The following is a 55521-nucleotide window of genomic DNA, read 5'->3' as shown; positions in this document are numbered from 1 at the left end:
GGCTACGAGGACTGGACGTCCCCGGCGCTGCCCCGCTGGTAACGGCGTCCGGACGGAAGGCATGTCCATGCTCCTGCCGGACCGGTGGTGCAGACTGTTGTGATCCGCACCGTTGGCCTGTTCGCGACCCGTTGGAGCATACGGTGGCCGTACCTGCCGAGCCCGCCCTCGATCCGCTGAAGGAGACCCGCCGACCCGACGATCCGCCCTGTGACGTCTATCTGACCGGCACGGTCTTCCTCGACATCATCTTCACCGGCCTCGACTCCGCGCCCGTTCGCGGCACCGAGTCCTGGGCGCGCGGCATGGGCTCGAGCCCCGGTGGAGTGGCCAATATGGCCACCGCACTGGCCAGGCTGGGGCTGCGCACCTCGCTCGCCGCGGCCTTCGGCGACGACCACTACGGCGAATACTGCTGGGACGCTCTGGAACAGGGCGAGGGCATCGATCTGTCGAAGTCGCACCGGGTTCCCGGCTGGCACTCGCCGGTCACCGTCTCCATGGCGTACGAGGGGGAGCGGACCATGGTCTCGCACGGCCATGAGGCCCCGCTCCCGGCGGACGTGACGGACCCCGCTCCGGGCTGCCCGCCACGCGCGCGTGCCGCCGTCGCCTCCCTGGGACCGGGCCGCCGGGAGGAGTGGGTCGCGCACGCGGCCCGCCGCGGGACCCGGGTCTTCGCCGACGTCGGATGGGACGACACCGCCCGCTGGGACCTCGCCGCGCTGCCCGACCTGGAGCACTGCGAGGCCTTCCTGCCCAACGCCGAGGAAGCGATGCGCTATACCCGTACCGACTGCCCGCGGGCGGCGGCCAGGGCGCTGGCCGAGAAGGTGCCGCTCGCGGTGGTCACGCTCGGCGCGGAGGGGGCGTACGCGGTGGACGGTGCGACCGGCGAGACGGCCTCGGTGCCCGCGATCGCCGTCGAAGCGCTCGATCCGACCGGCGCCGGTGATGTCTTCGTCGCCGGATTCATCACCGGGACACTGGCGGACTGGCCGCTCGCCGACCGGCTGGCCTTCGCCGGGCTGACCGCTGCGCTCTCCGTCCAGGAGTTCGGCGGTTCGCTGTCCGCGCCCGGCTGGGTGGAGATCGCCGCATGGTGGCAGCAGGTCAACGCGTACGAGGATCAGGATCCCGAGGCGCTGCGCAGGTACGCCTTCCTGGCGGAGCTGCTGCCGTCCACGTCGCGGGCGTGGCCACTGCGCAGAGCCGTACCGACGATCGGATTCGGCCGCTCCGGATGACCGGGGACGCGGGATCCGGCCTGGCCCGTGCACGACAGGACGTAAAAGCCCTACGGGCTTGTCAGCGCGGAGTCGTACGCTGGTACTCCAGAGGTTGTCGAGCAGCGACAACCCTGCAACGGGAGGTATGTGCAGGCCTGAGGGCCGGCCCATGACTCAGTCACCCACACAGCCGCAGGCGCGTGCCCAGATCAGGATCCCGGCCGCACACCCCATGGTGATGCTCCTCGGGTCGGGGGACGTGTTGCTGCGCGTGATCGAATCGGCGTTCCCGGCAGCCGATATCCATGTCCGGGGCAATCAGATCAGCGTCACGGGAACGGCGGCGGACGTCGCCCTGATCCAGCGCCTGTTCGACGAGATGATGCTGGTGCTCCGCACCGGGCAGCCGATGACGGAGGACGCAGTGGAACGCTCGATCGCCATGATCCGCGCGAGCGAGAACGGCGAGGGGGAGCCCGGCGGCGAGACGCCGGCCGAGGTACTCACCCAGAACATCCTCTCCAGCCGCGGGCGCACCATCCGCCCCAAGACCCTCAACCAGAAGCGATATGTCGACGCCATCGACAAGAACACCATCGTGTTCGGCATCGGTCCGGCAGGCACCGGCAAGACCTATCTTGCTATGGCCAAGGCGGTGCAGGCCCTGCAGTCCAAGCAGGTCAGCCGGATCATCCTGACCAGGCCCGCGGTCGAGGCGGGGGAGCGGCTCGGGTTCCTGCCCGGCACTCTCTTCGACAAGATCGACCCGTATCTGCGCCCGCTCTACGACGCCCTCCACGACATGCTGGACCCGGACTCGATCCCCCGGCTGATGGCGGCCGGGACGATCGAGGTGGCGCCGCTGGCCTACATGCGGGGGCGGACCCTGAATGACGCGTTCATCATTCTCGACGAGGCGCAGAACACCAGCGCCGAGCAGATGAAGATGTTCCTCACCAGGCTCGGCTTCGACTCGAAGATCGTCGTGACCGGCGATGTCACCCAGGTCGACCTGCCGAGCGGCACCAAGAGCGGTCTGCGCCAGGTGCAGGACATCCTGGAGAACATCGACGATGTGCACTTCTCCCGGCTCACCTCGCAGGATGTCGTCCGGCACAAGCTCGTCGGCCGTATCGTCGACGCGTACGAGAAGCACGACAGCCAGCACCGGCTGTGACATCAACCGGCTGCGACACTGAACGAGAGAGTCCCCCCGCACCATGTCGATCGACGTCAACAACGAGTCCGGAACCGAGGTCGACGAGCAGGCGATCCTCGACATCGCCCGGTACGCCCTCACCCGGATGCGGATCCACCCGCTCTCCGAACTCTCGGTGATCGTGGTGGACACCGCCGCCATGGAACAACTGCACATCCAGTGGATGGATCTCCCCGGCCCGACCGATGTCATGTCCTTCCCGATGGACGAGCTGCGTCCGCCGGCCAAGGACGACGAGGAGCCCCCGCAGGGGCTCCTCGGTGACATCGTGCTCTGCCCCGAGGTCGCCAAGCAGCAGGGCGACGAGGCGCCGACCCAGCACTCCATGGACGAGGAGCTCCAACTCCTCACCGTCCACGGTGTGCTGCACCTGCTCGGATACGACCACGAGGAGCCCGACGAGAAGGCCGAGATGTTCGGTCTCCAGGCGGCCATCGTCGACGGCTGGCGGACGGAGAAGGGACTGACAGGTCCCTCCCCGGCGCCGACCGTTTCATGACCACCCAGCTGATCGTCGGCGCGGTCGCCCTGGTCGTCGTCGCGTGGCTGGCGGCGAGCGCCGAGGCCGGCATCGCGCGTACGTCGACGTTCCGGGCGGCCGAGGCCGCCCGGTCCGGGCGGCGCGGCAGCGAGAAGCTGGCGCAGATCGCCGCCGATCCCACCCGTTATCTCAATGTGGCGCTACTGGTGCGGGTGGCCTGCGAGATGGCGGCCGGCTCCCTCGTCACCTACGTCTGCCTGCACGAGTTCACCGAGACCTGGCAGGCCCTGACCCTCGCCATCGGCGTGATGGTCCTGGTCAGCTATGTCGCGGTCGGTGTCTCACCGCGCACCATCGGCCGCCAGCACCCGCTCAACACCGCGACCGCGGCGGCCTACGTGCTGCTGCCGCTGGCCCGGGTGATGGGCCCCGTCCCCCAGCTGCTGATCCTCATCGGCAACGCGCTGACGCCCGGAAAGGGCTTCCGCAAGGGGCCGTTCGCCTCCGAGGCGGAGCTGCGCTCCATGGTCGACCTGGCGGAGCAGGCGTCGCTCATCGAGGACGACGAGCGCCGGATGGTGCACTCGGTCTTCGAGCTGGGCGACACCCTGGTACGCGAAGTGATGGTCCCGCGCACCGACCTGGTCTGCATCGAGCGCTCCAAGACGATCCGTCAGGCCACCACCCTGGCGCTGCGTTCGGGTTTCTCCCGGATCCCGGTGACCGGCGAGAACGAGGACGACATCGTCGGCATCGTCTACCTCAAGGATTTGGTCAGAAAGACCCACATCAACCGGGACTCGGAGACCGATCTGGTCTCCACGGCGATGCGCTCCGCGGTCTTCGTGCCGGACACCAAGAACGCCGGCGATCTGCTGCGCGAGATGCAGCAGGACCGCAATCACGTCGCCGTCGTCATCGACGAGTACGGCGGCACCGCCGGCATCGTGACCATCGAGGACATCCTGGAGGAGATCGTCGGGGAGATCACCGACGAGTACGACCGCGAGCTCCCCCAGGTGGAAAATCTGGCCGAGGGCCGCTTCCGGGTCACCGCCCGCCTGGACATCGACGATTTGGGCGAGCTCTACGGCCTGGACGAGTTCGACGACGAGGATGTGGAGACCGTAGGCGGTCTGCTGGCCAAGGCGCTGGGCCGGGTGCCGATCGCGGGCGCGTCGGCCGTGGTCGACCTTCCGGACGGGCGGCGGCTGCGCCTCACCGCGGAGTCCCCGGCCGGCCGCCGGAACAAGATCGTCACCGTACTCGCCGAGCCGGTCGAGACGGCGAAGACTGCCGAGTGAGGCAGCCGAGTGAAGGGGACACCGGAATGACACCGCAGGAACTCAGGTCCTTCTGCCTGGAGTTGAACGCCGCGACCGAGGAGTTCCCCTTCAACCCGGAGACCTCGGTGTTCAAGGTCTGCGGGAAGGTCTTCGCGCTCACCCAACTGGACGGCGACCCGCTGCAGATCTCCCTGAAGTGCGACCCGGACGAGGCGGTCCGGCTGCGCGCCGCCCACGAGGGCATCGTGCCGGGCTGGCATCTCAACAAGCGCCACTGGAACACGGTGACGGTCGGGCTGCTGCCCGACCGTCAGGTCCGTGAGCTCATCGAGGATTCGTACGACCTGGTGGTGGCCGGTCTGCCGAAGGGCGAACGCCTCCGGCTCGACCGGCCCTGAAACACCGGGCGCCCCGGTCACCGGCCGGGTGGATCACCCTATGCTCGGCGTATGAGCGACAACACCGACACCGATGCCGGGGCCCTCGACGCCGAGGACCGCAAGATCATCACCCTGGCGCGCAGCGCGCGGGCCCGTAACGGGGTACCCGAGGGCGCAGCCGTGCGGGACGAGACGGGGCGCACCTACGTCGCGGGCACCGTGGCCCTCGCATCGCTGAAGCTCTCGGCGCTCAGGACCGCCGTCGCGATGGCGGTGGCGAGCGGCGCGCAGTCGCTGGAGGCGGCGGCCGTGGTCGGCGAAGCGGCGGCTGTCACGGACGAGGACCGTGCCGCTGTACGCGATCTCGGCGGCCCGTCCACCCCCGTCCTGCTCGCCACCCCCGACGGCACCCTCCGCTCCACCGTCCCGGCAGCCTGACCTCATTCCCGGTGGGGGAGAAGCAAGCCCGTCCGGTGTTTGAGGACAAAGCGGCCGCAGGCCGCACCCCCGCCGGGACCCGAGGTCACAACGCGTCGGGGCCGCGCTCGCCCGTCCGGACCCGGACGATCGTCTCGACCGGCACGGCCCAGACCTTGCCGTCGCCGATCTTCCCGGTCTGCGCGGCGCCCACCACCGCGTCGATGACGGCATCGAACTCGGCGTCCTCCACCACGACTTCGATACGCACCTTCGGCACCAGATCGACGCGGTACTCGGCGCCCCGGTACACCTCGGTGTGGCCCCGCTGACGGCCGTAACCGCTGGCCTCGGTGACGGTGAGACCGTTGACGCCGAGTTCCTGGAGGGCGGTCTTCACCTCGTCGAGCTTGTGCGGTTTCACAACCGCCGTGATCAGCTTCATCGCGTGACCGGCTTCATGGCTTGACCTTCTGCGTCGCGGAGGCGGAGAGCGGGGAACCGTGTCCCAGCACGCCATGATCGTAGGCGCTCTCGGCATGCACCGTCAGGTCCAGGCCCTGATACTCGTGCTCCTCCTCCACCCGGAAGCCGGTCAGCCGGTCGATGGCCTTCCCGATGCCGTAGGTGACGGCGAAGGCGTACACCCCGACGGCCACCACGCCGACCGCCTGCCGGCCGAGCTGGCCGAAACCGCCCCCGTACAGCAGGCCCTCCGGGCCACCGGTCATCGCCGAGGTGGCGAAGAGGCCGATGAGCAGGGTCCCCACGATGCCGCCGACCAGGTGCACCCCCACCACGTCCAGCGAGTCGTCGTAGTTGAGCTTGAACTTCCAGCCGACGGCGTACGAGCAGAGCACGCCGGCCGCCAGCCCGACCACCAGCGCCCCGACCAGACCGACCGAACCACAGGCCGGGGTGATCGCGACGAGGCCCCCCACCGCACCGGACGCCGCGCCCAGCGTGGTCGGGTGGCCGTCCCTGCGCTGTTCCACGAAGAGCCAGCCGAGCAGGCCGGTGCAGCCCGCCGCGAGGGTGTTGAGGAAGGCCGCGGCCGCCAGGCCGTTGGCGCCCAGCGCCGAGCCGGCGTTGAAGCCGAACCAACCGAACCAGAGCAGTCCGGCACCCATCACGACCATCGGCATGTTGTGCGGGCGCATCGCGTCCTTCCGGAAGCCGAGCCGCGGCCCGAGGACCAGACACAGCGCCAGCCCCGAAGCGCCGGAGCAGATCTCGACCGGCATGCCGCCGGCGAAGTCCAGCGCCTTCAGGTCCGCGACGATCCAGCCACCGGGCCCCCACACCCAGTGCGCGACCGGAACGTATACGAGCAGCGTCCACAGCGGGACGAAGACCAGCCAGGCGCCGAATCGCGCGCGGTCCGCGATCGCCCCGCTGATCAACGCCGCCGTCACGATCGCGAAGGTGAGTTGGAAGGTCGCGAAGAGCAGTGTCGGGACGGACCCCTGGACGCTGCCCGGGCCGATCCCGGCCATGCCGATGTGGCCGAGACCACCGATCAGCCCGGCGCCGGTGTCGTCGCCGAAGGACAGCGAGTAGCCCGCGATCAGCCACACCACGGTGACCAGCGCGATCGAGACGAAGCTCATCATCAGCATGTTCAGAACGCTCTTGCTGCGGACCATGCCGCCGTAGAAGAGCGCGAGGCCGGGCGTCATCAGCAGCACAAGGGCGGTCGCGGCGAGCAGCCAGGCGGTGTCGCCGGTGTCGATACCGGCCGCCAGTGTGGTCAGGGGTGTCGCAGGCGTCGCGAGCGTCACAAGGGGGTCCACCTCTCCCGGTACGGTCCGTAGAGGTTCGCCTGTCTGCGTTTCCAGGTGGCTGCACCCGTGTTTCGTCCATATTTCGTGTTGCGGGAGCATTGCCGGAAGCTCACCGGGCGCCGGCCTGGTCGGCGGGGACCGGCCGATCGGGGAGAATGGGCGCCATGAGCGTTCACAGCCAGTCATCCGAAGCCGCCCACCGGGCCGGCTTCGCCTGCTTCGTCGGCCGCCCCAACGCGGGCAAGTCCACTCTCACGAACGCTCTCGTCGGCAAGAAGGTGGCGATCACCTCCAGCCGTCCGCAGACCACCCGCCACACGGTGCGCGGTATCGTGCACCGCCCGGACGCGCAGCTGATCCTGGTGGACACCCCCGGTCTCCACAAGCCGCGCACGCTGCTCGGTGAGCGCCTCAACGACGTGGTGCGGACCACTTGGGCCGAGGTCGACGTCATCGGCTTCTGCGTGCCCGCAGACCAGAAGCTCGGGCCCGGCGACAAGTTCATCGCCAAGGAACTCGCCGGGATCAAGAAGACCCCGAAGATCGCCGTCATCACCAAGACCGACCTGGTGGACGGCAAGCAGCTCGCCGAGCAGCTCATCGCGATCGACCAGCTCGCCGCCGAACTCGGCTTCGAGTGGGCCGAGATCATCCCGGTCTCCGCCGTCGGCGACAAGCAGGTCTCCCTGCTGGCCGACCTCATCGCCCCGCTGCTCCCGCTCAGCCCGCCCCTGTACCCCGAGGGCGACCTCACCGACGAGCCCGAGCTGGTCATGGTCGCCGAGCTCATCCGGGAGGCCGCGCTGGAAGGCGTACGGGACGAGCTGCCGCACTCCATCGCGGTCGTCGTCGAGGAGATGCTGCCTCGCGAGAACCGCCCGGCGGACCGGCCGCTCCTCGACATCCACGCGAACGTCTACATCGAGCGGCCGAGCCAGAAGGGCATCATCATCGGGCCCAAGGGGGCCCGGCTGAAGGACGTCGGCATGAAGTCCCGCAAACAGATCGAGGCCCTGCTCGGCACACCGGTCTTCCTCGACCTGCACGTGAAGGTCGCGAAGGACTGGCAGCGGGACCCGAAGCAGCTGCGGAAACTGGGCTTCTGAGCGGGCCGCCCCGTCGCCGCGGGCGCCGGGACGAGGCGGGCCGGGCCAGGCTCACGCCCCCTCTTTCAGCACCCGCGAGATCAGCTTCCGCTGCGCCTCGCTGAGGTGCGGGTCCGCGCAGTGGACCGTGCGGTCGTCCACCGTGATCCGGTAGTGGAAGCCGTCCGGCACCCCGGCGGGCGGCGCGTCCCGGCCCGAGGTGACCGCCCGGTCGGCCAGGACGTGCCACTCGTCCGCGTCGGGCAGGTTCGAGGTGTCCACCTCGGCCCGACGCGGAACGCCGGCGAATCCTCCCGTGCGGCTGACTTCGATACGCATGGGAACGGTCTACCCGCTTCTCGCTCGTTACGCGCCTGTCGGAACACCGACCGTGGACCAGGCCTTCACGACGGCCTCCTGCTCGGCGCCGCTGCCGAAGCGGGCCCGGGCTGCGGCCACGGTCAGCCGGGCGAAGTCCGCGAAGGTCGCGGCGGCCGGCAGCTCGCCGCCGGTCAGGGTGTCGTACCAGACCTGCCCGGCCCGCTCCCAGGCCTTGCCGCCGAGGGCCGTGGCCAGCAGGTAGAACGCGTGGTTGGGGATGCCGGAGTTGAGGTGCACCCCACCGTTGTCGTCGTCCGTGGTGACGTAGTCGGTCATGGTGGCCGGCTGCGGATCCTTGCCGAGCACGTCGTCGTCGTACGCGGTCCCCGGGGCCTTCATCGAGCGCAGCGCCACACCCGAGACGCCGGGGGCGAGGAGTCCGGCGCCGATCAGCCAGTCGGCCCGGTCGGCCGTCTGGTCCAGGGCGTACTGCTTGATGAGAGAGCCGAACACGTCGGATACCGACTCGTTGAGCGCGCCGGACTGGCCGGAGTAGTCGAGGTTCGCGGTGTACTGGGTCACGCCGTGGGTGAGTTCATGGCCGATGACGTCCACCGGGATGGTGAAGTCGAGGAAGATCTCGCCGTCTCCGTCACCGAAGACCATCTGGCGGCCGTCCCAGAAGGCGTTGTTGTACTTCTGGTCGTAGTGGACGCTCGCGTCGAGCGGCAGGCCGCTGCCGTCGATCGAGTGCCGCCCGTACGCCTTGAGGTACAGGTCGAAGGTCGCACCGAGCCCGGCGTACGCGCGGTTGACGGTCGCGTCCTTGACGGCCTCGTCGCCCTCGCCGCGCACCTTCCGGCCGGGCAGACCGGTGCGGTGCCCGGCGTCGTACACCGTGCGCTGCGGGGTGTCGCCGGGGGTGGCACCGGGCGCGACGAGGGTGGCGGCGAGCCGACGGGCGCGGTGACCGGCGTCCGCCTGGAGTGTGCGGCGGGCCGGTTCCGATACGGCGGGGTCGTCGGCGGCGGCCAGCCTGTCGAGGATGTGGGGCGGCACGATCGTGCAGAAGACGGGATGCGCGTTCATGCTCTGCAATGTGGCACTGCGTCCCAGTAATGTCACCTGTTGTGACGGGTATTGCCGAAAACGAGTGATCAACGCCCGGCGGCCGTTACCCCTCCGGCGTCCCGCATAGTGATACGGCAGCGGCATTCCGGGCGCCGCTCGGCTAAGCTGCCGGACATCATGCGTTTCGGGCTGCTTCTCCTTAGCTGCCGCGGCGAGGGCCTGTAGTCGTAGGCCGACCCCCTCCCCGCGGAGTCTGGTGCTGCAGCGAGACCCAGTCGGCCTCTTCCGTTGGACACCCGAGGAGCCCTACGCAGATGTCGAATCCGACGCCGATCACCAACGCCACCCACGCCCAGCAGCCGTCCGGCATGCCGGTGCACAAGTACCGCCCGTACGAAGCGGTGGAGATCCCGGACCGCACCTGGCCCGAGAACCGGATCACCCGGGCCCCTCGCTGGCTGTCCACCGACCTGCGGGACGGCAACCAGGCCCTGATCGACCCCATGTCGCCCGCCCGCAAGCGCGAGATGTTCGATCTGCTGGTGAAGATGGGTTACAAGGAGATCGAAGTCGGCTTCCCCGCTTCCGGCGACACCGACTTCAACTTCGTGCGTTCCATCATCGAAGAAGAGGGCGCGATCCCTGAGGACGTGACCATCTCCGTCCTCACCCAGGCCCGCGAGGACCTGATCGAGCGCACCGTCGAGTCGCTGCGCGGCGCGCGCCGGGCCACCGTGCACCTGTACAACGCCACCGCGCCCACCTTCCGCCGGGTGGTCTTCCGCGGTTCGAAGGACGACATCAAGCAGATCGCGGTGGACGGCACCCGGCTGGTGGTGGAGTACGCCGAGAAGATCCTGGGCCCCGAGACGACCTTCGGCTACCAGTACAGCCCGGAGATCTTCACCGACACCGAGCTGGACTTCGCCCTGGAGGTCTGTGAGGCCGTCATGGACGTCTGGCAGCCCGAGGCCGGCCGCGAGATCATCCTGAACCTGCCGGCCACCGTGGAGCGTTCGACGCCGTCCACGCACGCGGACCGGTTCGAGTGGATGTCCCGCAAGCTGTCCCGCCGCGAGCACGTCTGCCTGTCCGTACACCCGCACAACGACCGCGGCACGGCCGTCGCCGCCGCCGAACTGGCCATCATGGCGGGCGCGGACCGCATCGAGGGCTGCCTGTTCGGTCAGGGCGAGCGCACCGGCAACGTCGACCTGGTCACCCTGGGGATGAACCTGTTCAGCCAGGGCGTCGACCCGCAGATCGACTTCTCGCAGATCGACGAGGTGCGCCGCACCGCCGAGTACTGCAACCAGATGGAGATCCACCCCCGCCACCCCTACGCGGGCGACCTGGTCTACACGTCCTTCTCCGGCTCCCACCAGGACGCCATCAAGAAGGGCTTCGACGCCATGGAGGCCGACGCGGCGGCGCAGGGCAAGACGGTCGACGACATCGAGTGGGCCGTCCCGTACCTGCCGATCGACCCCAAGGACGTGGGACGTTCCTACGAGGCCGTCATCCGGGTCAACTCGCAGTCCGGCAAGGGCGGTATCGCCTACGTCCTGAAGAACGAGCACAAGCTGGACCTGCCGCGCCGGATGCAGATCGAGTTCTCGAAGATCATTCAGGCCAAGACCGACGCCGAGGGCGGCGAGGTGACCCCGCAGGACATCTGGTCGATCTTCCAGGACGAGTACCTGCCCAGCCCCGGCAACCCGGCGTCCCAGTGGGGCCGTATCCAGCTGCGCTCCGGCCAGACCACCACCGACACCGACGGCCGGGACACCCTGACCGTCGAGGCGGTCGTGGACGGTCAGGAGACCGCGCTGACGGGCACCGGCAACGGCCCGATCTCCGCGTTCTTCGCGGCGCTGGCCGAGACGGGCGTGGACGCACGGCTGCTGGACTACCAGGAGCACACGATGAGCGAGGGCGCCAGCGCGCTGGCCGCCTCGTACATCGAGTGCGCGATCGACGGCAAGGTCATGTGGGGCATCGGCATCGACGCCAACACCACGCGCGCCTCGCTGAAGGCGGTCGTCTCCGCGGTCAACCGCGCCGCCCGCTGACCTGTCGATCACTGGGCCACGGCCAGTGGGCCAGTGATCGACACCGGGACCGTCCACGCGGACCCGATTATCTGTTCCGGTCCGGTCCCGGCCTCATGAACCCTCAGTGACCTGGCGTTTCCCTGGGCCCCGGCCACCCGCAGCGGTGGCCGGGGCCGAGTCATCTCGCGTCAGGGGCTGACGTCAGATCGCCAATGTGGCTAACATCACGTGCACGCGGCAATGATGCCGAGGTGTTACGGAGGTGAGCCGTGCTGCCAAGCAAGGGACGAAGCGGCAAGAAGTCGATCATCTGGGCCGTCCGCACCTCCTGGGACACCGTCGGCGACGGCGAGTTCTTCTGCGCCGACTGCGGGGGAGACCGCAACTACCGCCGTGTCACCGGCCATCGCCGTCTCACCGTGCTCGGCCTGCCGCTGCTGTCCCGGGGCCGCACCGGGCCGTTCGTCGAATGCACCGCCTGCGAGACCCATTTCTCCACCGACGCCCTCGACCACCCCACCACCACGCGCTTCTCCGCGATGCTGCGCGACGCCGTGCACACCGTCACCCTCGCCGTCCTCACCGCGGGCGGCACCTCCTCGCACACGGTCACCGAGACCGCCGTCGCCACCGTCAGGGCCGCCGGGTTCGACGAGTGCACGGAGGAGCAGCTGACCGCCCTGGTCGACGCGCTCGCCGCCGACACCGGCCGCTTCCTCACCGACGCCGAGCCGTGCGGTGCGGCGCTCACCATCGAACTCCACGAGGCGCTGCAGCCGTTGGCGCCGCATCTGGCGCCGGTGGGCCGCGAATCCATTCTGCTGCAGGGCGCCCGCATCGCTCTCGCGGACGGCCCCTACAGCCCGGCGGAGCGCGAGGTGCTGGCCACCGTCGGCGGGGCGCTGCAGCTCCGCGCCGATGACACCACCCGGCTGCTGGCAGCCGCGGCCCGTATGCCGTCCTGAACCGACCGGGCGTCCTGAACCGACCAGGCTGTTCCTCTCGTTCCGTACGCGACAATGGACCCCATGAGTCTTTTCCGGGACGACGGCATCGTGCTGCGGACCCAGAAGCTCGGTGAGGCCGACCGCATCATCACGCTTCTGACCCGCGGCCACGGGCGGGTGCGTGCCGTCGCGCGGGGGGTGCGGCGTACGAAGTCGAAGTTCGGGGCGCGGCTGGAGCCGTTCTCCCATGTCGATGTGCAGTTCTTCGCCCGCGGCAGTGAACTCGTCGGGCGAGGGCTTCCGTTGTGCACACAGAGTGAGACGATCGCTCCGTACGGTGGTTCCATCGCGGGGGACTACGCCCGCTACACCGCCGGCACGGCCATGCTGGAGACCGCGGAACGCTTCACCGACCATGAGGGCGAGCCGTCCGTGCAGCAGTATCTGCTGCTGGTCGGTGGGCTGCGCACGCTGTCCCGGGGGGAGCACGCGCCGCATCTGATCCTGGACGCCTTTCTGCTGCGCTCCCTCGCCGTCAACGGCTACGCCCCCAGCTTCGACGACTGCGCGAAGTGCGGCCTGGAGGGGCCCAACCGCTTCTTCTCGGTGGCGAGCGGCGGAGTGGTGTGCGGTGACTGCCGGGTGCCCGGCAGCGTCGTACCCTCTGCGGAGGCCGTCGGGCTGCTCAGTGCGCTGCTGACCGGGGACTGGCCGACGGCCGATGCGGCCGAGCCGCGGCATGTCAGGGAGGGGAGCGGACTGGTGTCCGCCTATCTGCACTGGCACCTGGAGCGCGGACTGCGCTCGATGCGGTACGTGGAGAAGTAACCAGAGAAGTAGTGAGAGGAAGACGAGCTCATGGCACGACGCGGGATTCTGGGGCGCGGCAAACGCGAGTACAAGGTGCCGGAGCCGCACCCGTCGGGCGCGCGCCCACCGAAGATCCCCGGCGAGCTGGTCCCGAACCACGTCGCGATCGTGATGGACGGCAACGGCCGCTGGGCCAAGGACCGGGGGCTGCCGCGCACCGAGGGGCACAAGGTGGGCGAGTCCACCGTGCTGGAAGTGCTCAACGGCTGTATCGAGATGGGCGTCAAGAACCTCTCGCTGTACGCCTTCTCCACCGAGAACTGGAAGCGCTCACCCGACGAGGTGCGCTTCTTGATGAACTTCAACCGTGACGTCATCCGGCGCAGGCGCGACGAGATGGACGAGCTCGGCATCCGTATCCGCTGGGTGGGCCGGATGCCCAAGCTGTGGAAGTCGGTCGTCGAGGAGCTGCAGGTCGCTCAGGAACAGACCAAGTCCAACGATGCGATGACGCTGTACTTCTGCGTCAACTACGGCGGCCGCGCGGAGATCGCCGACGCGGCGCAGGCCATCGCACGGGACGTGGCGGCGGGGAAGCTCGATCCGTCGAAGGTCAACGAGAAGACCTTCGCGAAGTACATCTACTACCCGGACATGCCGGACGTGGACCTCTTCCTGCGCCCGAGCGGCGAGCAGCGCACCTCCAACTACCTGATCTGGCAGAGCGCGTACGCGGAGATGGTCTTCCAGGACGTCCTGTGGCCGGACTTCGACCGGCGCGACCTGTGGCGGGCCTGCCTGGAGTTCGCCCAGCGCGACCGCCGCTTCGGCGGCGCGATCGAGCAGCAGCCGCCCGCGTAACCGGGGGCTCCGCCCCCGAACCCCCGGTCCTCAAACGCCGGACAGGCTTGAGACCAAGCCCGTCCTGGGGGCACCTCCCAGCGGTAGCTGGGGGACGATTGAGGACACGCCCGGAGGGCGTACCAGGCAAGCCGGGCGCGCAGCGCCTAACCTCGGCCGCCCTCCGCCGAGGAGCCCGCACAGTCGGAACAGGTCCCGAAGACCTCCACCGTGTGCGCCACGTTCACATACCCGTGTTGCGCCGCGATGGACTCGGCCCACTTCTCCACCGCGGGCCCCTCCACCTCGACCGCCTTGCCGCACGCCCGGCAGACCAGATGGTGATGGTGGTCACCGGTCGAGCAGCGCCGGTAGACGGACTCGCCGTCGCCGGTGCGCAGCACGTCGACCTCGCCCGCGTCGGCGAGCGACTGCAGCGTGCGGTAGACCGTGGTCAGGCCGACCGAGTCGCCGCGGTGCTTGAGGACATCGTGCAGCTCCTGCGCACTGCGGAACTCGTCCACCTCGTCGAGTGCCGCAGCCACCGCGGCCCGCTGCCGGGTCGACCGGCCTCGTACTGGTGCTCCCGCTGTCACAGGTGCCTCCTTGCCGTCCGTCGCCCGCACATATGTCGGGCCATTGTGCCAGCTCGGTCAGGATCCGACCGAGTCCATCGGCTCGCGCACGGCCGGCACCGGAATGTCGCACCCGGCTCCGGCCGCCTCGACGGCCCGCGCGCGCCGCCTCGCCAGCGGGGCGGCCAACGCGGTCAGGGCGATGAAGACGCCGATGGCCAGCAACACAATTGTCGCGCCGGGCGGGACGTCCTGGTAGTAGGAGACGACGGTTCCGGACAGGGTCGCGGCCGTGCCGATGACCACGGCCAGCGTGAAGGTCAGCGCGAACGACTTCGACAGCTGCTGGGCCGCCGCCACCGGAACCACCATCAGCGCGCTGACCAGCAACAGCCCGACCACGCGCATGGCGACGGTGACGGTGACGGCGGCGGTCACCGCGATCAGCAGATTGAGCGCGCGCACCGGAAGCCCGGTGACCCGGGCGAACTCCTCGTCCTGGCTGACCGCGAAGAGCTGCCTGCGCAGCCCGACCGTGACCAGCACCACGAAGGCGGCGAGCAGACAGATCGAGGTCACTTCGCTGCTGGAGACGGTGGCCAGCGAGCCGAAGAGGTACGAGGAGAGGTTGGCGGTGGAACCGGTGGAGGAGATGTTGATCAGCAGCACCCCGCCCGCCATACCGCCGTAGAAGAGCATCGCCAGTGCCACATCGCCGCGCATCCTCCCGTAGGAGCGGATCAGTTCCATGGTGACCGCGCCGAGGACCGAGACCAGGGTCGCCATCCACACCGGGCTGCTGTTCAGCAGAAAGCCCAGCCCGACGCCGGTCATGGCGATGTGCCCGATGCCGTCGCCCATCAGGGCCTGGCGGCGCTGGACGAGATAGATGCCGATGGCGGGGGCGGTGATCCCGACCAGGACGGCGGCGAGCAGCGCCCGCTGCATGAGAACGCTCTGCAGGATTTCCATGGTCAGCTCAGCAGTCCTGTGCGGGCCGGCTCGACGGCCGAGGAGTGGGGGTGGACGTGGTCGTGGCCGGGCAGGGCATGTTGCCCGACGGCCTCCGGCGGTGGCCCGTCGTGGGTGACGCAGCCGTCGCGCAGCACGACCGCGCGGTCGATCAGCGGCTCCAGTGGCCCCAGTTCATGCAGCACCAGCAGCACGGTCGTCCGCGCGGCGACCTGCTCGCGCAGGGTGGAGGCGAGGATCTCCTGGCTGGCCAGGTCGACGCCCGCCATCGGCTCGTCCATGATCAGCAGTTCGGGTTCGGATGCCAGCGCGCGGGCGATCAGGACCCGCTGGTGCTGGCCGCCGGAGAGGGCGTTCACCGAGTCCCCGGTCCGGTCGGTGAGTCCCACGAGCTCGATGGCCCGGGCGACCGCGGCCCGGTCGGCCCTGGACGGCCACTTCAGCTTCGTACGGGACAGCCGCCCGGAGGCGACGACCTCGCGCACGGTCGCGGGCACCCCGCCGGCCGCTGTGGTGCGCTGCGGCACGTACCCGATGCGGGCCCAGTGCCGGAAGCGGGCGAGCGGGGTACCGAAGAGTTCGATCCCGCCGCCGGTGAGCGGCACCTGCCCGATCACCGCACGGACGGCGGTCGACTTGCCCGAACCGTTGGCACCGAGCAGGGCGACGACTTCGCCGCGGTGCACGGTGAGGTCGATGCCACGCAGCACGGGGCGCGAGCCGAGGCTGGCTGTCGCTCCCCGCAGGGAAATGACGGGTTCGTGCTCCATGGGGCGTGCCTCCGGGGCCGGGATCGATTCTGTCACTTCGCGCCGAGTGCGTTCTGGAGCGCGACGAGGTTGGACTGCATGACCTCGATGTAGTCATCGCCCTTGGACTTGGCGGTGATTCCCTCGAGCGGGTCCAGTACGTCCGTCTTGACGTGCAGGTCGCCGGCCAGGGTCTTCGCGGTGTCGGGGTCGGCGATCGTCTCGAAGAACACCGTGGACACGTGGTGCCCGGCGGCGAGCGTGTGCAGGTCCCTCATGCGCGAGATGCTCGGTTCGCTCTCCGGGTCGATGCCGCTGATGGCCTCCTCGGTGAGGCCGTAGCGCTCGGCGAGGTAGCCGAAGGCGGCGTGGGTGGTGATGAAGGTGTCGGACGTGCGGTTCCTGAGCCCGTCGGCGTACTGCTTGTTGAGCGCGTCGAGCTTCTTGACCAGGGCGTCGGTGTTCTTCTGGTAGTCCGCCTTGTGGGCCGGGTCGGCGGCGGCGAGCGTCTTGTTCACGCCCTTGGCGATCCGGGCGAACCGCACCGGGTCGAGCCAGACGTGTGGATCGGCGCCCGCCTCGGTCTGCGAGTGCGAGTCGTTGTTGCCCGTGGTGTGGTGGTGGCCGTCCACCTCGGTGCCGTGCTTCTCGAGCGGGACCATGGAGGCGGCGTCGGCCGTGTGCTTGACGCCGGACTGCTTGATCGCCTCGTCGACGGCCGGCTGCAGCCCCTTGAGGTAGACGATCGCGTCCACGCCGGAGAGCGCGACGGTCTGCTTGGGGCTGAGCTCGAGATCGTGCGGCTCGACGCCGGGCTTCGTCAGATCGGTGACCGAGACGTGGTCGCCGCCGATCTGCTGGGTCAGGTACTGCAGCGGATAGAACGACGCCACCACGTCGAGCTTGCCGTCGCTGCGGTCCGCCGCGGTGGAGGAACCGGAACAGGCGGAGAGCAGGACCATGCCGAGAGCGACTGCTCCGGAGACGGCGGCGGCGGGTATGAGGCGTCTTACGTTCATGACAGTCATTTTCAACAAAACTGGAAACGATTGTCAACAAGCACCTCTCGGCGGCCGATCCCGGCACCGAGCGGGAACCGATTTGATCCGGGGGGTGCAGCCGCCGGTAACCTGAAGCATTCCGCTGTTCGTCATCGTCGTAATGAAGAGAGCACCGTGGCCGCCGACAAGATCGACACCATCGTCAGCCTGAGCAAGCGCCGTGGCTTCGTCTACCCCTCCAGTGAGATCTACGGCGGCCAGCGGGCCGCCTGGGACTACGGGCCGCTGGGTGTCGAGCTGAAGGAGAACATCAAGCGTCAGTGGTGGCGCTACATGGTCACCTCGCGCGAGGACGTGGTCGGTCTCGACTCGTCGGTCATCCTGGCCTCCGAGACCTGGGAGGCCTCCGGCCATGTGGCGACCTTCTCCGACCCGCTGACCGAGTGCACCTCCTGTCACAAGCGCTTCCGCGCGGACCACCTGGAGGAGGCGTACGAGGAGAAGCACGGCCACCTGCCCGCGAACGGCCTCGCCGACCTCAACTGCCCCAACTGCGGAAACAAGGGCACCTTCACCGAGCCCAAGAACTTCTCGGGTCTGCTCTCCACCCACCTCGGCCCGACCCAGGACAGCGGCTCCGTCGCCTACCTGCGTCCGGAGACCGCCCAGGGCATCTTCACCAACTTCGGCCAGGTGCAGCAGACCTCACGCAAGAAGCCGCCGTTCGGCATCGCGCAGATGGGCAAGTCCTTCCGGAACGAGATCACTCCGGGCAACTTCATCTTCCGCACCCGCGAGTTCGAGCAGATGGAGATGGAGTTCTTCGTCAAGCCGGGCGAGGACGAGCAGTGGCAGGAATACTGGATGGAGCAGCGCTGGAACTGGTACCGCGACCTGGGCCTGCGTGAGGAGAACATGCGGTGGTTCGAGCATCCGAAGGAGAAGCTCTCCCACTACTCCAAGCGCACCGCTGACATCGAGTACCGCTTCCGCTTCGGCGGCAGCGAGTGGGGCGAGCTGGAAGGCGTCGCCAACCGCACCGACTTCGACCTCTCCGCGCACGCCAAGGCCTCCGGCACCGACCTCTCCTACTTCGACCAGGAGAAGGGCGAGCGCTGGACGCCGTACGTCATCGAGCCCGCGGCGGGTGTCGGCCGCACCATGCTGGCCTTCATGCTCGACGCGTACAACGAGGACGAGGCGCCCAACGCCAAGGGCGTGATGGAGAAGCGCACCGTGATGCGTCTCGACCCGCGCCTGGCGCCGGTCAAGGTCGCGGTGCTGCCGCTGTCCCGGAACCCGCAGCTCTCGCCGAAGGCCAAGGGCCTGGCGACCGACCTGCGGAAGAACTGGAACATCGAGTTCGACGACGCGGGCGCCATCGGCCGCCGCTACCGCCGTCAGGACGAGATCGGTACGCCGTTCTGCGTCACCGTCGACTTCGACACGCTCGACGACAATGCGGTGACCGTCCGCGAGCGCGACACGATGAAGCAGGACCGCGTCTCGCTGGACCAGATCCAGTCGTACCTGGGCAGCCACCTGCTGGGCTGCTGACCGTCGTACCTGCCCGGCTGAGCCCTCGGTTCCGTATCAGGAACCGGGGGCTTCGTCCTGTGCCTGAGGTGACGGCTCGGCCCGTCATTTCTGCACTTCCTGTTGTCCGGGGGCCTCGAAGCCGCTGGTGTCGAGATCGATACCGAAGGGCGCCGGAATACGCAGCTTCTCACCGAAGGGAAGGGTGAGATGCGAGGCGTAACCCGTGGCTGAGGGCGACCAGAAGATGGTGGTCTCCTCCTTCTGCATGTCCAACAGGAGGTAGAGGGGAATACCCGCGCCGCCGTACACCGTGACCTTGTCGGTCCGGTCGTCGTCCCGGGTGGAGGAGGAGGTCGGCTCCGCGACGAGGACGAGTGACTCGCCGTCGAGATAGCGCTTCCGGGTGCGAGCCGTACAGGCTCAGCGCGATGAGGGCTCCGGCTCGCCCTGAGGCGTCGGCGCGGGGACCGGGGGAGCGGTGGGCAGGTCGCGGTGGCGGCGGATCGGGGAGAACCACAGGAGGGACGCCGCCGCCGGGAGACCCGCGATGGTGATCCACAGTGCGGTGCGGGTGCCCAGCGCCTCGCCGAGCGCGCCGCCGATGAGGGCGCCGAGCGGGATGGTGCCGTAATTGAGGAAGGCGGCGGACGCGCTGATCCGGCCCAGCACCTCCTTGGGGCAGTACTGCTGCCGGAACGTCGAGGAGATAATGTTGCCCGCGATGACCCCGAACGAGACCGACATGTAGCCGATCAGGAAGAGCACCAGCCCCGGTCCCCGCGTGGTCAGCGGGATCAGCAGAGCCAGCGACGGAAGCAGTTCGAAGAAGAGCAGGGCGCGTGCGGTGCCGATGCGGGCGGCGAGGCGGCGCGCGGCGAAGGCGCCGAGGATGCCTCCGATGCCGCCACCGGTCATCAGCGCGCCGATGACGCCCGAGGAGAGGTGGACCTCGCGGACCAGGAAGACCACCAGGATCGACTGATAGGCCATCAGCGCCAGGTTGGCGGCGCCACCGTTGACGGTCATGGCGCGCAGATACGGGTCGCCGAACGTCAGCCGCAGCCCTGTGCGGATCTCCCGGCCGAGTGCGCCGCGCGAGCGCGGGGCGACGGGACCGCGCGGCTCCCGGTGCTTGATGCGCAGGACACAGAGGAAGGACACCGCGAACGTCGCGGCGTTCACGAAGAGCCCGTTGGCCGCGCCGACCGCCTGGACCAGGAAGCCGCCCGTCCCGTATCCGGCGAGCTGAGCCGCCGACTCGCTGCCGTGCAGCTTGGAGTTGCCTTCCGCCTGGTCCTCGGGCGCGACGAGGTGGGGGAGCAGCGCGGTGTACGCGGTCTGGAAGAAGACGGTGGCTGTGCCGACCAGCAAGGCGGTGACGAGCAGATAGCCGATCGTCAGCAGTCCCAGCCAGGCGGCCGCAGGTATCCCGGCGAAGAGCAGTAGCGCGGCCGCGTCGGCGGCCAGCATGACGGGGCGGCGCGGCAGTCGGTCCACCCAGGCGCCGGCCGGTAGCCCGATGAGCAGCCACGGCAGCCAGGTGACCGCGGTGAGCAGGCCCACCTGGAATGTGGAGGCGTGCAACATCGTGACCGCGACCAGCGGGAGAGCGACCGAGGTGACCGAGGCGCCGTACTTGCCGGTGGTCGAACCGGTCCAGAGGTGCCGGAAGTCGCGGTTGCGGAGGAGGAGACTGCGGGGAGCGGTGCGCTCGGTCGTGCCCGTCGTCGTCATGGCACTGAAGGTACCTTGCAGAGGGTTCTCTGCACAGTCATTTGCAGAGAATCCTCTGCATTATTTCCTCGATGGGCCGGCAGCGGCTCAGTCCTTGCGCTCGCGGCGCGGGAACGCCTGGATCTGGATGCTGATCGGCAGCGACCCGGGCGCGGGCGGCTCGTCCGCCGACGGGTAGTAGTTGTCGATGACGGCCATCAGATCGGCGTTCAATTGCTTCAGCCGGTCCGGCGTCAGGCGCAGGTCGTCCCAGTTGGAGATGGTCCCGGAGCGTTCCCACTCGTCCGGCCATGCCTGGGACAGATAGGCGGTCACCCGTTGGAAGTGCTGCTGAATCAGTTCCTGCAGATACACGTCGACGGCCTCGCGCGCCGCCGGATCCTTGCGCAACTGCTCGGTGTGCAGCACCTGCCGGTCTTCGACCGCCCGCCACCAGCGCTCGCGCTTCGTACCGCGCTCCACGTCCTCCTCGATGAAGCCGTGCTCGGCGAGATGCCGCAGATGCCAGCTCACCGTGCCGGTGTTCTCCCCGAACTCCTGGGCCAGCCGGGTCGAGGTCGCAGGCCCGTCGCGGCGCAGCGACTCCAGGATGCGCACCCGCAGCGGGTGCGCGAGGGCGCGCAGGCTTCGGGCGTCGATGGTCCGTACGGGCTTGTCACTGGGCATGCGGGCAGCGTAACCGGCCCTCAGCGCTGCTCCTCGGCTTCCCCGGGGCCGTCGGTCGCCCGCCACCGACAGTGCGTGCCTCGAGTCCGCGCAGCAGCAGATTGCGTACCGCGACGAACGCCTCCTCGATGCCGGGGCTGTTCCACTCCGCCGCGTACACCGGATCGTGGAAGCGGTCGGTGGCATCGAAGACCGCGCGGGCCACGGTGGCGTGTTCGGCCTCGCCGACGGTGAACTCCCCGTCCTGGCAGCCGTCCGCGATGATCCGGGTGAGCTGCTCGGTCAGCACCTCGACATGGCGCTCCACCACGCTGCTGCTCTCACCGGCCAGCACGTTGTACGTGGCGAACAGTTCGGGGTCTCCGCCGGCCTTGTGACGCTTGGCGGTGAAAAGCGCGGTCAGCCAGCCCGCCAGCCGGACCGGCGCCGGGCCTGCCTGCCGGGCGGTGTACCGGGCGAGCTCGACCACCGTGCGGTCCAGCCAGCGCTCGGTGACGGCCTCCCGCAGCGCGGCCTTGGTGCGGAAGTGCCGGTAGACGCTGCCGTGGCTGACGCCCAGCACCCGAGCCACATCGACCACCGTCGCCTTCGCGGGACCGTGGCGGCGCAGCACCTCCTCGGTGGCCCGGAGAATGCGCTCGGGTGTCAGGACTTCGGGCGTCATCGGGTCTGCGCTGCCTTTCTGCGCTGCCTTGCGCGGGACGGATCGCAGTCGACCGTACCCGCCGGTCAGCGCTCGCTGTCGAGGTGGGCCATCTGGGCTGCGGGGTAGCGCTCGCCCGCCGCGGCATCGGCCGGGACGGCCCGCTCGATGGCGCTGAGGTCGCCGGCGTCCAGTGCCACGTCCACGGATCCGATGGCCTCGGTCAGCCGGTCGCGACGGCGGGCGCCGATCAGTGGCACGATGTCCTCACCCTGAGCCAGCACCCAGGCGATGGCGATCTGTGCGACGGACACCCCCTTCTGCTCGGCGATCTTGCGCAGCGTTTCCACCAGATCGAGGTTGTGCCGGAGGTTCTCGCCCTGGAAGCGCGGGCTCATGCCGCGGAAGTCGCCGGGGGCCAGCTCACGGTCACGGGTGAAGTGCCCGCTGATCAGACCGCGGGAGAGCACTCCGTACGCGGTGATGCCGATGCCCAGCTCGCGGGTCACCGGCAGGATCGCCTCCTCGATGCCGCGCGAGATCAGCGAGTACTCGATCTGCAGGTCGGCGATGGGGGCGACCGCGGCGGCCCGGCGGAGGGTGTCCGCGCCGACCTCGGAGAGGCCGACGTGCCGGACGTGACCGGCCTCGATCAGCTCGGCGATGGCCCCGACGGTCTCCTCGATCGGCACGTCCGGGTCGACCCGGGCGATCCGGTAGATGTCGATGTGGTCCGTGCCGAGCCGCTGGAGTGAGTAGGCCGCGAAGTTCTTGACCGCGTTCGGTCGGCCGTCGTATCCGGTGAAGCCGCCCTCGACGGTGCGCAGGGCGCCGAACTTGACGCTGGTGAGGGCCTGTTCGCGGTGGGCGGCGGGGGCGGTACGCAGTGCCTCGCCGATCAGGAGTTCGTTGTGGCCCATGCCGTAGAAGTCACCCGTGTCGAGCAGCGTGATCCCGGCGTCGAGTGAGGCGTGGATGGTGGCGATGGACTCGGCGCGGTCGGTTTCGCCGTACATCCCGGACATGCCCATGCAGCCGAGGCCGAGCGCGGCGGTCCGGGGTCCGGTGGAGCCGAGGGGGCGGGTGGGAATGGCAGGGGTGGTGGCCATGGACGTGTCCTCCGGAACTGGTGGGGTGGTGGTCGGGCGCGTGGCGGGTCGCCACCCACTCTGGCATGACAACTGACAGATTTCAATATCTGTCAGTTGTGGGTGCGGCGCGCCGGGCGGCCGGAAAAATGGTGCGGCCGTCGCCGACGCGCCCGGTACGCTGACCGGCATGGCAAAGAGTCGTAACAACCTTCTTGGCGTGGGCGGGCAGCGCAAGAAGATGCCCCGCTCCGGAGCACAGAGCTCGGCGGCGGCGGGCGCCGAGGACCGCAGGTCAGCGGCAGACCAGAAGCAGGAACTGCTGCGGAAGATGCGCGAGCGCGCGGAGGGAAGCGAGACGCCGGAGACCCCCGCGACCTCCGAGACCCCCTCGGCCGACGAGCAGGACTGACAGCAGCAAGAACGGAAACCGGTGGGCCCGGAACGCGTTACGCGATCCGGGCCCACCGCTGTCCCACCGCACCTCGAAGGGCTACCGCACCGCGCCGCGCGGCAGCCGCAGGCTGAGCAGCGCCGTGACGGCGACCGTGCCGAGCTGTAGCAGCAGGGTGATCGCCAGCGCCTCCCGCATGCCCATCGAGGAGCTCAGCGACAGGAAGAGGCTGCCGAGCGTCGCCACCCCCAGCGCCAGCGCGGACTGCTGTGTGGTGGTCATCACGCCGCTGCCGACACCGGCCCGGTCCGACGGCACGTCGGACAGCACGATGCGCATCAGCACCGGCAGTTGCAGGCCCTGGCCGAAGCCGGCCACGGCGGTCCCCGGCGCCAGGGCGGCTATGCCCAGGTCCGGCCAGCCCCACCACACGGTGGCCGCGATCCCCGCGACACCGACGAGCTGGATCAGCGACCCGGCGGTCACCACCCGGCTCCCGTACCGGCCGACCAGCCGGGGCCCGGCCAGCGAGGCCACGAAGAACGCGGCTGCCATCGGCACCAGCGCGAGGCCCGCGGTCACCGGCCCCATCCGCAGTCCCTGCTGCAGCGCGACCGCGATCACGAACATGAAGCCGCCGAAACCTATGGAGAACGGCAGCACCAGCGCCAGCCCGCGCCGCAGCGAGTCCAGCCGCAGCAGGCTCGGCGGCACCAGCGGTACCTCGCCCCGGCGGTCGGCCGCCCGCTCGGTGCGGAAGAAGGCGAACGCGGCGAACGGGAAGACAGCGAGCGAGACCCAGGTCCACAGCGGCCAGCCGGCTGCCCGGCCCTCGGTCAGCGGTGCGAGCAGGGTGACCAGTGAGACGCCGAGCAGCAGCGTCCCGGGGACGTCCACCGGCGCCGGCCGGTCGGACTTGGTCTCGGGCACGGAGCGGACCGCGAGGATCAGTCCGACGACGGCAACCGGGACATTGACCAGGAAGATCGACCGCCAGCCGGTTCCTGCGACGTCGGCGGCCACCAGGACACCGCCGAGGATCTGCCCGGCGACCATGGAAAGGCCCGCGGTGGCTCCGTAGAGCCCCATCGCTTTGGCCCGCCGGGGCCCGGCCGTGGTGGACTGGATGGTGGCAAGCACCTGCGGCAGCATCAGTGCCGACGCGGCGCCCTGCGCCACCCGCGCCCCGACCAGCGCCCAGGCGTCGGGGGCGAGACCGCAGGCAAGGGAGGTCAGGCCGAAGGCCGCCATGCCCAGCAGAAAGAGCCGGCGCCGCCCGATCATGTCCCCGAGCCGGCCGCCGAGCACCAGCAGGACGGCGTACGCGACGCCGTAACCGGCGACCACCAGCTCCAGCATGGCGGGGCCCGCGGCCAGGTCGTGTTCGATCGTGGGCAGCGCGACGTTGACGATGAAGAAGTCGATCAGCGGCAGCGCCGCCCCGAGCAGCACCGTGAACAGCCCGAGCGTGCCGAGCACCGGAGTGGGGTGGTCGTGCCGGGTGACGGTGGGGGTGACGGATGAGGTGGGTCGTACCGTTGTGTTGCTCACGGAGTCGAGAATCCACCGTCTCGCAGCCTGGTACCAGAGTCTGCTTATCCTGGTAGAAGCAGTACCTGGCAATGGGCTGAGCATTGCGGCACCCTGAGTGCATGAGCACCGTAGCGCCCGCATCCGATGTCCGCAGGCACGAGCTCGCAGACTTCCTGCGCAGCCGCCGCGAACGCATCACCCCCGAGCAGGTCGGCCTGGCGCGCGGCACCCGCAGGCGTACGCCGGGGCTGCGCCGCGAAGAGGTCGCCCAGCTCTCCGCGGTGGGCGTCACCTGGTACACCTGGCTCGAGCAGGCCCGGGACATCCAGGTCTCCCCGCAGGTGCTGGACGCCATCGCCCGCACCCTGCTCCTCGACCGGAGCGAGCGCAGCCACCTCTTCGCGCTGTCGGGCGCCGTCGACCCGGCGCCCAACACCGTCTGCCCCAGCATCACGCCCGCGCTGACGGCGATGATCGAGCAACTCGACCCGATCCCGGCCTCCATCCAGAACAGCCGTTACGACATCCTCGCGTACAACAGAACCTACGGTCGGCTGCTCTGCGACCTCGATGCCGTCGCGCCCGAGGACCGCAACTGCATGCTGCTCTCCTACACCAACGAGGCATGGCGTTCCTCGGTCGTCGATCTCGACGAGATGAACCGGGTGATGGCCGCGAAGTTCCGGGCCTCGATGGCCGAGCATCTCGCCGAGCCGGCGTGGAAGGCACTGCTGAAACGGCTGGAGGCGTCGCCCGAGTTCCGCGAGCTCTGGGCGCGCCATGAGGTGGTCGGCCCCGGCGGCAGGACCAAGCGTTTCCACAACAGCGCGGTGGGCCCGTTGCTGCTGGATCACACCAATCTCTGGCTGGGACCGGAGTCCGGTCCCCGGCTGGTGACCTACGTACCGGCCAACGCCGAGTCCCGCGAGCGGCTCGAGCGGCTCTACGCCTCGACGCCCGCCACGCTCTGAGCCGTCTCCGGCTCCCCGAGCCGCTCGGCGGTCCGCAGCGCGGTCCGCCGGGCCCAGCTGCCGCTGGTCAGCAGTCCGAACGCCAGGACGGCGGCCCCGCATCCGGTGATGATCCACCAGGCCGTCCTGCTCGCATCCGCGAAGCCCGCGGTATGGGCGGCGCCGCTCACTCCCGATGCCAGTACGGCACCGATGACGGCGACCCCCAGCGTCGAGCCCACCTGCCGGCTGGTCGAGGCGACCGCCGCCGCCACCCCCGCCTGGGCTCGGGGCATGCCGGAGACCGCGGTGTTGGTGATCGGTGCGTTCACCATGCCGAAGCCGATGCCGAAGAGCACGTATCCGGTGAAGAGCAGCACCGTGTTGGTCTCCGCGTCGAGGATCGCGAAGATCAGCCCGCTGAGTGCCATCGCGGCACCCGCGATCAGCAGCGAGAGCCGTGGCCCCCGGTTGCCCACCAGCCGTCCGGACAGCGGCGCGCAGACGAAGGTGAGCGCGGCCATCGGCAGCATGTAGAGCCCGGCGTGCAGCGCGGAGAGGCCGCGGACGTTCTGCAGATACAGCGTGTTGAGGAAGAGGAAGCCACCGAGCGCGGCGAATCCGCAGACCGCGATCACCGTGGCACCGCTGAACGGCGCGCTGTGGAAGAAGCGCAGGTCGATCAGCGGCTCGCGGCGCCTCGGCTCGTACGCCAGAAGCCCGGCGAGGGCGCCCACCGCCAGGGCGGCGAACGTCAGGATCAGCGGCGAGGCCCAGCCCGCCGACGGCGCCTCGATGATCGCGTACGTCACCGAGCCGAGCAGCACCATGACCAGCAGCTGCCCCACCGGATCCGGTCGGCGCGCCCTGGGGGCGCGGGACTCCGGCACGTAGCGCCAGGTCAGCAACAGAGCGGCCAGGCCCACCGGGAGATTGATCCAGAAGATCGAACGCCAGCCGACCGAGTCCACCAGTACCCCGCCGATCAGCGGCCCCGCGGCCATGGAGATGCCGACCACACCGCCCCACACCCCGATCGCCCGGGCGCGTTCGCGGGGCTCGGTGAACGTGTTGGTGATGATCGACATCGCGACCGGGTTGAGCATCGAACCGCCGACGGCCTGCACCATCCGGAAGATGACCAGTGACTGCAGGTCCGGTGCGACGGAACACAGCACCGAGCCGACGGTGAAGATCACGAGCCCCGTCTTGAAGACCCTGCGGCGGCCGAGCCGGTCGGCCGCCGACCCCGCGAGCATCAGCAGCGACGCCAGGACCAGCGTGTACGCGTCGATCGTCCACTGCATCCCGGAGACCGAGGTGCGCAGCTCCTTCGCCATCGAGGGGAGAGCGACGTTGAGGACGGTGTTGTCCAGGCTGACGATCAGCAGACTCATGCAGCAGATCGCGAGCACCAGCATTCTGCGGCGGTGACTGAGCTCGGGCATCCATCAATAGTACGGCTAACTAACGACTGCTCGGATACGCGACAATGGGTCCATGACCACCCTCTCCATCGGTCCGCACTCCGTGCAGCCGCCCGTCGTGCTCGCCCCCATGGCGGGTATCACCAACGCCCCGTTCCGCACCCTCTGCCGCGAATTCAGCGGTGGCAAGGGGCTGTTCGTCAGCGAGATGATCACGACGCGGGCGCTGGTGGAGCGCAACGCGAAGACCATGCAGCTGATCCACTTCGACAGGACCGAGACGCCGCGCTCGATCCAGCTGTACGGAGTTGACCCGGTCACCGTCGGCAAGGCGGTGCGCATGATCGTGGACGAGGACCTCGCCGACCACATCGACCTCAACTTCGGCTGCCCGGTCCCCAAGGTCACCCGCAAGGGCGGTGGCTCCGCGCTCCCCTTCAAGCGTCCGCTGCTGCGCGCGATCCTCAACGAAGCGGTCTCCAACGCGGGCGCGCTGCCGGTCACCATCAAGATGCGCAAAGGCATCAACGACGACCACCTCACCTATCTCGACGCCGGCCGGATCGCCGTCGACGAGGGCGTCACGGCCGTCGCCCTGCACGGCAGGACCGCCGCTCAGCACTACGGCGGCACGGCGGACTGGGACGCCATCGCACGGCTCAAGGAGCACGTGCCGGAGATCCCGGTCCTCGGCAACGGCGACATCTGGTGCGCCGACGACGCCCTGCGGATGATGCGGGAGACCGGCTGCGACGGTGTGGTCGTGGGACGTGGCTGCCTGGGCCGGCCCTGGCTCTTCGGCGACCTGGTGAGCGCCTTCGAGGGCTCCGCCGCCCGGCAGGCACCCACGCTGCGCGAGGTGGCCGCCGTGATGCTGCGGCACGCGACGCTGCTGGGGGAGTGGATCGGCGACGAGACCCGCGGGGTCATCGACTTCCGTAAGCACGTGGCCTGGTACCTCAAGGGCTTCTCCGTGGGCTCCCAGATGCGCAGGCAGCTGGCCGTCACCTCGTCGCTGGACGAACTGGGCGGCCAGTTGCACGAGCTGGACCTGGACCAGCCGTGGCCGGACGGCGCGGACGGCCCGCGCGGCCGTACGTCGGGCAACAATAGGGTGGTACTGCCGGACGGGTGGCTGAAGGATCCTTACGACTGCGCGGGAGTGAGCGCGGACGCCGAACTGGACACCTCCGGCGGCTGAATCGCCCCGCGGCGCCCGCCGCACGCTGCCCGCCGCGTGCCGGCCGAATGGGCCCGCTCATCTGTGCACGCGGCACTGAGTGCCGTGCCCGGCGGCGCCGGTGACCTGGCGCCCCGGATCCGCTCTGCCAGAATCGCCGTATGGCTGCCCACGACGCTGATCACGGTTACCTGCTGGACAACCAGCAGTCGGAGGCAGGCGTCCGCTTCGGCGCCCTGAGCGAACTGTTCGATCCGGTGACGTTCCGGCACGTCGACCGGCTCGGGATCACCCGCGGGATGCGGTGCTGGGAGGTCGGCGCCGGGGGTCCTTCCGTACCGCTCGGACTGGCCGAACGGGTCGGCCCCACCGGCAAGGTGATCGCCACCGACATCGACGTGTCCTGGACCCGGGACATCGGCGACGGGGTGACCGAGGTGCTGCGCCACGACGTGGCGGCCGACCCGCCGCCGTCCGGCGGCTTCGACCTGGTGCACGCCCGGCTGGTCCTGGTGCACGTCACCGACCGCGCCGAGGCGCTGCGCCGGATGATCCAGGCGTTGCGGCCCGGCGGATGGCTGCTCCTGGAGGACGCCGATCCCGGGTTGCAGCCCCTGCTGTGCCCGGACGAGTCGGGCCCCGAGCAGCAGCTCGCCAACCGGCTGCGCTCCGGCTTCCGCACCTTGATGGCGGCGCGCGGCGCGGACCTCGCATACGGGCGCACCCTGCCACGGCTGCTGCGCGAAGCGGCGCTGCACGACGTGCAGGCCGACGGCTACTTTCCGATCACTTCGCCGGCCTGCGCCGTTCTCGAAACGGCGACCGTGCAGCAGATCCGCCGCCTGCTGGTGGCGGACGGGATCGCCGCCGACGACGAGATCGACCGCCACCTGGCGAACGTCGCCACCGGACGCCTGGACCTCGCCACCGCCCCGATGGTCTCCGCCTGGGGACGCCGTCCGTGAGGGCCTCTCCCGAGGTCCGCATCCTGAAATCCGGGCACCCGTCCGGGCGTGATTCTCGCCACGCTTGATGAGGTGCATGCTCAAACGAGCGGTTCGTGTCGGGGTGCATTTCTCAAAGGTTGGCACTGAGTGCCACCGCTCGATCATTCCGTGCTCGAACGTAAACTTGCCGAAAGTGAACGAACGGTTACGCTTCGTTTATCCAGCGCTTCATTGGGTTCAAGAGATGAACGAACGAGGGCGAGAGGCTCATCGCCCGGATCGCTTTGGATCTGCTGGCAGACGAGTGGTTACAGCCACATGACGCACAAGTGGACGTACCGAGGTGCCTTCGATCTGGGTATGTTCCTCGCCGTCAGGGCAGCCACCGCGTCCTCGAGGAGTCGAGACCCGTGTCGGAAAACAAAGATCCCCACGTAACGAAGTTCGTCTACGACTTCACCGAGGGCAACAAGGATCTCAAGGATCTGCTCGGCGGAAAGGGCGCCAACCTCGCCGAGATGACCAATCTCGGACTGCCCGTTCCTCCGGGCTTCACCATCACCACCGAGGCGTGCAAGGTCTACCTCGACAGCGGCCACGAGCCCGCCGCGCTGCGCGATGAGGTCAGTGCGCACCTCGACGCCCTCGAGAAGACCATGGGCAAGAAGCTCGGCCAGCACGACGACCCGCTGCTCGTCTCGGTCCGTTCCGGCGCCAAGTTCTCCATGCCGGGGATGATGGACACCGTCCTCAACATCGGGCTCTCCGACAAGTCGGTGATCGGCCTCACCAAGCAGGCCGGTGACGAGCGCTTCGCCTGGGACTCCTACCGCCGCCTCATCCAGATGTTCGGCAAGACGGTGCTCGACGTCGACGGCGACCTCTTCGAGGACGCGCTGGAGGCCGCCAAGGACGCCAAGCAGGTCAGCGTGGACACCGACCTCGAAGCGGCCGATCTGAAGAAGCTGGTCCGCCACTTCAAGAAGATCGTCAAGCAGGAGGCGGGCCGGGACTTCCCGCAGGACCCCCGGGAGCAGATGGACCTTGCCATAAAGGCGGTGTTCGAGTCCTGGAACACCGACCGCGCCAAGCTCTACCGCCGTCAGGAGCGCATCCCCGGCGACCTCGGCACGGCCGTCAACATCTGCTCGATGGTCTTCGGTAACCTGGGCCCCGACTCCGGCACCGGTGTCGCCTTCACTCGCGACCCGGCCAGCGGCCACCAGGGCGTCTACGGCGACTACCTGCAGAACGCGCAGGGCGAGGACGTCGTCGCCGGCATCCGCAACACCGTGGCGCTCGCTGATCTGGAGCAGATCGACAAGACGTCCTACGACCGGCTGATGCAGATCATGGAGACCCTGGAGACCCACTACAAGGATCTCTGCGACATCGAATTCACCATTGAGCGCGGCCAGTTGTGGATGCTGCAGACTCGGGTCGGCAAGCGCACCGCGGGCGCCGCGTTCCGCATCGCCACCCAGCTCGTGGACCAGGGACTGATCGACGAGGCAGAGGCGCTGCAGCGGGTCAACGGGGCGCAGCTCGCCCAGCTGATGTTCCCCCGCTTCGACGACGGCGCCAAGGTCGACCAGCTCGGCCGCGGCATCGCCGCATCGCCCGGCGCGGCCGTCGGCAAGGCTGTCTTCGACTCGTACACCGCGATCAAGTGGTCCCGTTCCGGTGAGAAGGTCATCCTGATCCGCCGCGAGACCAACCCGGACGACCTCGACGGCATGATCGCCGCTGAGGGCATCCTCACCTCGCGCGGCGGCAAGACCTCGCACGCCGCCGTGGTCGCCCGCGGCATGGGCAAGACCTGTGTCTGCGGCGCCGAGGAGATCGAGGTCGACACCAAGCGCCGCCGGATGACCGCACCGAACGGCGTGGTCATCGAGGAGGGCGACATCGTCTCGATCGACGGTTCGTCCGGAAAGGTCTACGCGGGCGAGGTGCCCGTCGTGCCCTCGCCGGTCGTCGAGTACTTCGAGGGCCGGATGCACGCCGGAGCCGACGACGCCGACGAACTGGTCGAGGCGGTGCACCGGATCATGGCGTACGCCGACCGCCGCCGCCGGCTGCGGGTGCGCGCCAACGCGGACAACGCCGAGGACGCGCTGCGCGCCCGCCGGTTCGGGGCCCAGGGCATCGGCCTCTGCCGCACCGAGCACATGTTCCTCGGCGAGCGACGTGAGCTCGTCGAGCGGCTGATCCTGGCCGACACCGACGACGAGCGGGAGACGGCGCTGGGCGCGCTGCTGCCGCTGCAGAAGAAGGACTTCGTCGAGCTCTTCGAGGCGATGGACGGGCTGCCCGTCACGGTCCGGCTGCTCGACCCGCCGCTGCACGAGTTCCTGCCCGACATCACCGAACTGTCGGTCCGGGTCGCGCTCGCCGAGTCCCGCAAGGACTCCAACGAGAACGACCTGCGCCTGCTGCAGGCCGTGCACAAGCTGCACGAGCAGAACCCGATGCTGGGTCTGCGCGGGGTCCGTCTCGGCCTGGTCATCCCCGGCCTGTTCGCCATGCAGGTACGGGCCATCGCCGAAGCGGCCGCCGAGCGCAAGAACGGCAAGAGCGACCCCCGTGCGGAGATCATGATTCCGCTGGTCGGCACGGTCCAGGAGCTGGAGATCGTCCGCGAGGAGGCCGACCGGGTCATCGCCGAGGTCGAGGCCGCCACCGGCACCGAGCTGAAGCTGACCATCGGCACCATGATCGAGCTGCCCCGCGCCGCGCTCACCGCGGGCCAGATCGCCGAGGCCGCACAGTTCTTCTCCTTCGGCACCAATGACCTCACACAGACCGTGTGGGGCTTCTCCCGGGACGACGTGGAGGCCTCGTTCTTCACCGCTTACCTGGAGAAGGGCATCTTCGGGGTCTCACCGTTCGAGACCATCGACCGGGACGGTGTGGGCTCCCTGGTCCGCAGCGCCTGCGAAGCCGGCCGCGCCACCCGCCCCGACCTCAAGCTGGGCATCTGCGGCGAGCACGGCGGTGACCCGGAGTCGGTGCACTTCTTCCACGAGGTGGGCCTGGACTACGTCTCCTGCTCACCCTTCCGCATCCCGGTGGCCCGGCTCGAAGCGGGCCGCGCGGCGGCGCTGTCGAAGGGCAGCGACAGCCGCTGAGCACAACTCCGGGGCCGCCGCCGGGTTCAACCTGACCCTCACCGGCCCGGCGGCGGTTCCGGTGCAACAGACGGAGGGGCGGCAACCCGTGCGGGGGTGCCGCCCCTCCGCCGTGGGCCGGAACGATCTCGGGCACGATCTCCGGGCCGATCGATGAGTTTCCTTCCGGCCGTTCGTCTACCTCTGTGCAAGGCACGCCGCACGGTGGGCCACGAACCCGGAAAGAGACCGTCATGCCTCAGCTGATCTTCGTCAACCTGCCGGTCAAGGACCTGGAGGTCTCGAAGGCCTTCTTCACCAAGCTCGGATACACCATCAACCCGCAGTTCACCGATGAGAACGCCGCCTGCGTGGTCATCAGCGACACCATCTACGCGATGCTGATCACCGAGCCGTTCTTCAAGCAGTTCACCAAGAAGGACATCGCCGACGCCACCGCGACCACCGAGGTCCTGGTCTGTCTCACCGCGGACAGCCGGGAAGCGGTCGACCAGCTCGTCGACACGGCGCTGGCCTCCGGCGGCTCACCCGCCAACGACACCCAGGAGCAGGGGCCGATGTACGGGCGTTCCTTCCAGGACCCCGACGGTCACATCTGGGAAGTCATGTGGATGGACCCGGCCGCCGTTCAGGGCTGAAGAGCGGCGTACGACACCCCGGTGAGCTGCTCCGACGCCGCCCACAGCCGTTCGCCCGCCGTATCGTTCGTCGTCCACTTCGCCCGCCAGGACGGTGCGGGGGCGCCGCGCCAGGCCAGGAAGCGCGGTCCGGTGAAGGAATCGGGCCGCACACCGGGCGCGGTGGCCGCGTACAGCGCGGGCAGCGCGCCGGCCTCCGCGGGCTGGGCGATCAGCCGGTTGCCGAGCAGCGCCAGCCGCTCGGCGGCCCGGCGGCCCTCCATCCGTACGCCGGCCGTCTGGAGGTTGGTGTCCGCGTAACCGGGGTGGGCGGCGGCAGCGACGACAGGGGATCCGGTGGCGGCCAGCCGCCGGGCCAGCTCGTGGACGAACAGCAGGTTTGCTGTCTTGGACCGCCCGTAGGCGATCCAACGGCGATACCCGTGCTCACTGTTGAGGTCGTCGATGTCGATGTTGGCCAGGGCATGCGCGCCGCTGGACATACTCACCACCCGGGCGCCCGGGGTGGCCAGCAGCTTCGGCAGCAGCAGTCCGGTGAGGGCGAAGTGCCCCAGGTGGTTGACCCCGAACTGGGTCTCGAATCCGTCGGCCGTCCGCCGGTACGGGAGGGCCATCACCCCGGCGTTGTTGATCAGCAGATCGAGGCGGTCGCCGGTGTATCCGGCGGCGAATTCCCGCACCGAGGAGAGGTCGGCGAGGTCCAGCGGCGCGAACACGGCCTCCGCGCCCGGCACCTCCCGCCGGATCCGGGCCTCCGCCTCGGTGCCGCGAGCCGCGTTGCGGCAGGCGAGGACCACCCGCGCACCGCATCGGGCCAGCTCGCGCGCGGTGACGTATCCGATGCCGCTGTTCGACCCGGTGACCACGGCGGTGCGACCGCTCTGGTCGGGGATGTCACGCGAAGTCCAGCCCTTGGTCATGCGCCCAGCGTACGACCGGGGCCGCCGCCCTGCCCGGTGCGCAACGCTCAGGCCGCCCGCACGGTGAACGACGGGACGGAGACCTGTTCGTCGTCGAGGCAGGCGCCGGTCGCCAGGTCGAAGCGCTGTTTGAGCAGCGGGGACGCCACGAAGGCACGGCCCTCGTGGGTGCCGATCAGTCCGCGGGAGAGCACCTGGGCACCGCTGAAGGGGTCCCGGTTGCCGATGGCGTACGGGCGGGCGCCGCGGTCCAGGAAGAGGGCGACCTGGCGGCCGTCCGGGAGCAGGGCGGCCACGCCGCGGCCGGGGATCAGGTCGGAGCGGTCGCAGACCGGCAGCCAGTCCTCGTTCACCAGGAGTTCGAGAGTCATCGCGCGGTCGTCCCTTCCAGGGCGTCGAAGCGTTCGAGGGTCAGGATCATCAGGTCGGGCTTGATCTGGTCGCGTTCCGGAACGAAGGCGACCGTCGGGTCCGGGGCGTCGGGGGCGTTGACGAAGGAGACGAAGCGGCGCAGCCGCTCCGGGTCGTTGATGGTTTCCGCCCATTCGTCGCGGTAGTTGGCGACATGTGCGGCCATCAGCGCCTCCAACTCGTCGCAGAGCCCGAGCGAGTCGTGGACGACGACGTCCCGCAGGTGGTCGAGGCCGCCTTCCAGGCGCTCCAGCCAGGCCGCCGTACGCTCCAGCCGGTCGGCGGTGCGGATGTAGAACATCAGGAACCGGTCGATCAGCCGGACCAGTTCCGCGTCGGACAGGTCCTGGGCCAGCAGGTCCGCGTGGCGCGGGGTCGCGCCGCCGTTGCCGCCGACGTAGAGGTTCCAGCCGTTGGCGGTGGCGATCACGCCGAAGTCCTTCGACTGGGCCTCCGCGCACTCACGCGCACACCCGGAGACCGCCGACTTCAGCTTGTGCGGCGCCCGCAGTCCGCGGTAGCGCAGCTCCAGGTCGATGGCCATCCGCACCGAGTCCTGGACGCCGTAACGGCACCAGGTCTGCCCCACACAGGACTTCACGGTGCGCAGCGCCTTGCCGTACGCGTGACCCGACTCGAAGCCCGCGTCGACCAGCCGGGTCCAGATGAGCGGGAGCTGCTCGACCCGGGCCCCGAACAGGTCGATGCGCTGGCCACCGGTGATCTTCGTGTAGAGGCCGAAGTCCCGGGCCACCTCGCCGATCACGATGAGTTTCTCCGGGGTTACCTCGCCGCCGGGGATGCGCGGCACGATCGAGTACGAACCGTTCTTCTGCAGGTTGGCCAGGAAGTGGTCGTTGGTGTCCTGCAGGGCCGCCTGCTCACCGTCCAGGATGTAGCCGCTGGCCTCGATGGCCGGAGCCAGGCTCGCCAGGATGGAGCCGACGGTCGGCCGGCAGACCTCGCAGCCCTCACCGCCGCGTGCCGCCTCCCGCCCGTGGCTGTCCAGCAGCTCGGCGAAGGTGTTGATCCGCAGGGTGCGGGCGATCTCGTACAGCTCACTGCGCGTGTGCGGGAAGCAGCCGCAGAGCCCCTTGTCGCCGGTCTCCGGCAGCAACTGGCCGATCAGCTTGATGCAACTCCCGCAGCCGGTGCCGGCCTTGGTGCACTTCTTGACCTCGGGCAGCGTCGAGCAGGCGGTGATGGCCGCCTTGGTGACGTTGTGGCAGTTGCAGATCACCGCGTCGTCGGGGAGCGAGGAGGGTCCGAGGGTGACGGCGGAACCGGCGGGTGCGATCAGCTCTTCGGGAGGCACCGGAGGCACCGAACCGGTCAGCGGCCGCAGCATCGCGTAGGCGTCCGCGTCGCCCACCAGGATCCCGCCGAGCAGGGCGCCTTCGGGGGAGATCACCAGTTTCTTGTAGACACCGGAGCGGGAGTCCGCGTAGACCACGTCCAGCGAGCCGTCGGCGTGACCGTGCGCGTCGCCGAAGGACGCCACGTCCACACCGAGCAGCTTGAGCTTGGTGGACAGGTCGGCGCCCGAGAACGCCTTGCTGTCACCGGCGATGGTGACCGCCGCGGTCTCCGCCATCTCGTAACCTGGCGCCACAAGTCCGTACACCCGGCCGTCCGCAGCGAGCGCGCACTCACCTATCGCGAACACCGCCGGGTCGGACGTCCGGCACTGCTCGTCGACCAGGATGCCGCCGCGTTCGCCCACCGTCAGGCCGCAGTCGCGGGCCAGCTGGTCGCGCGGGCGGACCCCGGCCGAGAAGACCACCAGGTCGGTGTCGAGCGTCGTACCGTCCGACAGCGCCATGCCGTTGACCGTGCCGTCGTCCCCGGTGGTCACCTCCTGGGTGCCGACCCCGGTGTGCACGGTCAGGCCCATCGAGCTGATCGTGCGCAGCAGCGCCGCGCCACCGCCCTCGTCGACCTGCACCGGCATCAGCCGCGGGGCGAACTCCACGATGTGGGTGTCGAGGCCGAGGCCGCTGAGCGCTCCGGCCGCCTCCAGACCGAGCAGCCCGCCGCCGACGACCGCACCGGTCTTCGCGGTCCTGGCGTAATCCTCGATGGCGAGCAGGTCCTCGATGGTCCGGTAGACGAAGCAGCCCGTCGCGTCCTTGCCGGGCACCGGCGGCACGAAGGGGTACGAGCCGGTGGCCAGCACCAGCGTGTCGTAGCCGAAGACCCGCCCGCTGCGCGAGGTGACCTTCCGGGCGGCGCGGTCCACGTTCTGCGCGGGGTCGTCGAGGTGCAGCTCGATGCCGTGCCGGTCGAGGAAGCCGTCCTCGACCAGCGAGAGGTCGTCGGGGGTACGGCCGGAGAAGTACGAGGTCAGCTGGACCCGGTCGTAGGCGGGGCGGGGCTCCTCGCAGAGCACCACCACGCGGGCCGTGTCGGTCACGCCCTGCTCGGCGATGGCCTCGAGGAAGCGCTGGCCGACCATCCCGTGGCCGATGACCACGATCGTGGGAGTGGACATCTCAAGAGCCTCCAAGCAGATGGAACAGCGGGGTGGAGGGGAGCGGCTCGTCGCCCTCCCAGGTGCGGGCGAGCTCATCGACAGTGGTGAGGTCGCCGAGAAGTACGCCACCGACCAGACGGTCGCCGCGGACGACGACCTTGCGGTACGCGCCCCGGGTGGCATCGGCGAGACGGACCACGTCATCGCCGGGAAGTGGAGTGGTCTCGCCGAAGGCGGCGAGGTCGAGGGGGCCCGAGCCCTGCAGGGTGAGCCGGGTCAGCGCCCGGGTGCCGGTGTACGAGGCGGGCTCACCGGCCAGCAGACCGGCCAGCACATCGGCCTGTTCCAGGGCCGGCCCCGCCAGACCGTAGACCTGGCCCCGGTGCTCGGCGCAGTCGCCGATGGCGCGGATGTGCGGGTCGGACGTGCGCAGCTCGTCGTCGACCACCACGCCCCGCCGCACCTCGAGCCCGGCGGCCCTGGCCAGCCCGGTCCTGGGACGTACCCCGCAGGCCAGCACGGTGAGATCGGAGCCGAGTACGTATCCGTCGGCGAGCTCGACGTCCCGCCCGCGCAGCCCGCGCACCCGGCACTCGGTGTGCACCTCGACGCCCAGCGACTCCAGGTGTTCCCGGAGCAACCCGCTGGCCTGCAGATCGAGTTGGCGTTCCATCAGGTGCTCGCCCTGCTGGGTCAGCACCACCTGGGCGCCGCGCTCGGCGAGCGCCCTGGCCGCGGAGACGCCCAGCAGCCCGCCGCCGATGACCACCGCACGGGTGCCTTCGGTGACCGCCGCGGCGAGCGCCAGACAGTCGTCCATGGTGCGGAAGGGGTGCACACCGTCCGGCAGGTCGTCACCGAGCCCGCGCAGCGGCGGCAGCACCGGGTTCGAGCCGGTGGCCAGCACCAGCGTGGAGTACGGGACGGCACTGCCGTCGTCGCACTGCACGACCCGGTCGGCCCGGTCGATCCTGACCGCCCGCACCCCGCGCCGTACCTCCGTCGCGGGAAGCGCGATGACCTCGGGCCCGTACCGGCCCGCGAGGACGTCGGCGAGCAGCACGCGGTTGTACGGCGCCTGCGTCTCCTCGCCCAGTACGGTGACGTGCGCGGCCGGCCCGGCCCCCGCCGCCAGTTGCCGGGCGAGCCGGGAGCCGGCCGTACCGCCGCCGATCACCACGATGTCCTTGACCATGACCACAGCGTGCGGTGCGGGTGTTACCCGTCGGGTTCCCGGCTGTTTCCCCGGGGACACGTTGCGCTCAGCGTCGGCGGGGGCGGGGTGTGAGGGACCGGGGGAGGTGGGGTGAACCGAACCATTCACTTCCGTGCAGGCACGATCGATCCGGGGCCGCCCGGCCGGAAGGCTGACCCCCATGGACCTCACACAGCAGCCCCTCGCCGACCGAGGCGCCCGCCGCAATCGTTCCGCCCACCTGGCCCGCGTCATTCTCCGCGAACCCTTCCGGGCCGGGACCTGGCGGCGTACGGCGTACGTCCTCCTGGCCCTCCCCGTCGGCCTCCTCTGCGTACCGCTCGCCCTGGTCGGCGGCCCCGCGGGCCGCATCCAGCGCGGGCTCGCCCGCCGCCTGCTGCACCTGCATCTCGGAGAGCCCCCGCGCACCGGGCCGGTGGCCCTCGCGCATGCGGTGATCAGCAGCCCGCTCAACCTGATGGCCGCGGTGACCAGCGGCTACTTCTGGACCATCGTGGTGATCAACTTCGGCTTCCCGCTGCGGAGCGACGGCGAACCGTCGCACTCCTGGGGTGGACCGACCATGGCGGGCGCCTGGGCGGTGCATGCCGGGGCCGGCGGGGCGACGTTCCTGTTCCTCACGCCCTGGGTCGTCAAGGGATTCACGGCGCTGCAGGCGCGGCTGGTGACCGGCTTCCTGGGCACGGACCGCACCGGCCTGCTGCGCAACACGGGCATCGCCCTCGGGGTCGCCGCCGTATGCGCCGTGCTTTCCGCCCCGATCATCCACCAGCTCTAAGTTGTCCCGCATGCGACAACGTCTGTGCGCCGTCCTCTATGCGGTACTGGCCCTGCCCATCGCCTTGGCGGGTATGGTGCTGGTCCTCTACGGCCTGCTGATCGGCGGAGCCCTCTCGGTCACCGCGCTCGGACCGTGGCTGATCGCGCTGACGGTACGCGGCGCGGTCAGCATCGGCGGGCTCCAACGGCGGCTCGTCGGTGCCTTGTTGGGCTTCGGAAGCGCTGCTCGCCGCGGTCGACGAACACCGTCCGGACGCCGCGGTGATCGACATCAGGCTGCCGCCCGGCCACACGGACGAGGGCCTCCGCGCGGCGGTCGCGATCCGCCGGTCGTCGCCCCGGGTCGGTTTGCTGATCTTCTCCCAGTACGTCGAGACGAAGTACGCGGCGCAGCTGCTCGGCGCGGGAACCGGCGGGGTCGGGTACCTGCTCAAGGAACGCGTCGTGAACATCGCCGAGTTCGTCGAGGCGTTGGGCCGGGTCGCCGCAGGCGGCACCGCGCTCGACCCCGAAGTCGTCGCCCAGCTCTTCGGCGCAAGCCGCCGCGCCTCGGCGCTGGACACCCTCACCCCGCGCGAGCGGGAGGTGCTGGGGCTGATGGCCCAAGGCCGTACGAACCACTCCATTGCCGCGTCCTTCGTCGTCTCGGAGCGCGCCGTGGAGAAACACATCTCCAACATCTTCACCAAGCTGGACCTGCCACCGTCGGAGACGGGGCACCGCAGGGTGCTGGCGGTGCTGCGGTATCTGGAGGTGTCGGGGGCGTAGGCGTGTCGACCCGGTACATCACCTGTCATACCGGTGAAACCCCCGGCCCGCCTTCCTGCCGAGGAGCCCTGCCTCCACCATGCGTTGCAGCAGGGGCGGCGGCGCGTAGAGAGGCTCCTTGAACTCGTCGAACATCGACTCGGCGATCGCCTGGGTGGTGTCCAGGCCGATCAGGTCGGTCAGGGCGAGCGGGCCCAGCGGGTGTGCGCAGCCGTGCACCATGCCGCCGTCGATGTCGGCGGCGGTGGCATAGCCGGACTCGAGCATCCGCACCGCGGCGAGCAGGTAGGGAACCAGCAGCGCGTTCACCACGAAGCCGGCCCGGTCGGTGGCTCGGATCACCTGCTTTCCCAGCGTATCGGTGAGGAATCGCCGAGTACGCAGTTCCGTCTCCTCACCGGTCAGCAAGGAAGGCACCAGCTCCACGAGGTCGAGCACCGGCACCGGGTTGAAGAAGTGGATGCCGACGACCTGCTGCGGACGGGTGGTCACCATGGCGAGCTTCGCGATCGGTATCGACGAGGTGTTGGAGGCGAGGATCGCGTCGGTGCGGCACACGACCCTGTCGAGGACGGTGAACACCTCCGTTTTGATGCGCTCGTTCTCCGCCACGGCTTCGATCACCATGTCCCGGTCGGCCAGTTCGCCGAGGTCGGTGGTGAGACGCAGCCGACCGAGTGCCGCCCGGCGGTCGGCTTCCGACAGTTTTCCGCTGCGGACACCGCGGGCGAGGGACGCCTCGATGCGGCCTCGCCCGTGGGCCAGTGCGTCGGAGTTGATCTCAGCGACCGTAACCTCCAGGCCGCCTCGCGCGCACACTTCGGCGATCCCCGAGCCCATGAGCCCGGCGCCCACGACGCCGATGCGGTGGACCGTCTCCATGTGTGGTCTCCTTCCGGCCGCCCGTGGCGGGCCGATGGTCCCGATAGTGAACTGGAACGGACATGGCCGTCAGTCTTCGTGCGCTGCCGGGACCGGGCCGGACGTCTCGAGCTCCGCTTCGGTTTCGTCCGCCGCCATCGCCCGTTCGCCCTCCAGGTCGAGCGAACGGCACACCAGGAGATAGACGCCGGTGGCGACGACCAGGCCCACCGGCATGGTGATGTCGATGCCGCCGAGCCATCCGGCCACCGGGCCCATGGAGCTGCCGATCACCGCGAACGGCATCATCGCGGCGAAGCCGACGCCGTAGGCCAGCAGACCCCGCCAACTCCACCGGCCGTAGGTGCCGCGGGGATTGAAGATCTGCCGGATCGAGTAGTGGCCGCGCCGCACCACGTAGAAGTCGACCAGGTTGATCGCGGTCCACGGGGTGAACAGGAAGCCCAGGACGGTCAGGAACTCACCGAACTGCTCGATGAAGTGCTCGTCGGAACCGAAGGCGATCACGGTCGACAGCACCCCGATGACGACCAGGGCGACCACCCGTTTGGTGACCGTGGGCCTGGTCTGCTTGATCGAGTCCATGCTGGAGAGCAGGGTCAGGCTGCCGCCGTAGAAGTTCAGTGCCTCGATGGAGATCAGCGGCACCACGGTGATCACCAGCAGCGTCACACCGAAGCCGGGGAACAGCGTGTTGCCGGCGGAGACCACCGAGTCCACCAGATCGGTCTTCGGAAACAACCCAGCGGCGACCGTGCCGACGAGCATCATCCAGGCACCCCCGACCCACGCGCCGACATAGGTCCACCAGAAGGACGATCGCACACCGACCGACGGCGGCAGATAGCGCGAGTAGTCCGACACGTAGATGGACCAGGAGAGCTGATACACCGCGGCGGTGAAGAACTGGATCAGGAACGGGGTGAGCGCGAAGGACCCCAGATCCAGCTGCGCCGAGGTGAACGGGTTCACCATCACGACGCCCACGGAGAACACCACGAGCGCGGCCAGGATGAGGTAGGTGAGCCAGCGCGAGGCCCGGTGTATGAAGTCATAGCCGACCACGGCCAGCACGATGGCCAGGACCGCGTAACCGACGAAGCTCATGCCGGTCGGTACACCGGCCAGGTGCTGCATGGTGCTTCCGATCAGCACCTGGTTGAAGGCCGTGTAACCGATATAGGTCACCAGCGCCACCACCCACACCAGGAGTGCTCCCATGAAGCCGAACTGCGGCCGTGACTGCACCATCTGGGGCAGACCGAGCTGGGGGCCCTGAGCGGAGTGGAAGGCCATGAAGAAGGTGCCGAAGGCGCCTCCGAGTACGACGGCTACAGCCGTCCAGATCATGTTGCCGCCGAGTGTCACACCGATGGCGCCGGTTGCGACCGTCGCCAGGTGCGCGTCACCGGCGAACCACACCGGAAACAGGTGCCACACCTTGCCGTGCCGCTCCGCGAGCGGCACATAGTCGATCGAGCGGGACTCTATACCGAGTCTCCTGGCCGGCTGTGGCTGAGCCGAACCGGTCGTACTGGGGGTGCTGACTGCCATGTCGCTCCTCCTGAAGGGTGCGAGGGCCGTCGGCGGCCCTCGCCGGCGGTCCTCCTTCCGCTGATCTGCCGGCTCAGGCCGTGCGGTTGAGCGCGGCGTACGCAAGCTGCTCGAGCAGCAGTGACGCCTCACGGGGCGCATCGGTGGCGGCAGCTATCACCTGCTTGGCGACGGAGACCGCCAACGGTGGCTGAGCGGCCAGCTCGCGGCCGATCTCCAACGCCCGGTCCACATGGCAACCGGGTGCGCAGACTTCACTCAGCACGCCCCACGCGTGGGCCTCGGCCGCCGGCATGCGACGGCCGCGCAGCACCAGGTCCCGGGTACGCGCCGGGCCGATGCAGCGGACCAGCCGGGTGACGCCGCCGGAACTGGGCAGGATGCCGATCCCGACCTCCGGCAGGGCGAACGAGGCGCTCGGGTCTGCGATCCGGATGTCGGCGGCCAGCGCCAACTCCAGTCCGCCGCCCAGGCAATGGCCGGCGATAGCGGCCACGGTCGGCTGGGGGAGGGCCGCGAACGTCTCGTACACCGCTCCCGATGCGCGGTAGTACTCGGCGATCGCCTCGGGAGTCATCTCCCTCAGCTCCCCCACGTCGGCTCCTGCGGAGAACACCCGCTGCCCGCCGGTGATCACCACTGCCCGGCTGGTGCGCACCTCTTCGGAACGCAGTGCATCGAGCAGCCGGGCCTCCAGATGAGTGGAAAGCGCATTGAGTTTGGCCTCCCTGCGCAACTCGACGACGGCGACGTCACCGCGCCGCGAGAGATGAACGCTGCCGGCGGCGGTCATTCAGGACTCCGTGCGGAAGGAGAGCAGGCCGGACAGTCCGCGCTTGCCGATCTCGTTGCCGATGACCAAGCGCTGGATCTCGGAGGTGCCCTCCCAGATGCGGTCCACGCGCAGCTCGCGCCAGAGCCGCTCCACCGGGTAGTCGCGCATGTAGCCGCGACCGCCGAAGATCTGCAGCGTCCGGTCGACGACCCGGTTGGACGCCTCGGAGGCGGCGAGCTTGACGGTGGCCGCCTTCGCGTGCAGCGTCTTGCGGTCGCCGCCTTCGGTGAACTCCCAGGCGACCTGATGGGTCAGCGCCCGGTTGGTCGCGATGTCCACGACACAGTCGGCGAGCATCCCCTGGATCAGCTGGCGGCTGATCAGCGTCTCGCCGCCTTGCACCCGCTGGCCGGCCCACTCGGTGGCCAGCGTCAGCGCGCGCTCCGCAGCACCGATGGTGCGCGCGCCGATCATCAGGCGCTCCTCGGTGAACCAGTCGCGGGTCAGTTCGTAGCCCTGGCCGACCCCGCCGAGCACGGCGTCCGCGTCGACTCGTACGTCCTCGAAGAGGAACTCCGGGTGCTCGTATACGAAGGTGTGGGTGTAGCGGGGGGTCCGCTTGACCGACACTCCGGGGGTGTCCTTGTCGATCAGGAACAGCGTCGGGGCGTTCTGCGGCTGGACGTTGGCGAGCACGATCAGGAAGTCGGCCGCATCCCCGACGGTCACGAACCACTTCTCGCCGTTGATACGGTATCCGTCGCCGTCCGGGACGGCGGTGGTGGCGATGCCGGACGGGTCGGAGCCGGCATTCTCCTCGGTGATCGCCACGGCGTCGCGGCAACGGCCTTGGATGCCGGGGAGCAGATAGCGCTCGCGCTGCTGCGGTGTGCAGGCCCGCAGGCAGTTGGCGGGGCGCCAGACCGTGTCCCACAGTGCGTTGGTGAGCTTGCCGAGTTCGTCCTGCACCACGACCTGTTCCAGCACGGTCAGACCGGCGCCGCCCCACTCGGTCGGCATGTTGATCGCCTGCAGGCCGCTGGCCAGTACTTCTTCCCGAATGGCCGCCAGCGCCTCGACGGACAGCCCGTTTTCGGCCTCGCACTGGTCCTCGTACTGCATGATTTTGCCGGTGAGACCGGCGGCACGCTGCTTGAGCTCGGCGAGCCTGGGGGTGAGAGCGAACTCCATGGTGTTTCTCCTTTTTTTACGTGGATCGGAGGGAGGGGAGTAGGGCAGCGCGGGGTCATGGGCGAAGCGGGGGGTGTGTGCCGGAGCGGTGTGGCGCCGGGAGCCGGTGCTCAGCCGATGGGCACGATGCGGGCATCCAGGCCCTGGGCTCCGCCCGGAGTCGCGAGCAGAGGATTGACCTCCAGTTCGGCGATGTCCGGGTGGACAGCGGCCACTTCGGTGATGGCGGCCACCGCGTGCGCCAGTGCATCGAGGTCGACGGCCGGCCTGCCGCGCACGCCTCGCAGGAGGGCGGCGGTGCGCAGCCCGGAGAGCATCTCCAGGGCCTGGGCGGGCTCCAGCGGAGCCAGTGCGAAGGACACATCGCGGAGCACCTCGGTGGTGACCCCACCAAGACCCACCATGGCGACCGGGCCGAAGCGCGGGTCGCGCCGCACACCGACGATCAGCTCCACACCGTCGGTCAGGTCCGCCATGGCCTCCACACAGAAGCCGGGCGGATCGAGCCGGACGGCCATATCGGTCACGGCGTCCCGCACGGCCTGCTCTCCGGCGAGCCCCAGCGCGACCCCGCCGGAGTCCGACTTGTGCAGCAGGCCCAGGGCTTTGATCACCACGGGACAGCCGATGTCCGCCGCCGCCCGCACTGCCTCGTCCGCGGTATGCACCAGCCGGGCGTCGGGGAACGACACACCGGCCGTGCGGATCAGTTCCCGCGCGGTCCAGTAACCGTCATCAGGCACGGGGGGCGCGGGATCGGGCAGTGACCTCGGCGGGTGCGCCGGCGGGGCGTGTCGCGCCATCAGGCCCAGGCTCCGTGCTGCGTCCTCCACCGCACGGAACACCGGGACGCCTTGTCGCCGCAGCTCGTCGGCGGCCGGGCTGGCGGCGCACATGGTGTGAACCACCACCGGCTTACCCCTGCCGCGCACCTTTTCGCCCATGGCCCGCGCGGTGGCGATCTCAGCACGGGCCAGCTCCGGACCGTACCGCCCGTATCCGCCGAAGTAGCCGGTGACCAGGACGCTGTCGACATCGGGATCGGCGAGCAGCAGGTCCAGCGTGGTGCAGAAGGAGGTGATGTCCTGTTCTCCTGCCCCGGCCAGGTCCACCGGGTTGCCCACCCCGGCCGACGGGGGCAGCAGGTGCCGCAGCGCATCGGCCCGTTGGGGGGTGAATTCCGGTACGGACAGGCCGTGCGCCTCTGCGGTATCGCAGGCCACCGATGCGTGACCGCCGCCGTCGGCGAGCACCGCGACCCGGCGGGCGGGGGCCGGACCGAACCGGTGCAGCAGGTGCAGCAGGTCGGCCATCTCGTGCGGGCTGGACACCCGGTCGACGCCCGCCGCCCGGCAGGCGGCGTCGATGACCGAGCTGTCGCTGGTCAGGGCTCCCGTATGGGACTTGGCGCCGCGTGCCGAGGCTGCGCCGCCGCCCACGGTCAGCAGCACCACGGGTTTGCCCGCGGCCACCGCGTCGGCGGCGGCGGCCACGAAGGCCCGGCCGTCGCCGAAGTCCTCGCAGTACACAGCGATCATGTCGGTGCCGGGGTGATCGGCGTAGGCGCGGACCAGATCCGCGACCCCCAGATCAGCCTGGTTGCCCAGCGAGGCGAAGCGGGAGAACCCGAGAGCACGGTCCTCGAGAATGCCGCTCAGCTCCAGCGCCATGTTGCCGCTCTGGGATATCAGCCCGACAGATCCGGCCGGCAGCGGATTGGAGGCCAGGTAAAGGCCGCTGGTGCTGTCCAGGACGCCGAGGCAGTTGGGCCCGAGCAGGACTGCTCCGGCCTCCCGGACCCGGGCGGCGAGCGCCGTCTGGAGCAGTCGCCCGTCCTCGCCCAGTTCCCCGAAACCGGCGGTGATGCCGACGATCGCCCGAACACCGGCGGCCAGGCAGTCGTCGACGGCGGCCGCGAATCCGGCGGCGGGCACGGCGATGACGGCCAGGTCGACCGGCCCCGGCACCTCGGCGAGGCTGCGGTAAGCGGGCTCGCCGAGTACCGGCCCACCACGGCGGTTGACCAGATGGACGGGTCGGTGGCCCTTCATCCGCAGGGCCTGCACGCTGATCCAATTGCCGTACTTGGAGCGGTCGTTGCTGGCTCCGATGATGGCGACAGCGCGCGGGGAGAACAGCGGGGAGAGATCGCGTGCCGACGCGGGATCCGTGCGGGATCCGATGGGAGCGGTGAGCGTCATGGCTGAGCCTCCGGCAGAGGCTGAGGGACGGGGTGCCCGGTACCCCAGGCGTCGGCGCCGCCGTCCACGACGACGGTCGTGCCGGTGACGTAGGAACCCCCGGGAGAGGCGAGGAAGGAAATGACGCCGGACACGTCCTCCGGACGGCCGAGCCTGCCCAGCGGCACGGCCTGCGTCCAGCGTTCGCGGTCGGCCGTCGTGTAGTTGTCGTCCAGGCCCTCGGTGGCGATGGTGCCGGGCGCCACGCACACGGCGCGAATTCCGTACCGGCTCCACTCCAGGCTGAGTCCCGCCGCGAGATTCTCCACGGCGGCTCGGGCCGCCGACGCGTGAACCATGCCCGGGATGCCCCGGCGCGGGGAGAACGCGATGAAGAAGACAGCGCCCGAGCGCTGCGGGATCATCGCCCGCAGTGCCACTTCCCGGGTGACCGCCCAGGTGGCATCGACCGCCAGCCGGTGCACCGCGCGCCAGCCCTTGGGGCTGATGTCCTCGGCGGGAGCCGAGAACTGGCCGCCCGCGTTGTTCACCAGGATGTCGATGCGTCCGTACTCCAGCAGGGCACGGTCGACGACCTCGGACACCTGCTGCTCCTCGCGGATGTCCACGGACAGTGCGAGGCATTCGCCCCCGGCTGCGGCGATCGTCTGCCGTACGGCCTCCAGCGGCTCGGCCCGGCGGCCGCAGATCACGACCTTTGCACCGCCGGCTGCCAGGTCGAGCGCGGTCGCCCGGCCGATCCCGGTTCCACCTCCGGTGATCAGGGCGACGCGGCCGGCATGGACGTCGGACCGGAGCACGCCGGTCGGCGGCGTGGGGGCACCCGGCGGCGATACGCCGTCGGACGGGAGTGGAGCGCTCCGCACGGAGGCCTCCTCGGTCGAAGAAAAGGTTTGACTGATGCGTCAGTTAGCCCCTTCCCAACTCCCCCTGTCAAGGGTTGGCGAGGAAGTGGTTAACGGAATTCGCAGACCTTGAAGCCTGGTCGGATCACTTGTCTTTGACTGACGCATCAGTAATATGTGGGAAAGAATCCGAGGCACAGGCCGCAGCGGAGCACGGGGACCGAAGGACTGGGGAGACGGTATGGCCGCGCAGCCACGCACGGACGAGGACCGCCGCGAGTCGATTCTTGAGGCGACGTGGCAGCTGATCGCCGAGCGCGGCTTCCACGCGGTGCGCGTCTCGGACATCGCCCGCGTCTGCGGAACCAGCACCGGTACGGTGCACTACTACTTCCCCGGCAAGAACGACGTGCTCACCGAGGCCCTCAAATACTGCGTGGATCAGGCGTTCATCCGGCAGAGCATCGAGCTGCGGGGCATCACCAGTGCCCACGAGCGGCTGCTCAAGCTGATCGACATGCAGCTGCCACGGATGGGCCGGGTCCGTGACGAGTGGTCGATCTGGCTGCAGTACTGGGCGGAGGCGGTGATCCGTCCCGAATTCCGGCCCGCTCACAACGAGTACTACGCGCGCTGGCAGGAAACGGTCGTACGGACCGTGCGACGCGGCCAGTCCCAGGGCGTCTTCCGGACCGATGTGGACCCGGAGAACGCGGCTCGGCAGCTCACCGCACTCACCGACGGTGCCGCCATCCAGGTACTCACCGGTGCTCCGGGGATGACCATCACGGTGATGCGCGAACTGCTGGTCGACTTCGTCGCGCGTGAGCTGGCTGCACCGGCCGCGCGCCGGCCGGCCGACTGCCCCGAACCGGCATGACACCGCGCCCCCGGAGATCCGCTGGGGGCGCCCGAAAACAGCGGCTTCTTTCGGCGGCGGCACGCACATAGACGGCGACGTCGCGGCTACGGCCGGCTGCCGGAGCGCTGCGACAGGTGGGCGGACAGTGCCTGGCCCAGCGCCTGCACGCTCAGTCCGAACATCAGGACGCCCAGGGGGACATGCAGCGACAGCACGTGCGCGATGCCCAGCACCACCTGTACCGAAGCGAGTATGAGGAAGCCGGAGGCGTACAGGATGGGGCGGGGCGCCCCGCCGCCCGGCCGCCACGCCAGGATCGCGGCGAGCACGTACAACATCGATGCGCCGTACATCACGCGCGCCCCGACGCTGTGCGGTACCTCGCCGTGGGAGGAGGACAGCAGCAGCCCGGCCGTGACCGCCTGGAAGAAAATGGCCAAAGTCTGCAGCCCGATCGCGACCTGCAGGAACGTGAGGCTGCGGTGTGCTGCCGTCGTCCGGTTGGCCATGGGAGCGGTCCTCTCTTCTGCCTCGCGGCAGTGGATCGGTAATGTCTCGACGGTCCGACGACGTGAGCCCGCGAAATGTGAGGGCGAAGCGCCGACCTCACAGTCCCGTGCGGTGTTTCGCCTCAGTGGCGAGATCGGGAGCGAACGAGAAGAACCAGGGAGCGGTCGCAGCCATGAGCACCCCCGCCGAGCCAGGGCGCGACCGTTCCGAGCCGGGTCTGAGTGCGATCGTCGGCGAGCGGCGCCAGTTGACCAATGTCGCCTATCGGCTGCTCGGTTCGCTGGCCGAGGCCGAGGACGCCGTGCAGGAGACCTACGCCCGCTGGTACGCGATGTCGCGGCCACAGCAGGAGGCCATCGAGTCGCCCGGCGCCTGGCTGACGACAGTCGCCAGCCGCATCTGCCTGGACCTGCTCGGCTCCGCGCGGGCCCGGCGCGAGCGCTACGTCGGCGAATGGATACCCGAGCCGCTGCCCGACCGTACGGAGTGGATCAGCGGGTCGGCGGGTGACGGCAGGGCCGAGCCGGCCGACCCCGCGGACCGGGTCGCCCTGGACGAGTCGGTGAACATGGCCTTCCTCGTCGTACTGGAGTCGATGACGCCGGCCGAACGCGTGGTCTTTATCCTGCACGACGTCTTCCGGTACCCCTTCGCCGAGGTTGCCGAGATCGTCGGCCGGACGTCGGCGGCCTGTCGGCAGCTGGCGTCCTCGGCCCGTCGGCGTATTCGCGCCGCGCGGGTTCCGGCGGCTCCGACGGCCGGGCAGGCCGGTCTGGTGCGGCGTTTCAAGGAGGCGTGGGAGGCCAGGGACATCAAGGCGCTCGTCGACCTCCTCGACCCCGACGCCACGATGATCGCCGACGGCGGCGGACTGGTCGGCGCCGCCCTCCGCCCGGTCGAGGGCAGCGAGCGCATCGCCCAGTACCTGATGCAGATCGCCGGCATAGCCCCTGGTGTGACGCTCCTGGAGCGGACGGTCAACGGCCGGCCCGGCCTGGTCGCCCAGCACGCCGGCGTCACCGTGACCGTGGCGGCGTTCGCGCTCACCAGCGGCCGCATCACTCGCATCTGGGCGATCCGCAACCCGGAGAGGCTCCGTCCGTGGACCGAGCAAGGACAGAGCTGACCCGGCGTCTCGCAGTTCGGCCCGGACAGAAGGTCCCTTGCATGCGGCCCTGGCCGAGATGCGACGCGCGGGTTTCATGGACCCCCAAGGGCAGGCGCCCGAAGCCAGCGGCCTCTTCCAGCCCGTCCTCATCACAAGAGTTCCCTGACCGGGTCGGGCACGGCACGCATCGCCGGGCGGCACGTCCCACGTGTTCGCCGCGTTTGGTTAGGCTGCTGCGGTGACTGATGAGCGGGGGCGGGTGCAACCGTCCGGGGTGTGGGCCACGGCGGTCGGGGTGGCCCGGGTGCGGGCGCGGGAGACCGAGCGGGAGAACGCGTTGTTCCGGGACCCGCTGGCCATGGCCTTCGCCATCGCCGGCGGGCGCGGGCCGGACTCGGTGCCGCCGCGCGGTGACGAGGCCGCCCGGCGGTACCGGCTGGGCGTGGCGTTCTCCATTGTCGTCAGGACGAAGTTCCTCGACGACCTGTTGAAGGAGGCCTCCGCGGCCGGCATCCGGCAGGTCGTGCTGCTCGGCGCGGGCATGGACAGCCGGGCCTTCCGGATGGACTGGCCCGAGGACACCCGCCTGTTCGAGGTCGACACCGTTGAGCCGCTGGGCTTCAAGGCTTCGGTGCTGCGTCAGGAGCAGGCTGTTGCGCGCTGTGAGCGGATCACCGTCCCGGTGGATCTGCGCGAGGACTGGCCCGGGGCGTTGGCCGCTGCCGGGCACGACCCGGCGCTGCCGACGGTGTGGATCGCCGAGGGACTGCTGATCTACCTGCCTGAGGACGCGGTGGAACTGCTGCTGGCCCGGATCGGCGCGCACTCCGCACCCGGCAGCCGGATGGGCCTGACGCTGGGCACGCGCGGGGTGATCGAACGCTTCGGCGCGGACGCCGGGCCGGGATCGGCGGCGTCCCTGTGGGTTTCGGAGATGCCCGAGGACCCGGTCGGCTGGCTGGCCGAGCACGGCTGGGAGGCCCGGACCTACACCCTGCGTGAGCGTGCTGCCGCCTACGGCCGTCCGCTCAGCACCGCGCCGCAGCGGGAGGAGCAGCCCGGCGGGCTGATCTCGGCCGTGCGCCGGCAGACCACGTGAATCAAGGGGCACCCTTCGCGCCGTGGAAGGCACCCCGCGATGTCACAACGAACCGATACGCCTAGCTGCGCGCCATCCGGGTGAGCAACTCCGCCAAGCTGTCGGCGCATGCGGTGAGCCAGTCCAGCCGTGACCCTTCGCGGGCCACCCGGAATCCGTGCCGACGACCCCAGAACGCGGCCTGGACGGCATGAAGTTGAGCCCAGCGCCGGATGTCCTCGCGTTCGAGTTCCGCGGCTTCGGCGAAGACGTCCAGGGCGCGGTGGACAGCCTTGCGCAGGTCATCCGCCTCGAGAAGCGTCAGCGCGCGCGACTTGAGCAGGGTGCCGCCGTCGTAGGCGGGGTCCCCGGCGTATCCCTTGGGGTCGACGGCCAGCCACGGCTCGCGGTCGGCGCGCAGGATGTTGCGGGCGTGCAGGTCGCCGTGGATGAGGGTGTCCGGCTGGGTCCGGCCCAGTTCGCGGACGGTCGCCACGGCGGCGTCCACCGCGTAGGGCGTCAGGGAGTGCGTCAAATCGGCGCAGTCCTTGCGTAGTTGTTCCTCCCAGGTGTCGGCCTGCTCCCTCAGCCGGGGGAGGCCGGGCGGGGCGGGCGCGGCGAGTCGGCGACTGATCCGCCCGGCGACCGTGAGGACCGAGTCCCCGTCCATGACGTCCGCCAGAGTCGACGTCCGCGTCCGTTCGAGCAGCATTGCGAACCGCGCGTCGTCACGCTCGTACAGCAGGACTGCCCCGCGCCCACCCCACGCCGCGAACGCGTCCGGCTCGTGAACGTTGCCCGGGTGCGGGAACGACACCTTGAGGACAGCGGCGCCCTCGGCCGCCCGCCGCACGGGGACGATGACCCCGACGCCCCCGTGCATGACCTCGCCGTCGGGCAGGCACCCCCAGGTGTCCACCAGCTCTTCCACGATCCCGGGCAGCGCGGCGAGCCAGGCCGCGCCGCGCTCCCCTTCGCGCTCGATGGTGCTCCGCGCGAACGCCTCCGGTATCCGGAACATCCGCGCACCTTACGCCCCGGCCGGTCTCCCGACGGCAGCGGATCGCACCGGCTCGCCATCGGTGGCGATGCCGGAGCTTTCACCGACCCGGACGGGTTCGCCTGGGAGGCCGCGCAGCCGGCCCCCACGCCCTGATGCGTCACCGCCCGGTCCCCGGCGGACGAGGCGGGCCGTACCCGTCTTCCGGACACTCCGGACCTCCCTGACCCGTGGACGGGCCCGCGCTGGCTCAGATCTCGTCCCAGGGCACCGCGTCGTACACCCTCGCCACCGTCTTCATCAGCTCCGCGTCCACCGCGAACTCGGTGTCGTCGATCCGGCGCACCGGGGCGATGCCCTGCGAGTTGGTGACGAAGGCCGCCCGGTACGAGGGCAGATCCTCCAGGGCCACCCGGCGCCGCACCGACGGCAGCAGGGGCTCGATCAGCGCCATCGTGGTGCCGAGGAGTGCGGGCGCATCCGGCCAGGCGACCGAAGTGCCGTCCCAGAAGGCGATGTTGGTGGCCGCGCCCTCCGCGATCACGCCGCCGGGGCCGGTGAGCAGCGCACTGTCGAATCCGGCGCGCTGCGCGGCCTTGCCGTAGTAGATCTGGCCGAAGCCGCCCAGGTGTTTGATGTGGGGCACGGGCCGCTCGTACGGAACGGACATCAGGCTCTGCGGGGCCTCGGGCATCACCGCGGGTGGGCGCACGGTGACCATCACGGTCGTGGTCTCGTCGCCGTCCGGCCGGTGTACGTACACCCGGGTCGCGGCATCCCGTACGCCCGCTCCGTCCAGTGCGTGCCGGACGAGTGCCCGCACGTGCTCGCCGTCGAGCCCCGAGCCGAACAGCTCGCGCGTCGCGGAGTCCAGCCGGTCGAGGTGCAGTCCGAGACCACGCACCCGTCCCTTCCTGACCTGCATCGCGGTGAAATGACCGTAGTTGACGAAGGCGGGTGTGCGCAGGGACTCGTCGGTGACGGGGCGGCCGTCGATCTCTATGTGCATGAGCTCACCGTACGAGTCAGGGGGCCGCTGCCTCCGGTGGTGCGCCGAAGTCGCTGGTGTCGAGGTCGAAGTCGAACGGTGCGGGCACGTGCAGGGGCTTGCCGAAGGGCACGGTGGTGCGGGAGCGGGTGCGTGCGGGGGCGGCTTGACCTCAACCATGCTTGATGTATGACGCTCTCCCCATGGACCTCAACACGAGCCCCCTGAACCTCGCCGTCATCATCGCCAGCAACCGGGCCGGCCGCTTCGGCCCCACCGTCGCCGGCTGGTTTCTCTCCCGCGCACGGCAGCGCGCCGACCTCTCCGTCCAGGTGATCGACCTGGCCGAGACCGATCTGCCGACGGTCCTCTCCCACGAGCCCTCGCCCGAGGTGCAGGAGATCCTCGGCCGGGTCTCGCCGCTTCTGGCAGCGGCCGACGCATTTGTCGTGCTCACCCCCGAGTACAACCACTCGTTCCCCGCCTCGCTCAAGAGCCTCATCGACTGGCACTTCACCCAGTGGCAGGCGAAGCCGGTCGGCTTCGTGTCGTACGGCGGGATGTCCGGCGGCCTGCGGGCCGTCGAGCAGCTGCGGCAGGTCTTCGCCGAGATGCATACGGTCACCGTCCGGGACACCGTCAGCTTCCACAACGCGCACGGCCATTTCGACCAGGACGGCACGCACAAGGACCCGACGGCGCCCGACGCGGCTGCCAAGACGATGCTCGACCAGCTCGTCTGGTGGGGACAGGCGCTGCGGGACGCCAAGGCGGTGCGGCCCTACGGAGCGTGAGCCTCAGGCAGCCTGCGCCCGCTCCACCCGTACCGCACACACCTTGAACTCCGGCATCCGCGACGTCGGGTCCAGCGCCGGGTTGGTGAGGGTGTTGGCGCGGCCCTCGCCCGGCCAGTGGAACGGCATGAAGACCGTGTCGGGGCGGATCGACTCGGTGATACGAGCCGGTGCCACGGCCCTTCCCCGGCGGGAGGTCACGGCCAGCGGTTCGCCGTCCACCGCGCCGATACGGTCCGCGAGCCGCGGATGCAGCTCCACGAAGGGGCCGGGAGCGGCCGTGTTCAGTTCCGGTACGCGCCGGGTCTGGGCGCCCGACTGGTACTGGGACACCACCCGTCCCGTCGTCAGGAACACCGGGAAATCCGCGTCCGGTTCCTCGGCGGCGGGGCGGTGCGAGACCGCCACGAACCGGGCGAGGCCGTCGTCGGTGGCGAACCGGTCGAGAAACAGCCGGGGCGTTCCGGGGTGCTGCTCGTCCGGGCAGGGCCAGAAAACACCGTCCTCCGCGGCGATGCGGTCGTAACTGATCCCCGCGTAATCGGCGGGGCCGCCGGCCGAGGCCCGCCGCAGCTCGTCGAAGACCTCGTCGGGCGCGGCGGGAAACCCCTCCTTGTGGCCGAGCAGCCCGGCCAGTCCGTGCAGCACCTCCAGGTCGCTGCGCACCTCCGCCGGGGCCCGGAGCGCGGCCCGGCGCAGCAGGACCCGCCCCTCCAGGTTGGTGGTGGTGCCCGTCTCCTCGGCCCACTGCGTGACCGGGAGTACGACGTCGGCGAGCGCGGCCGTCTCGGAGAGCACCACGTCCGCCACGGCGAGGAAGTCCAGCGAGCGCAGCCGGCCCTCGATGTGGGCGGCGCGGGGGGCGGAGATGACCGGGTTGGAGCCCATCAGGAGGAGGGATTTCACCTCGCCGCCCAGCGCGTCGAGGAGTTCGTAGGCGCTGCGCCCGGGACCGGGCAGCGTGTCGGGGTCGACGCCCCACACCCCGGCGACATGGCGTCGCGCCGCCGGGTCGGTGAGCTTGCGGTAGCCGGGCAACTGGTCGGCCTTCTGGCCGTGTTCACGTCCGCCCTGGCCGTTTCCCTGCCCGGTCAGACAGCCGTAACCGGACAGCGGCCTGCCCGCCTTGCCGGCGGCGAGACACAGGTTGATCCAGGCACCCACCGTGTCGGTGCCCTTGGACTGCTGCTCGGGACCGCGTGCGGTGAGCACCATCCCGGACGGCGCGTCGCTGAACATCCGTGCCGCCTCCCGGAGCTGGGGGAGTGGCACGCCGGTGATCCGCTCGACCATCTCCGGCCAGTGCGCCATCGCCGCGGCCCGCGCGTCCTGCCAGCCGCTGGTCCTGGCGGCGATGAAGGCGTCGTCGGTGCGGCCCTCGGCGATCAGGACGTGCAGCATGCCGAGCGCCAGGGCCAGATCGGTGCCCGGCCGGGGCGCCAGATGCAGGTCGGCCTGCTCGGCGGTACGGGTGCGGCGCGGGTCGACGACGATCAGCCGGCCCCCGTTCTCCCGGAGCTCGGTGAGATAGCGGAGCGCCGGAGGCATGGTCTCCGCGAGGTTGGAGCCGACCAGGATCACGCATCCGGTGCGCGGTATGTCCTCCAGCGGGAAGGGCAGACCGCGGTCGAGCCCGAAGGCCCGCTGGTGCGCGGCGGCCGCCGACGCCATGCAGAAGCGTCCGTTGTAGTCGATCTGCGAGGTGCCGAGGACCACCCGGGCGAACTTCCCGAGGGCGTACGCCTTCTCGTTGGTGAGGCCGCCACCGCCGAAGACCCCGACGGCGTCCGGGCCGTGCACGGCCCGGGTGCGCCGCAGCCCGTCGGCGACCAGGCGCAGCGCCTCGTCCCAGCCGGCCGGTTCGAGCTTGCCGGTGGCGGCGTTACGCACCAGCGGTTCGGTCAGCCGTACCGCGGACGACAGGACGGCGGGAGCCGTACGGCCCTTGCCGCACAGGGCTCCCCGGTTGACCGGGAAGTCCGGGCGTTCGACCACCTCGACCGTTCCGGCGCCTTCGGGCGTGCGCCGCAGGTTCATCCCGCACTGCAGGGCGCAGTAGGGGCAGTGGGTCGCG

General features: G+C 69.9%; 53 protein-coding genes and 3 pseudogenes (2 of these 56 cut by a window edge). 27 read left to right on the top strand and 29 right to left on the bottom strand.

Translation table 11 applies throughout. The annotated features are described in order from the left end of the window. The 7 genes from AB0436_RS03535 to AB0436_RS03505 all read left to right on the top strand — a co-directional run. On the top strand, positions 1-42 hold the final stretch of the coding sequence (locus AB0436_RS03535; RefSeq protein ID WP_366465977.1) for a glucarate dehydratase family protein. The gene continues 1269 nt to the left of window position 1, outside the view; only the last 42 of its 1311 coding nucleotides appear in the window; the start codon falls outside the window, past its left edge; its stop codon occupies positions 40-42. 101 nt (positions 43-143) lie between these two features. Then, the gene (locus tag AB0436_RS03530) at positions 144-1247 is read left to right on the top strand and encodes a PfkB family carbohydrate kinase (RefSeq protein WP_366465976.1); all 1104 of its coding nucleotides are present in this window, start codon (positions 144-146) and stop codon (positions 1245-1247) included. A gap of 151 nt (positions 1248-1398) precedes the next feature. Beyond that, positions 1399-2406, top strand: a complete 1008-nt coding sequence (locus AB0436_RS03525; RefSeq protein WP_366465975.1) for a PhoH family protein — start codon at positions 1399-1401, stop codon at positions 2404-2406. Between the two features lie 43 nt (positions 2407-2449). Further along, positions 2450-2947: an rRNA maturation RNase YbeY gene (gene ybeY, locus AB0436_RS03520; protein WP_365849986.1), complete on the top strand. Its 498-nt coding sequence runs from the start codon at positions 2450-2452 to the stop codon at positions 2945-2947. Beyond that, entirely contained in the window at positions 2944-4233 is a 1290-nt protein-coding gene (locus AB0436_RS03515; protein WP_366465974.1) for a hemolysin family protein, read from the top strand. Before ybeY ends, AB0436_RS03515 begins: the two co-directional genes overlap by 4 nt. A 26-nt stretch (positions 4234-4259) precedes the next feature. Beyond that, positions 4260-4613, top strand: a complete 354-nt coding sequence (locus AB0436_RS03510; RefSeq protein WP_366465973.1) for an MmcQ/YjbR family DNA-binding protein — start codon at positions 4260-4262, stop codon at positions 4611-4613. A 51-nt stretch (positions 4614-4664) separates the two neighbouring features. Beyond that, positions 4665-5033 carry a cytidine deaminase gene (locus AB0436_RS03505; RefSeq protein ID WP_366465972.1) on the top strand — a complete coding sequence of 123 codons (369 nt, stop codon included), beginning with the start codon at positions 4665-4667 and terminating at the stop codon, positions 5031-5033. Positions 5034-5118: 85 nt separating this feature from the next. On the opposite strand, the gene AB0436_RS03500 is transcribed toward AB0436_RS03505, so the two are convergent. Both AB0436_RS03500 and AB0436_RS03495 read right to left on the bottom strand, forming a co-directional pair. Continuing rightward, entirely contained in the window at positions 5119-5457 is a 339-nt protein-coding gene (locus tag AB0436_RS03500) for a P-II family nitrogen regulator (RefSeq protein ID WP_366465971.1), read from the bottom strand. Between the two features lie 13 nt (positions 5458-5470). Continuing rightward, on the bottom strand, positions 5471-6766 hold the full coding sequence (locus tag AB0436_RS03495) for an ammonium transporter (protein ID WP_366466146.1): 1296 nt from the start codon (positions 6764-6766) through the stop codon (positions 5471-5473). A gap of 194 nt (positions 6767-6960) precedes the next feature. On the opposite strand from AB0436_RS03495, the gene era reads away from it, so the two are divergent. Continuing rightward, on the top strand, positions 6961-7902 hold the full coding sequence (era, locus tag AB0436_RS03490; protein WP_366465970.1) for a GTPase Era: 942 nt from the start codon (positions 6961-6963) through the stop codon (positions 7900-7902). Positions 7903-7953: 51 nt separating this feature from the next. Here era and AB0436_RS03485 read toward each other — a convergent pair whose 3' ends face one another. Then, entirely contained in the window at positions 7954-8220 is a 267-nt protein-coding gene (locus AB0436_RS03485; RefSeq protein WP_366465969.1) for a protealysin inhibitor emfourin, read from the bottom strand. 27 nt (positions 8221-8247) lie between these two features. Then, positions 8248-9291, bottom strand: coding sequence for a M4 family metallopeptidase (locus AB0436_RS03480; RefSeq protein WP_366465968.1), 1044 nt, complete (start codon positions 9289-9291; stop codon positions 8248-8250). 296 nt (positions 9292-9587) lie between these two features. On the opposite strand from AB0436_RS03480, the gene leuA reads away from it, so the two are divergent. From leuA to AB0436_RS03460, 4 genes are all read left to right on the top strand, one after another. After that, positions 9588-11345 carry a 2-isopropylmalate synthase gene (leuA, locus tag AB0436_RS03475; protein ID WP_366465967.1) on the top strand — a complete coding sequence of 586 codons (1758 nt, stop codon included), beginning with the start codon at positions 9588-9590 and terminating at the stop codon, positions 11343-11345. 251 nt (positions 11346-11596) lie between these two features. Further along, positions 11597-12292, top strand: a complete 696-nt coding sequence (locus AB0436_RS03470) for a TerB family tellurite resistance protein (protein WP_366465966.1) — start codon at positions 11597-11599, stop codon at positions 12290-12292. A gap of 63 nt (positions 12293-12355) precedes the next feature. Further along, complete coding sequence (gene recO, locus AB0436_RS03465) at positions 12356-13102, top strand: DNA repair protein RecO (RefSeq protein ID WP_366465965.1); 747 nt, start codon at positions 12356-12358, stop codon at positions 13100-13102. A gap of 30 nt (positions 13103-13132) precedes the next feature. Next, on the top strand, positions 13133-13945 hold the full coding sequence (locus AB0436_RS03460) for an isoprenyl transferase (protein WP_366465964.1): 813 nt from the start codon (positions 13133-13135) through the stop codon (positions 13943-13945). Positions 13946-14091: 146 nt separating this feature from the next. Here AB0436_RS03460 and AB0436_RS03455 read toward each other — a convergent pair whose 3' ends face one another. The 4 genes from AB0436_RS03455 to AB0436_RS03440 are packed head-to-tail and all read right to left on the bottom strand — an operon-like array spanning position 14092 to position 17239. Further along, the gene (locus tag AB0436_RS03455; RefSeq protein ID WP_366465963.1) at positions 14092-14520 is read right to left on the bottom strand and encodes a transcriptional repressor; all 429 of its coding nucleotides are present in this window, start codon (positions 14518-14520) and stop codon (positions 14092-14094) included. Between the two features lie 57 nt (positions 14521-14577). Then, on the bottom strand, positions 14578-15471 hold the full coding sequence (locus tag AB0436_RS03450) for a metal ABC transporter permease (protein ID WP_366465961.1): 894 nt from the start codon (positions 15469-15471) through the stop codon (positions 14578-14580). A gap of 2 nt (positions 15472-15473) precedes the next feature. Beyond that, the gene (locus AB0436_RS03445; RefSeq protein WP_366465960.1) at positions 15474-16241 is read right to left on the bottom strand and encodes a metal ABC transporter ATP-binding protein; all 768 of its coding nucleotides are present in this window, start codon (positions 16239-16241) and stop codon (positions 15474-15476) included. 32 nt (positions 16242-16273) lie between these two features. Further along, positions 16274-17239 carry a metal ABC transporter substrate-binding protein gene (locus AB0436_RS03440; protein ID WP_366465959.1) on the bottom strand — a complete coding sequence of 322 codons (966 nt, stop codon included), beginning with the start codon at positions 17237-17239 and terminating at the stop codon, positions 16274-16276. 156 nt (positions 17240-17395) lie between these two features. Between AB0436_RS03440 and AB0436_RS03435 the strand changes: the two genes are divergently transcribed. Next, complete coding sequence (locus AB0436_RS03435; protein WP_366465958.1) at positions 17396-18778, top strand: glycine--tRNA ligase; 1383 nt, start codon at positions 17396-17398, stop codon at positions 18776-18778. 84 nt (positions 18779-18862) lie between these two features. On the opposite strand, the pseudogene AB0436_RS03430 reads toward AB0436_RS03435, so the two are convergent. The 5 genes and pseudogenes from AB0436_RS03430 to AB0436_RS03410 form a co-directional block, all read right to left on the bottom strand. Beyond that, positions 18863-19135, bottom strand: a pseudogene (locus AB0436_RS03430) (Uma2 family endonuclease); the annotation flags it as partial. A gap of 45 nt (positions 19136-19180) precedes the next feature. Continuing rightward, positions 19181-20494: an MFS transporter gene (locus AB0436_RS03425; protein ID WP_366465957.1), complete on the bottom strand. Its 1314-nt coding sequence runs from the start codon at positions 20492-20494 to the stop codon at positions 19181-19183. Positions 20495-20581: 87 nt separating this feature from the next. After that, entirely contained in the window at positions 20582-21160 is a 579-nt protein-coding gene (locus tag AB0436_RS03420) for a helix-turn-helix domain-containing protein (protein WP_366465956.1), read from the bottom strand. Next, positions 21150-21824 (bottom strand): TetR family transcriptional regulator, encoded by a 675-nt coding sequence (locus AB0436_RS03415; protein WP_366465955.1) that lies wholly within the window; start codon positions 21822-21824, stop codon positions 21150-21152. The genes AB0436_RS03420 and AB0436_RS03415 overlap by 11 nt, the downstream gene beginning before the upstream one ends. A 65-nt stretch (positions 21825-21889) precedes the next feature. Next, the gene (locus AB0436_RS03410) at positions 21890-22912 is read right to left on the bottom strand and encodes an aldo/keto reductase (protein WP_366465954.1); all 1023 of its coding nucleotides are present in this window, start codon (positions 22910-22912) and stop codon (positions 21890-21892) included. 169 nt (positions 22913-23081) lie between these two features. On the opposite strand from AB0436_RS03410, the gene AB0436_RS03405 reads away from it, so the two are divergent. Beyond that, entirely contained in the window at positions 23082-23303 is a 222-nt protein-coding gene (locus AB0436_RS03405; protein WP_366465953.1) for a DUF6243 family protein, read from the top strand. 81 nt (positions 23304-23384) lie between these two features. Here AB0436_RS03405 and AB0436_RS03400 read toward each other — a convergent pair whose 3' ends face one another. Beyond that, on the bottom strand, positions 23385-24836 hold the full coding sequence (locus AB0436_RS03400) for an MFS transporter (protein WP_366465952.1): 1452 nt from the start codon (positions 24834-24836) through the stop codon (positions 23385-23387). 101 nt (positions 24837-24937) lie between these two features. On the opposite strand from AB0436_RS03400, the gene AB0436_RS03395 reads away from it, so the two are divergent. Then, positions 24938-25789, top strand: coding sequence for a helix-turn-helix transcriptional regulator (locus AB0436_RS03395; RefSeq protein WP_366465951.1), 852 nt, complete (start codon positions 24938-24940; stop codon positions 25787-25789). Here AB0436_RS03395 and AB0436_RS03390 read toward each other — a convergent pair. Continuing rightward, positions 25762-27216, bottom strand: a complete 1455-nt coding sequence (locus AB0436_RS03390; RefSeq protein WP_366465950.1) for an MFS transporter — start codon at positions 27214-27216, stop codon at positions 25762-25764. The genes AB0436_RS03395 and AB0436_RS03390 overlap by 28 nt on opposite strands. 52 nt (positions 27217-27268) lie before the next feature. Here AB0436_RS03390 and dusB point away from each other — a divergent pair, with 52 nt between their 5' ends. From dusB to AB0436_RS03370, 4 genes are all read left to right on the top strand, one after another. Further along, a complete protein-coding gene (gene dusB, locus AB0436_RS03385; protein WP_366465949.1) occupies positions 27269-28396 on the top strand; it encodes a tRNA dihydrouridine synthase DusB in 1128 nt (375 codons plus the stop codon). A 140-nt stretch (positions 28397-28536) separates the two neighbouring features. Beyond that, positions 28537-29340: a methyltransferase domain-containing protein gene (locus AB0436_RS03380; RefSeq protein ID WP_366465948.1), complete on the top strand. Its 804-nt coding sequence runs from the start codon at positions 28537-28539 to the stop codon at positions 29338-29340. Positions 29341-29732: 392 nt separating this feature from the next. Further along, positions 29733-32453 carry a pyruvate, phosphate dikinase gene (gene ppdK, locus AB0436_RS03375; protein ID WP_366465947.1) on the top strand — a complete coding sequence of 907 codons (2721 nt, stop codon included), beginning with the start codon at positions 29733-29735 and terminating at the stop codon, positions 32451-32453. 233 nt (positions 32454-32686) lie between these two features. Further along, positions 32687-33091, top strand: a complete 405-nt coding sequence (locus AB0436_RS03370) for a VOC family protein (protein WP_366465946.1) — start codon at positions 32687-32689, stop codon at positions 33089-33091. On the opposite strand, the gene AB0436_RS03365 is transcribed toward AB0436_RS03370, so the two are convergent. Genes AB0436_RS03365 through AB0436_RS03350 form a run of 4 tightly spaced genes read right to left on the bottom strand, consistent with a single transcriptional unit; the run spans position 33082 to position 38090 of the window. Then, positions 33082-34011 (bottom strand): oxidoreductase, encoded by a 930-nt coding sequence (locus AB0436_RS03365; protein ID WP_366465944.1) that lies wholly within the window; start codon positions 34009-34011, stop codon positions 33082-33084. The two genes, AB0436_RS03370 and AB0436_RS03365, sit on opposite strands and share 10 nt — an antisense overlap. 47 nt (positions 34012-34058) lie before the next feature. After that, entirely contained in the window at positions 34059-34382 is a 324-nt protein-coding gene (nirD, locus tag AB0436_RS03360) for a nitrite reductase small subunit NirD (protein ID WP_366465943.1), read from the bottom strand. After that, complete coding sequence (gene nirB, locus AB0436_RS03355) at positions 34379-36913, bottom strand: nitrite reductase large subunit NirB (protein ID WP_366465942.1); 2535 nt, start codon at positions 36911-36913, stop codon at positions 34379-34381. The genes nirD and nirB overlap by 4 nt, the downstream gene beginning before the upstream one ends. 1 nt (position 36914) lies before the next feature. Continuing rightward, complete coding sequence (locus AB0436_RS03350; RefSeq protein ID WP_366465941.1) at positions 36915-38090, bottom strand: FAD-dependent oxidoreductase; 1176 nt, start codon at positions 38088-38090, stop codon at positions 36915-36917. A gap of 181 nt (positions 38091-38271) precedes the next feature. Here AB0436_RS03350 and AB0436_RS03345 point away from each other — a divergent pair, with 181 nt between their 5' ends. The 3 genes and pseudogenes from AB0436_RS03345 to AB0436_RS03335 all read left to right on the top strand — a co-directional run bounded on the left by AB0436_RS03345 (position 38272) and on the right by AB0436_RS03335 (position 39659). Next, complete coding sequence (locus AB0436_RS03345) at positions 38272-38889, top strand: hypothetical protein (protein WP_366465940.1); 618 nt, start codon at positions 38272-38274, stop codon at positions 38887-38889. Positions 38890-38899: 10 nt separating this feature from the next. Next, positions 38900-39079: pseudogene (locus AB0436_RS03340) on the top strand (sensor histidine kinase); the annotation flags it as partial. A 10-nt stretch (positions 39080-39089) separates the two neighbouring features. Beyond that, positions 39090-39659: a response regulator transcription factor gene (locus AB0436_RS03335; protein ID WP_366465939.1), complete on the top strand. Its 570-nt coding sequence runs from the start codon at positions 39090-39092 to the stop codon at positions 39657-39659. Between the two features lie 18 nt (positions 39660-39677). On the opposite strand, the gene AB0436_RS03330 is transcribed toward AB0436_RS03335, so the two are convergent. The 6 genes from AB0436_RS03330 to AB0436_RS03305 all read right to left on the bottom strand — a co-directional run bounded on the left by AB0436_RS03330 (position 39678) and on the right by AB0436_RS03305 (position 47128). Beyond that, positions 39678-40541, bottom strand: coding sequence for a 3-hydroxybutyryl-CoA dehydrogenase (locus tag AB0436_RS03330; protein ID WP_366465938.1), 864 nt, complete (start codon positions 40539-40541; stop codon positions 39678-39680). Between the two features lie 69 nt (positions 40542-40610). Continuing rightward, on the bottom strand, positions 40611-42095 hold the full coding sequence (locus tag AB0436_RS03325) for a cytosine permease (RefSeq protein WP_366465937.1): 1485 nt from the start codon (positions 42093-42095) through the stop codon (positions 40611-40613). Positions 42096-42168: 73 nt separating this feature from the next. Further along, positions 42169-42888 carry an enoyl-CoA hydratase/isomerase family protein gene (locus tag AB0436_RS03320; RefSeq protein WP_366465936.1) on the bottom strand — a complete coding sequence of 240 codons (720 nt, stop codon included), beginning with the start codon at positions 42886-42888 and terminating at the stop codon, positions 42169-42171. Beyond that, entirely contained in the window at positions 42889-44061 is a 1173-nt protein-coding gene (locus AB0436_RS03315) for an acyl-CoA dehydrogenase family protein (RefSeq protein ID WP_366465935.1), read from the bottom strand. It lies immediately after the preceding gene. 110 nt (positions 44062-44171) lie between these two features. After that, positions 44172-46262, bottom strand: coding sequence for an acetate--CoA ligase family protein (locus AB0436_RS03310; RefSeq protein WP_366465934.1), 2091 nt, complete (start codon positions 46260-46262; stop codon positions 44172-44174). After that, positions 46259-47128, bottom strand: a complete 870-nt coding sequence (locus AB0436_RS03305; RefSeq protein ID WP_366465933.1) for an SDR family oxidoreductase — start codon at positions 47126-47128, stop codon at positions 46259-46261. The genes AB0436_RS03310 and AB0436_RS03305 overlap by 4 nt, the downstream gene beginning before the upstream one ends. Positions 47129-47348: 220 nt before the next feature. On the opposite strand from AB0436_RS03305, the gene AB0436_RS03300 reads away from it, so the two are divergent. Further along, on the top strand, positions 47349-47987 hold the full coding sequence (locus AB0436_RS03300; RefSeq protein ID WP_366465932.1) for a TetR/AcrR family transcriptional regulator: 639 nt from the start codon (positions 47349-47351) through the stop codon (positions 47985-47987). A gap of 86 nt (positions 47988-48073) precedes the next feature. Here the strand turns inward: AB0436_RS03300 and AB0436_RS03295 are convergent, their stop codons facing one another. Then, positions 48074-48478 carry a hypothetical protein gene (locus tag AB0436_RS03295; protein WP_366465931.1) on the bottom strand — a complete coding sequence of 135 codons (405 nt, stop codon included), beginning with the start codon at positions 48476-48478 and terminating at the stop codon, positions 48074-48076. 173 nt (positions 48479-48651) lie between these two features. On the opposite strand from AB0436_RS03295, the gene sigJ reads away from it, so the two are divergent. Beyond that, positions 48652-49605, top strand: a complete 954-nt coding sequence (sigJ, locus tag AB0436_RS03290) for an RNA polymerase sigma factor SigJ (RefSeq protein WP_366465930.1) — start codon at positions 48652-48654, stop codon at positions 49603-49605. Positions 49606-49861: 256 nt separating this feature from the next. Continuing rightward, a complete protein-coding gene (locus AB0436_RS03285; RefSeq protein WP_366466145.1) occupies positions 49862-50686 on the top strand; it encodes a class I SAM-dependent methyltransferase in 825 nt (274 codons plus the stop codon). A gap of 61 nt (positions 50687-50747) precedes the next feature. Here the strand turns inward: AB0436_RS03285 and AB0436_RS03280 are convergent, their stop codons facing one another. Beyond that, positions 50748-51686, bottom strand: a complete 939-nt coding sequence (locus AB0436_RS03280; RefSeq protein WP_366465929.1) for an aminoglycoside phosphotransferase family protein — start codon at positions 51684-51686, stop codon at positions 50748-50750. A 30-nt stretch (positions 51687-51716) separates the two neighbouring features. Between AB0436_RS03280 and AB0436_RS03275 the strand changes: the two are divergent. Next, positions 51717-51821: pseudogene (locus tag AB0436_RS03275) on the top strand (glyoxalase); the annotation flags it as partial. 94 nt (positions 51822-51915) lie between these two features. Here the strand turns inward: AB0436_RS03275 and AB0436_RS03270 are convergent. Further along, a complete protein-coding gene (locus AB0436_RS03270) occupies positions 51916-52674 on the bottom strand; it encodes an aminotransferase class IV family protein (RefSeq protein WP_366465928.1) in 759 nt (252 codons plus the stop codon). 182 nt (positions 52675-52856) lie between these two features. Here AB0436_RS03270 and AB0436_RS03265 point away from each other — a divergent pair, with 182 nt between their 5' ends. Beyond that, positions 52857-53447 carry an NAD(P)H-dependent oxidoreductase gene (locus AB0436_RS03265; RefSeq protein WP_366465927.1) on the top strand — a complete coding sequence of 197 codons (591 nt, stop codon included), beginning with the start codon at positions 52857-52859 and terminating at the stop codon, positions 53445-53447. A 3-nt stretch (positions 53448-53450) separates the two neighbouring features. Here AB0436_RS03265 and AB0436_RS03260 read toward each other — a convergent pair whose 3' ends face one another. Continuing rightward, positions 53451-55521: the 3' portion of a molybdopterin oxidoreductase family protein gene (locus AB0436_RS03260; RefSeq protein ID WP_366465926.1), read on the bottom strand. 47 nt of this gene lie beyond the right edge of the window; the window shows 2071 of its 2118 coding nt (coding positions 48-2118); its start codon lies beyond the right edge, outside the window — the gene reads right to left on this strand; it ends in the stop codon at positions 53451-53453.

The sequence above is a fragment of the Streptomyces sp. NPDC051322 genome, assembly GCF_040689485.1.
Classification (GTDB): Bacteria; Actinomycetota; Actinomycetes; order Streptomycetales; family Streptomycetaceae; genus Streptomyces.
This window is presented reverse-complemented; position numbering and strand designations above follow the sequence as displayed.

What these genes read in the sequence shown, in the direction of transcription:
- AB0436_RS03525 (WP_366465975.1), top strand. Translation starts at nt 1,399, where the DNA reads ATGACTCAGTCACCCACACAGCCGCAGGCGCGTGCCCAGATCAGGATC.
- ybeY (WP_365849986.1), top strand. Translation starts at nt 2,450, where the DNA reads ATGTCGATCGACGTCAACAACGAGTCCGGAACCGAGGTCGACGAGCAG.
- AB0436_RS03515 (WP_366465974.1), top strand. Translation starts at nt 2,944, where the DNA reads ATGACCACCCAGCTGATCGTCGGCGCGGTCGCCCTGGTCGTCGTCGCG.
- AB0436_RS03510 (WP_366465973.1), top strand. Translation starts at nt 4,260, where the DNA reads ATGACACCGCAGGAACTCAGGTCCTTCTGCCTGGAGTTGAACGCCGCG.
- AB0436_RS03505 (WP_366465972.1), top strand. Translation starts at nt 4,665, where the DNA reads ATGAGCGACAACACCGACACCGATGCCGGGGCCCTCGACGCCGAGGAC.
- AB0436_RS03500 (WP_366465971.1), bottom strand. Translation starts at nt 5,457, where the DNA reads ATGAAGCTGATCACGGCGGTTGTGAAACCGCACAAGCTCGACGAGGTG.
- era (WP_366465970.1), top strand. Translation starts at nt 6,961, where the DNA reads ATGAGCGTTCACAGCCAGTCATCCGAAGCCGCCCACCGGGCCGGCTTC.
- AB0436_RS03485 (WP_366465969.1), bottom strand. Translation starts at nt 8,220, where the DNA reads ATGCGTATCGAAGTCAGCCGCACGGGAGGATTCGCCGGCGTTCCGCGT.
- AB0436_RS03480 (WP_366465968.1), bottom strand. Translation starts at nt 9,291, where the DNA reads ATGAACGCGCATCCCGTCTTCTGCACGATCGTGCCGCCCCACATCCTC.
- leuA (WP_366465967.1), top strand. Translation starts at nt 9,588, where the DNA reads ATGTCGAATCCGACGCCGATCACCAACGCCACCCACGCCCAGCAGCCG.
- recO (WP_366465965.1), top strand. Translation starts at nt 12,356, where the DNA reads ATGAGTCTTTTCCGGGACGACGGCATCGTGCTGCGGACCCAGAAGCTC.
- AB0436_RS03460 (WP_366465964.1), top strand. Translation starts at nt 13,133, where the DNA reads ATGGCACGACGCGGGATTCTGGGGCGCGGCAAACGCGAGTACAAGGTG.
- AB0436_RS03450 (WP_366465961.1), bottom strand. Translation starts at nt 15,471, where the DNA reads ATGGAAATCCTGCAGAGCGTTCTCATGCAGCGGGCGCTGCTCGCCGCC.
- AB0436_RS03445 (WP_366465960.1), bottom strand. Translation starts at nt 16,241, where the DNA reads ATGGAGCACGAACCCGTCATTTCCCTGCGGGGAGCGACAGCCAGCCTC.
- AB0436_RS03440 (WP_366465959.1), bottom strand. Translation starts at nt 17,239, where the DNA reads ATGAACGTAAGACGCCTCATACCCGCCGCCGCCGTCTCCGGAGCAGTC.
- AB0436_RS03425 (WP_366465957.1), bottom strand. Translation starts at nt 20,494, where the DNA reads ATGACGACGACGGGCACGACCGAGCGCACCGCTCCCCGCAGTCTCCTC.
- AB0436_RS03420 (WP_366465956.1), bottom strand. Translation starts at nt 21,160, where the DNA reads ATGCCCAGTGACAAGCCCGTACGGACCATCGACGCCCGAAGCCTGCGC.
- AB0436_RS03415 (WP_366465955.1), bottom strand. Translation starts at nt 21,824, where the DNA reads ATGACGCCCGAAGTCCTGACACCCGAGCGCATTCTCCGGGCCACCGAG.
- AB0436_RS03410 (WP_366465954.1), bottom strand. Translation starts at nt 22,912, where the DNA reads ATGGCCACCACCCCTGCCATTCCCACCCGCCCCCTCGGCTCCACCGGA.
- AB0436_RS03405 (WP_366465953.1), top strand. Translation starts at nt 23,082, where the DNA reads ATGGCAAAGAGTCGTAACAACCTTCTTGGCGTGGGCGGGCAGCGCAAG.
- AB0436_RS03395 (WP_366465951.1), top strand. Translation starts at nt 24,938, where the DNA reads ATGAGCACCGTAGCGCCCGCATCCGATGTCCGCAGGCACGAGCTCGCA.
- AB0436_RS03390 (WP_366465950.1), bottom strand. Translation starts at nt 27,216, where the DNA reads ATGCCCGAGCTCAGTCACCGCCGCAGAATGCTGGTGCTCGCGATCTGC.
- dusB (WP_366465949.1), top strand. Translation starts at nt 27,269, where the DNA reads ATGACCACCCTCTCCATCGGTCCGCACTCCGTGCAGCCGCCCGTCGTG.
- AB0436_RS03380 (WP_366465948.1), top strand. Translation starts at nt 28,537, where the DNA reads ATGGCTGCCCACGACGCTGATCACGGTTACCTGCTGGACAACCAGCAG.
- AB0436_RS03370 (WP_366465946.1), top strand. Translation starts at nt 32,687, where the DNA reads ATGCCTCAGCTGATCTTCGTCAACCTGCCGGTCAAGGACCTGGAGGTC.
- AB0436_RS03365 (WP_366465944.1), bottom strand. Translation starts at nt 34,011, where the DNA reads ATGACCAAGGGCTGGACTTCGCGTGACATCCCCGACCAGAGCGGTCGC.
- nirD (WP_366465943.1), bottom strand. Translation starts at nt 34,382, where the DNA reads ATGACTCTCGAACTCCTGGTGAACGAGGACTGGCTGCCGGTCTGCGAC.
- nirB (WP_366465942.1), bottom strand. Translation starts at nt 36,913, where the DNA reads ATGTCCACTCCCACGATCGTGGTCATCGGCCACGGGATGGTCGGCCAG.
- AB0436_RS03350 (WP_366465941.1), bottom strand. Translation starts at nt 38,090, where the DNA reads ATGGTCAAGGACATCGTGGTGATCGGCGGCGGTACGGCCGGCTCCCGG.
- AB0436_RS03345 (WP_366465940.1), top strand. Translation starts at nt 38,272, where the DNA reads ATGGACCTCACACAGCAGCCCCTCGCCGACCGAGGCGCCCGCCGCAAT.
- AB0436_RS03330 (WP_366465938.1), bottom strand. Translation starts at nt 40,541, where the DNA reads ATGGAGACGGTCCACCGCATCGGCGTCGTGGGCGCCGGGCTCATGGGC.
- AB0436_RS03325 (WP_366465937.1), bottom strand. Translation starts at nt 42,095, where the DNA reads ATGGCAGTCAGCACCCCCAGTACGACCGGTTCGGCTCAGCCACAGCCG.
- AB0436_RS03320 (WP_366465936.1), bottom strand. Translation starts at nt 42,888, where the DNA reads ATGACCGCCGCCGGCAGCGTTCATCTCTCGCGGCGCGGTGACGTCGCC.
- AB0436_RS03315 (WP_366465935.1), bottom strand. Translation starts at nt 44,061, where the DNA reads ATGGAGTTCGCTCTCACCCCCAGGCTCGCCGAGCTCAAGCAGCGTGCC.
- AB0436_RS03310 (WP_366465934.1), bottom strand. Translation starts at nt 46,262, where the DNA reads ATGACGCTCACCGCTCCCATCGGATCCCGCACGGATCCCGCGTCGGCA.
- AB0436_RS03300 (WP_366465932.1), top strand. Translation starts at nt 47,349, where the DNA reads ATGGCCGCGCAGCCACGCACGGACGAGGACCGCCGCGAGTCGATTCTT.
- AB0436_RS03295 (WP_366465931.1), bottom strand. Translation starts at nt 48,478, where the DNA reads ATGGCCAACCGGACGACGGCAGCACACCGCAGCCTCACGTTCCTGCAG.
- sigJ (WP_366465930.1), top strand. Translation starts at nt 48,652, where the DNA reads ATGAGCACCCCCGCCGAGCCAGGGCGCGACCGTTCCGAGCCGGGTCTG.
- AB0436_RS03280 (WP_366465929.1), bottom strand. Translation starts at nt 51,686, where the DNA reads ATGTTCCGGATACCGGAGGCGTTCGCGCGGAGCACCATCGAGCGCGAA.
- AB0436_RS03270 (WP_366465928.1), bottom strand. Translation starts at nt 52,674, where the DNA reads ATGCACATAGAGATCGACGGCCGCCCCGTCACCGACGAGTCCCTGCGC.
- AB0436_RS03265 (WP_366465927.1), top strand. Translation starts at nt 52,857, where the DNA reads ATGGACCTCAACACGAGCCCCCTGAACCTCGCCGTCATCATCGCCAGC.